Source organism: Streptococcus anginosus subsp. whileyi MAS624, from assembly GCF_000478925.1.
GTDB lineage: Bacteria > Bacillota > Bacilli > Lactobacillales > Streptococcaceae > Streptococcus > Streptococcus whileyi.
The window spans coordinates 273,628-329,705 of sequence record NZ_AP013072.1; the positions used below are offsets into that span (position 1 = coordinate 273,628).

Annotated in this window: 66 protein-coding genes, 2 tRNA genes, 1 other RNA gene and 2 pseudogenes (2 of these 71 only partly in view); 61 read left to right on the forward strand and 10 right to left on the reverse strand. The window is 38.6% G+C overall.

Going from position 1 to position 56,078, the window contains the following annotated elements; genetic code table 11:
- The 23 genes from rpmC to tsf all read left to right on the forward strand — a co-directional run.
- Positions 1-55, forward strand: partial view of a 50S ribosomal protein L29 gene (rpmC, locus tag ANG_RS01470; protein WP_003029476.1) — the 3' end only. Its footprint begins 152 nt before the window's first position; only the last 55 of its 207 coding nucleotides appear in the window; its start codon lies beyond the left edge, outside the window; it ends in the stop codon at positions 53-55.
- Positions 56-82: 27 nt separating this feature from the next.
- Positions 83-343, forward strand: a complete 261-nt coding sequence (rpsQ, locus tag ANG_RS01475; protein WP_003026542.1) for a 30S ribosomal protein S17 — start codon at positions 83-85, stop codon at positions 341-343.
- Positions 344-368: 25 nt separating this feature from the next.
- Entirely contained in the window at positions 369-737 is a 369-nt protein-coding gene (rplN, locus tag ANG_RS01480; protein WP_003026541.1) for a 50S ribosomal protein L14, read from the forward strand.
- A 75-nt stretch (positions 738-812) separates the two neighbouring features.
- Positions 813-1,118, forward strand: a complete 306-nt coding sequence (gene rplX, locus ANG_RS01485) for a 50S ribosomal protein L24 (protein ID WP_003026539.1) — start codon at positions 813-815, stop codon at positions 1,116-1,118.
- 23 nt (positions 1,119-1,141) lie between these two features.
- Positions 1,142-1,684, forward strand: a complete 543-nt coding sequence (gene rplE, locus ANG_RS01490; RefSeq protein WP_003026536.1) for a 50S ribosomal protein L5 — start codon at positions 1,142-1,144, stop codon at positions 1,682-1,684.
- A 17-nt stretch (positions 1,685-1,701) separates the two neighbouring features.
- On the forward strand, positions 1,702-1,887 hold the full coding sequence (locus ANG_RS01495; protein ID WP_001085699.1) for a type Z 30S ribosomal protein S14: 186 nt from the start codon (positions 1,702-1,704) through the stop codon (positions 1,885-1,887).
- 185 nt (positions 1,888-2,072) lie between these two features.
- Complete coding sequence (gene rpsH / locus ANG_RS01500) at positions 2,073-2,471, forward strand: 30S ribosomal protein S8 (protein ID WP_003026535.1); 399 nt, start codon at positions 2,073-2,075, stop codon at positions 2,469-2,471.
- 242 nt (positions 2,472-2,713) lie between these two features.
- A complete protein-coding gene (gene rplF, locus ANG_RS01505) occupies positions 2,714-3,250 on the forward strand; it encodes a 50S ribosomal protein L6 (RefSeq protein WP_003034760.1) in 537 nt (178 codons plus the stop codon).
- A gap of 81 nt (positions 3,251-3,331) precedes the next feature.
- On the forward strand, positions 3,332-3,688 hold the full coding sequence (rplR, locus tag ANG_RS01510; protein ID WP_003026531.1) for a 50S ribosomal protein L18: 357 nt from the start codon (positions 3,332-3,334) through the stop codon (positions 3,686-3,688).
- An 18-nt stretch (positions 3,689-3,706) separates the two neighbouring features.
- Complete coding sequence (rpsE, locus tag ANG_RS01515) at positions 3,707-4,201, forward strand: 30S ribosomal protein S5 (protein ID WP_025271576.1); 495 nt, start codon at positions 3,707-3,709, stop codon at positions 4,199-4,201.
- Between the two features lie 14 nt (positions 4,202-4,215).
- Positions 4,216-4,398 (forward strand): 50S ribosomal protein L30, encoded by a 183-nt coding sequence (gene rpmD / locus ANG_RS01520; RefSeq protein ID WP_003029471.1) that lies wholly within the window; start codon positions 4,216-4,218, stop codon positions 4,396-4,398.
- Positions 4,399-4,558: 160 nt separating this feature from the next.
- A complete protein-coding gene (rplO, locus tag ANG_RS01525; RefSeq protein ID WP_003026525.1) occupies positions 4,559-4,999 on the forward strand; it encodes a 50S ribosomal protein L15 in 441 nt (146 codons plus the stop codon).
- Between the two features lie 12 nt (positions 5,000-5,011).
- Positions 5,012-6,319: a preprotein translocase subunit SecY gene (secY, locus tag ANG_RS01530; protein WP_003031167.1), complete on the forward strand. Its 1,308-nt coding sequence runs from the start codon at positions 5,012-5,014 to the stop codon at positions 6,317-6,319.
- Positions 6,320-6,561: 242 nt separating this feature from the next.
- A complete protein-coding gene (locus tag ANG_RS01535) occupies positions 6,562-7,200 on the forward strand; it encodes an adenylate kinase (RefSeq protein WP_003034799.1) in 639 nt (212 codons plus the stop codon).
- A gap of 115 nt (positions 7,201-7,315) precedes the next feature.
- Positions 7,316-7,534: a translation initiation factor IF-1 gene (gene infA / locus ANG_RS01540; protein WP_001029883.1), complete on the forward strand. Its 219-nt coding sequence runs from the start codon at positions 7,316-7,318 to the stop codon at positions 7,532-7,534.
- 24 nt (positions 7,535-7,558) lie between these two features.
- Positions 7,559-7,675, forward strand: coding sequence for a 50S ribosomal protein L36 (rpmJ, locus tag ANG_RS10815; protein ID WP_001808836.1), 117 nt, complete (start codon positions 7,559-7,561; stop codon positions 7,673-7,675).
- A gap of 15 nt (positions 7,676-7,690) precedes the next feature.
- Positions 7,691-8,056 (forward strand): 30S ribosomal protein S13, encoded by a 366-nt coding sequence (gene rpsM / locus ANG_RS01545; RefSeq protein WP_002262317.1) that lies wholly within the window; start codon positions 7,691-7,693, stop codon positions 8,054-8,056.
- A gap of 19 nt (positions 8,057-8,075) precedes the next feature.
- Entirely contained in the window at positions 8,076-8,459 is a 384-nt protein-coding gene (gene rpsK / locus ANG_RS01550) for a 30S ribosomal protein S11 (protein ID WP_001118385.1), read from the forward strand.
- A gap of 44 nt (positions 8,460-8,503) precedes the next feature.
- A complete protein-coding gene (locus tag ANG_RS01555; protein ID WP_003026514.1) occupies positions 8,504-9,442 on the forward strand; it encodes a DNA-directed RNA polymerase subunit alpha in 939 nt (312 codons plus the stop codon).
- An 11-nt stretch (positions 9,443-9,453) separates the two neighbouring features.
- Complete coding sequence (gene rplQ / locus ANG_RS01560; protein WP_003026513.1) at positions 9,454-9,840, forward strand: 50S ribosomal protein L17; 387 nt, start codon at positions 9,454-9,456, stop codon at positions 9,838-9,840.
- 426 nt (positions 9,841-10,266) lie between these two features.
- Positions 10,267-10,740, forward strand: a complete 474-nt coding sequence (locus tag ANG_RS01565; protein ID WP_020999414.1) for a sigma-70 RNA polymerase sigma factor region 4 domain-containing protein — start codon at positions 10,267-10,269, stop codon at positions 10,738-10,740.
- Positions 10,741-10,972: 232 nt separating this feature from the next.
- On the forward strand, positions 10,973-11,755 hold the full coding sequence (rpsB, locus tag ANG_RS01570; RefSeq protein WP_003036542.1) for a 30S ribosomal protein S2: 783 nt from the start codon (positions 10,973-10,975) through the stop codon (positions 11,753-11,755).
- 82 nt (positions 11,756-11,837) lie between these two features.
- Positions 11,838-12,881 carry a translation elongation factor Ts gene (gene tsf, locus ANG_RS01575; RefSeq protein ID WP_003026508.1) on the forward strand — a complete coding sequence of 348 codons (1,044 nt, stop codon included), beginning with the start codon at positions 11,838-11,840 and terminating at the stop codon, positions 12,879-12,881.
- A gap of 86 nt (positions 12,882-12,967) precedes the next feature.
- Here tsf and ANG_RS01580 read toward each other — a convergent pair whose 3' ends face one another.
- A complete protein-coding gene (locus tag ANG_RS01580) occupies positions 12,968-13,318 on the reverse strand; it encodes a hypothetical protein (RefSeq protein ID WP_003036598.1) in 351 nt (116 codons plus the stop codon).
- 258 nt (positions 13,319-13,576) lie between these two features.
- Here ANG_RS01580 and ANG_RS01585 point away from each other — a divergent pair, with 258 nt between their 5' ends.
- Genes ANG_RS01585 through ANG_RS01595 form a run of 3 tightly spaced genes read left to right on the forward strand, consistent with a single transcriptional unit; the run spans position 13,577 to position 16,958 of the window.
- The gene (locus ANG_RS01585; RefSeq protein ID WP_003036579.1) at positions 13,577-14,038 is read left to right on the forward strand and encodes a CtsR family transcriptional regulator; all 462 of its coding nucleotides are present in this window, start codon (positions 13,577-13,579) and stop codon (positions 14,036-14,038) included.
- 3 nt (positions 14,039-14,041) lie between these two features.
- On the forward strand, positions 14,042-16,471 hold the full coding sequence (locus ANG_RS01590; RefSeq protein WP_003036608.1) for an ATP-dependent Clp protease ATP-binding subunit: 2,430 nt from the start codon (positions 14,042-14,044) through the stop codon (positions 16,469-16,471).
- Between the two features lie 46 nt (positions 16,472-16,517).
- Complete coding sequence (locus tag ANG_RS01595) at positions 16,518-16,958, forward strand: GNAT family N-acetyltransferase (protein WP_003036494.1); 441 nt, start codon at positions 16,518-16,520, stop codon at positions 16,956-16,958.
- A gap of 73 nt (positions 16,959-17,031) precedes the next feature.
- Here ANG_RS01595 and dusB read toward each other — a convergent pair whose 3' ends face one another.
- From dusB to ANG_RS01615, 4 genes are all read right to left on the reverse strand, one after another.
- Positions 17,032-18,003, reverse strand: a complete 972-nt coding sequence (dusB, locus tag ANG_RS01600) for a tRNA dihydrouridine synthase DusB (RefSeq protein WP_003036548.1) — start codon at positions 18,001-18,003, stop codon at positions 17,032-17,034.
- Complete coding sequence (gene hslO / locus ANG_RS01605) at positions 17,990-18,862, reverse strand: Hsp33 family molecular chaperone HslO (protein ID WP_003036595.1); 873 nt, start codon at positions 18,860-18,862, stop codon at positions 17,990-17,992. The genes dusB and hslO overlap by 14 nt, the downstream gene beginning before the upstream one ends.
- A gap of 220 nt (positions 18,863-19,082) precedes the next feature.
- Positions 19,083-20,354 carry a toxic anion resistance protein gene (locus tag ANG_RS01610; protein WP_003036496.1) on the reverse strand — a complete coding sequence of 424 codons (1,272 nt, stop codon included), beginning with the start codon at positions 20,352-20,354 and terminating at the stop codon, positions 19,083-19,085.
- 17 nt (positions 20,355-20,371) lie between these two features.
- A complete protein-coding gene (locus tag ANG_RS01615; RefSeq protein ID WP_003036522.1) occupies positions 20,372-21,190 on the reverse strand; it encodes a hypothetical protein in 819 nt (272 codons plus the stop codon).
- A 242-nt stretch (positions 21,191-21,432) separates the two neighbouring features.
- On the opposite strand from ANG_RS01615, the gene ANG_RS01620 reads away from it, so the two are divergent.
- The 5 genes and pseudogenes from ANG_RS01620 (at position 21,433) to ANG_RS01640 (ending at position 25,059) form a co-directional block, all read left to right on the forward strand.
- On the forward strand, positions 21,433-22,473 hold the full coding sequence (locus ANG_RS01620; RefSeq protein ID WP_003036586.1) for a zinc-dependent alcohol dehydrogenase family protein: 1,041 nt from the start codon (positions 21,433-21,435) through the stop codon (positions 22,471-22,473).
- 15 nt (positions 22,474-22,488) lie between these two features.
- Positions 22,489-22,881, forward strand: coding sequence for a stress response transcriptional regulator NmlR (nmlR, locus tag ANG_RS01625; RefSeq protein WP_003036520.1), 393 nt, complete (start codon positions 22,489-22,491; stop codon positions 22,879-22,881).
- Positions 22,881-23,198: a carboxymuconolactone decarboxylase family protein gene (locus tag ANG_RS01630; RefSeq protein WP_003036518.1), complete on the forward strand. Its 318-nt coding sequence runs from the start codon at positions 22,881-22,883 to the stop codon at positions 23,196-23,198. Before nmlR ends, ANG_RS01630 begins: the two co-directional genes overlap by 1 nt.
- A 201-nt stretch (positions 23,199-23,399) precedes the next feature.
- Positions 23,400-24,379, forward strand: a pseudogene (locus tag ANG_RS01635) (alcohol dehydrogenase catalytic domain-containing protein).
- 122 nt (positions 24,380-24,501) lie between these two features.
- Positions 24,502-25,059 (forward strand): GNAT family N-acetyltransferase, encoded by a 558-nt coding sequence (locus ANG_RS01640; protein ID WP_003036562.1) that lies wholly within the window; start codon positions 24,502-24,504, stop codon positions 25,057-25,059.
- 95 nt (positions 25,060-25,154) lie between these two features.
- Here ANG_RS01640 and gshAB read toward each other — a convergent pair whose 3' ends face one another.
- Positions 25,155-27,407 (reverse strand): bifunctional glutamate--cysteine ligase GshA/glutathione synthetase GshB, encoded by a 2,253-nt coding sequence (gene gshAB / locus ANG_RS01645; RefSeq protein WP_025271577.1) that lies wholly within the window; start codon positions 27,405-27,407, stop codon positions 25,155-25,157.
- 289 nt (positions 27,408-27,696) lie between these two features.
- Between gshAB and ANG_RS01650 the strand changes: the two genes are divergently transcribed.
- The 15 genes and pseudogenes from ANG_RS01650 (at position 27,697) to rpmH (ending at position 41,866) form a co-directional block, all read left to right on the forward strand.
- On the forward strand, positions 27,697-28,989 hold the full coding sequence (locus ANG_RS01650; protein ID WP_003036507.1) for an adenylosuccinate synthase: 1,293 nt from the start codon (positions 27,697-27,699) through the stop codon (positions 28,987-28,989).
- 265 nt (positions 28,990-29,254) lie between these two features.
- Positions 29,255-29,722, forward strand: coding sequence for a tRNA adenosine(34) deaminase TadA (gene tadA, locus ANG_RS01655; RefSeq protein ID WP_003036584.1), 468 nt, complete (start codon positions 29,255-29,257; stop codon positions 29,720-29,722).
- On the forward strand, positions 29,719-30,261 hold the full coding sequence (locus ANG_RS01660; RefSeq protein WP_020999865.1) for a hypothetical protein: 543 nt from the start codon (positions 29,719-29,721) through the stop codon (positions 30,259-30,261). Before tadA ends, ANG_RS01660 begins: the two co-directional genes overlap by 4 nt.
- Before the next feature lie 26 nt (positions 30,262-30,287).
- Positions 30,288-30,385, forward strand: an RNA gene (gene ffs / locus ANG_RS10705) — signal recognition particle sRNA small type.
- A gap of 109 nt (positions 30,386-30,494) precedes the next feature.
- Complete coding sequence (locus ANG_RS01665; RefSeq protein ID WP_003036523.1) at positions 30,495-31,361, forward strand: Rgg/GadR/MutR family transcriptional regulator; 867 nt, start codon at positions 30,495-30,497, stop codon at positions 31,359-31,361.
- A gap of 438 nt (positions 31,362-31,799) precedes the next feature.
- The gene (locus tag ANG_RS11155) at positions 31,800-31,976 is read left to right on the forward strand and encodes a hypothetical protein (protein ID WP_003036564.1); all 177 of its coding nucleotides are present in this window, start codon (positions 31,800-31,802) and stop codon (positions 31,974-31,976) included.
- Positions 31,963-33,903, forward strand: a complete 1,941-nt coding sequence (locus ANG_RS01670; protein ID WP_003036605.1) for a class III lanthionine synthetase LanKC N-terminal domain-containing protein — start codon at positions 31,963-31,965, stop codon at positions 33,901-33,903. Before ANG_RS11155 ends, ANG_RS01670 begins: the two co-directional genes overlap by 14 nt.
- Positions 33,900-35,147: an MFS transporter gene (locus ANG_RS01675; RefSeq protein WP_025271578.1), complete on the forward strand. Its 1,248-nt coding sequence runs from the start codon at positions 33,900-33,902 to the stop codon at positions 35,145-35,147. Before ANG_RS01670 ends, ANG_RS01675 begins: the two co-directional genes overlap by 4 nt.
- Positions 35,148-35,383: 236 nt before the next feature.
- Entirely contained in the window at positions 35,384-36,733 is a 1,350-nt protein-coding gene (locus ANG_RS01680; protein WP_025271579.1) for a glucose-6-phosphate isomerase, read from the forward strand.
- Positions 36,734-36,886: 153 nt separating this feature from the next.
- Positions 36,887-38,398 (forward strand): glycerol kinase GlpK, encoded by a 1,512-nt coding sequence (gene glpK, locus ANG_RS01685; protein ID WP_003036512.1) that lies wholly within the window; start codon positions 36,887-36,889, stop codon positions 38,396-38,398.
- A 253-nt stretch (positions 38,399-38,651) separates the two neighbouring features.
- Positions 38,652-39,011 carry a ribonuclease P protein component gene (gene rnpA, locus ANG_RS01690; protein ID WP_025271580.1) on the forward strand — a complete coding sequence of 120 codons (360 nt, stop codon included), beginning with the start codon at positions 38,652-38,654 and terminating at the stop codon, positions 39,009-39,011.
- On the forward strand, positions 38,995-39,810 hold the full coding sequence (locus tag ANG_RS01695; protein WP_003036506.1) for a YidC/Oxa1 family membrane protein insertase: 816 nt from the start codon (positions 38,995-38,997) through the stop codon (positions 39,808-39,810). Before rnpA ends, ANG_RS01695 begins: the two co-directional genes overlap by 17 nt.
- 12 nt (positions 39,811-39,822) lie before the next feature.
- Complete coding sequence (gene jag / locus ANG_RS01700; RefSeq protein ID WP_003026480.1) at positions 39,823-40,860, forward strand: RNA-binding cell elongation regulator Jag/EloR; 1,038 nt, start codon at positions 39,823-39,825, stop codon at positions 40,858-40,860.
- 93 nt (positions 40,861-40,953) lie between these two features.
- Positions 40,954-41,588: pseudogene (locus ANG_RS01705) on the forward strand (HI_0552 family protein).
- 143 nt (positions 41,589-41,731) lie between these two features.
- A complete protein-coding gene (rpmH, locus tag ANG_RS01710) occupies positions 41,732-41,866 on the forward strand; it encodes a 50S ribosomal protein L34 (protein ID WP_003026476.1) in 135 nt (44 codons plus the stop codon).
- A 278-nt stretch (positions 41,867-42,144) separates the two neighbouring features.
- Here rpmH and ANG_RS01715 read toward each other — a convergent pair whose 3' ends face one another.
- Entirely contained in the window at positions 42,145-42,477 is a 333-nt protein-coding gene (locus tag ANG_RS01715; RefSeq protein ID WP_025271581.1) for a helix-turn-helix transcriptional regulator, read from the reverse strand.
- Between the two features lie 147 nt (positions 42,478-42,624).
- Here ANG_RS01715 and ANG_RS01720 point away from each other — a divergent pair, with 147 nt between their 5' ends.
- Positions 42,625-44,073, forward strand: coding sequence for a polysaccharide biosynthesis protein (locus tag ANG_RS01720; RefSeq protein ID WP_003036498.1), 1,449 nt, complete (start codon positions 42,625-42,627; stop codon positions 44,071-44,073).
- A 35-nt stretch (positions 44,074-44,108) separates the two neighbouring features.
- Here ANG_RS01720 and ANG_RS01725 read toward each other — a convergent pair whose 3' ends face one another.
- On the reverse strand, positions 44,109-44,552 hold the full coding sequence (locus ANG_RS01725) for a hypothetical protein (RefSeq protein WP_003036577.1): 444 nt from the start codon (positions 44,550-44,552) through the stop codon (positions 44,109-44,111).
- A 194-nt stretch (positions 44,553-44,746) separates the two neighbouring features.
- On the opposite strand from ANG_RS01725, the gene ANG_RS01730 reads away from it, so the two are divergent.
- The 10 genes from ANG_RS01730 to rsmA all read left to right on the forward strand — a co-directional run bounded on the left by ANG_RS01730 (position 44,747) and on the right by rsmA (position 52,577).
- Entirely contained in the window at positions 44,747-45,121 is a 375-nt protein-coding gene (locus ANG_RS01730; RefSeq protein ID WP_003036537.1) for a hypothetical protein, read from the forward strand.
- A gap of 53 nt (positions 45,122-45,174) precedes the next feature.
- Entirely contained in the window at positions 45,175-45,729 is a 555-nt protein-coding gene (locus ANG_RS01735) for a hypothetical protein (RefSeq protein WP_003036571.1), read from the forward strand.
- 247 nt (positions 45,730-45,976) lie between these two features.
- Positions 45,977-46,831 carry a rolling circle replication-associated protein gene (locus tag ANG_RS01740; protein WP_003036551.1) on the forward strand — a complete coding sequence of 285 codons (855 nt, stop codon included), beginning with the start codon at positions 45,977-45,979 and terminating at the stop codon, positions 46,829-46,831.
- A gap of 48 nt (positions 46,832-46,879) precedes the next feature.
- On the forward strand, positions 46,880-47,089 hold the full coding sequence (locus tag ANG_RS01745) for a hypothetical protein (protein ID WP_003036575.1): 210 nt from the start codon (positions 46,880-46,882) through the stop codon (positions 47,087-47,089).
- A gap of 63 nt (positions 47,090-47,152) precedes the next feature.
- Positions 47,153-48,292 carry a tyrosine-type recombinase/integrase gene (locus ANG_RS01750; protein WP_003036546.1) on the forward strand — a complete coding sequence of 380 codons (1,140 nt, stop codon included), beginning with the start codon at positions 47,153-47,155 and terminating at the stop codon, positions 48,290-48,292.
- 134 nt (positions 48,293-48,426) lie between these two features.
- Positions 48,427-49,203, forward strand: coding sequence for a TatD family hydrolase (locus ANG_RS01755; RefSeq protein WP_003036504.1), 777 nt, complete (start codon positions 48,427-48,429; stop codon positions 49,201-49,203).
- Complete coding sequence (gene rnmV, locus ANG_RS01760; RefSeq protein WP_003036541.1) at positions 49,203-49,787, forward strand: ribonuclease M5; 585 nt, start codon at positions 49,203-49,205, stop codon at positions 49,785-49,787. The genes ANG_RS01755 and rnmV overlap by 1 nt, the downstream gene beginning before the upstream one ends.
- A gap of 1 nt (position 49,788) precedes the next feature.
- Positions 49,789-50,643, forward strand: a complete 855-nt coding sequence (locus tag ANG_RS01765) for an SDR family NAD(P)-dependent oxidoreductase (RefSeq protein ID WP_003036539.1) — start codon at positions 49,789-49,791, stop codon at positions 50,641-50,643.
- Between the two features lie 323 nt (positions 50,644-50,966).
- Positions 50,967-51,683 carry a hypothetical protein gene (locus tag ANG_RS01770; protein ID WP_003036602.1) on the forward strand — a complete coding sequence of 239 codons (717 nt, stop codon included), beginning with the start codon at positions 50,967-50,969 and terminating at the stop codon, positions 51,681-51,683.
- Positions 51,684-51,701: 18 nt separating this feature from the next.
- Positions 51,702-52,577, forward strand: a complete 876-nt coding sequence (gene rsmA, locus ANG_RS01775; RefSeq protein WP_003036597.1) for a 16S rRNA (adenine(1518)-N(6)/adenine(1519)-N(6))-dimethyltransferase RsmA — start codon at positions 51,702-51,704, stop codon at positions 52,575-52,577.
- A 59-nt stretch (positions 52,578-52,636) separates the two neighbouring features.
- Here the strand turns inward: rsmA and ANG_RS01780 are convergent.
- Together ANG_RS01780 and ANG_RS01785 are read right to left on the reverse strand one after the other, a co-directional pair.
- Positions 52,637-52,725: transfer RNA gene (locus ANG_RS01780), tRNA-Ser, on the reverse strand.
- 125 nt (positions 52,726-52,850) lie between these two features.
- Positions 52,851-52,933: transfer RNA gene (locus ANG_RS01785), tRNA-Leu, on the reverse strand.
- 110 nt (positions 52,934-53,043) lie between these two features.
- Here ANG_RS01785 and rsgA point away from each other — a divergent pair.
- The 4 genes in view from rsgA to ANG_RS01805 are tightly spaced (at most 12 nt apart) and all read left to right on the forward strand, a layout consistent with a single transcriptional unit that may run on beyond the window.
- Positions 53,044-53,922, forward strand: a complete 879-nt coding sequence (gene rsgA, locus ANG_RS01790; RefSeq protein ID WP_003036516.1) for a ribosome small subunit-dependent GTPase A — start codon at positions 53,044-53,046, stop codon at positions 53,920-53,922.
- 12 nt (positions 53,923-53,934) lie between these two features.
- Positions 53,935-54,594 (forward strand): ribulose-phosphate 3-epimerase, encoded by a 660-nt coding sequence (gene rpe, locus ANG_RS01795; protein ID WP_003036590.1) that lies wholly within the window; start codon positions 53,935-53,937, stop codon positions 54,592-54,594.
- On the forward strand, positions 54,587-55,219 hold the full coding sequence (locus tag ANG_RS01800; protein ID WP_025271582.1) for a thiamine diphosphokinase: 633 nt from the start codon (positions 54,587-54,589) through the stop codon (positions 55,217-55,219). The genes rpe and ANG_RS01800 overlap by 8 nt, the downstream gene beginning before the upstream one ends.
- A 1-nt stretch (position 55,220) precedes the next feature.
- Positions 55,221-56,078: the 5' portion of a DNA recombination protein RmuC gene (locus ANG_RS01805; RefSeq protein WP_003036510.1), read on the forward strand. Its footprint extends 399 nt past the window's final position; the window shows 858 of its 1,257 coding nt (coding positions 1-858); it begins with the start codon at positions 55,221-55,223; its stop codon lies off the right edge, out of view.

A 56,078-nucleotide genomic window follows, 5' to 3' on the forward strand; every position in this document is an offset into this window, starting at 1 on the left:
AGAAGTGAAAAAGCAAATCGCTCGTATCAAAACTGTTCAATCAGAAATGAAATAATAGACTTGGGAAAGGAGAAATTCTAAAATGGAACGTAATCAACGTAAAACGCTTGTTGGACGCGTCGTTTCTGACAAGATGGATAAAACAATCACAGTTGTAGTTGAAACAAAACGTAACCACCCAGTCTATGGTAAGCGTATTAACTACTCTAAAAAATACAAAGCGCATGATGAAAATAACATCGCTAAGGAAGGCGATATTGTTCGTATCATGGAAACTCGTCCGCTTTCAGCTACAAAACGCTTCCGTCTTGTAGAAGTTGTAGAAGAAGCAGTTATCATCTAATCAAACCAGAAAGGAGAAAACTTAAATGATTCAAACAGAAACTCGTTTGAAAGTTGCTGACAACAGCGGTGCCCGCGAAATCTTGACAATCAAAGTTCTTGGTGGTTCAAAGCGTAAATTCGCTAGCATTGGCGATGTCATCGTTGCATCTGTAAAACAAGCTACTCCTGGTGGTGCGGTTAAAAAAGGTGACGTTGTAAAAGCGGTTATCGTTCGTACTAAATCAGGTGCTCGTCGCAAAGATGGTTCATACATCAAATTTGACGAAAATGCTGCAGTGATTATCCGTGATGATAAAACACCTCGCGGGACACGTATCTTTGGTCCAGTTGCACGCGAATTGCGTGAAGGTGGATTCATGAAGATCGTCTCACTTGCTCCAGAAGTACTTTAATCAAAAACAAACTAAGTCCCCTATCTTTGATAGATAGGGTGCCCGTCAGGGCGTAAGAAATCAAAGGAGAAACCAATGTTTGTAAAAACTGGCGACAAAGTTCGCGTGATTGCTGGTAAAGACAAAGGTGTTGAAGCCAAAGTCGTTGCCGCACTTCCAAAAGTAAATAAAGTTGTTGTTGAAGGTGTGAACATCATCAAGAAACACCAAAAACCGAATAACGAAAATCCTCAAGGTGCTATCGTGGAAAAAGAAGCACCAATCCATGTGTCTAATGTTCAAGTGTTGGACAAAAATGGTGTTGCAGGACGTGTTGGCTACAAGTTTGTAGACGGCAAAAAAGTTCGTTACAATAAAAAATCAGGCGAAGTGCTTGACTAATCACGAAGGAAAGGAGAAGTATAATGGCTAATCGTTTAAAAGAAAAATATCTTAATGAAGTAGTTCCTGCTTTGACTGAAAAGTTTAACTACTCATCTGTTATGGCTGTGCCAAAAGTGGATAAAATCGTTTTGAACATGGGTGTTGGAGATGCTGTATCAAATGCTAAAAATCTTGAAAAAGCTGCTGAAGAGCTTGCTCTTATCTCAGGTCAAAAACCACTTATCACTAAAGCTAAAAAATCTATCGCCGGCTTCCGTCTTCGTGAAGGTGTAGCGATTGGTGCTAAGGTAACTCTTCGCGGCGAACGCATGTATGAATTCTTGGATAAATTGGTTACTGTATCACTTCCACGTGTTCGTGACTTCCACGGTGTTCCAACAAAATCATTTGATGGACGCGGAAACTACACACTTGGTGTGAAAGAACAATTGATTTTCCCAGAAATCAACTTTGATGATGTCGACAAGACTCGCGGTCTTGACATTGTTATTGTAACAACTGCTAACACGGATGAAGAATCACGTGAATTGCTTACAGGCCTTGGAATGCCTTTTGCAAAATAATCTAGGAGGTAAATAAATTGGCTAAAAAATCAATGATTGCTAAGAACAAACGCCCTGCGAAGTTCTCTACGCAAGCTTACACTCGTTGCGAACGTTGTGGTCGTCCACATTCAGTTTACCGCAAGTTTAAACTTTGCCGTGTTTGCTTCCGCGAGTTAGCATACAAAGGACAAATTCCAGGCGTTACCAAAGCTTCTTGGTAATTATAGCTTCCATTTTCGCCGTGAGTCGTCGTTATTCGCTCTTGTCTAACCTAAGTTATGCTTGCGAGCGAATGCCTAGACTCACTTAGAAAATGAAATTTATAAATAAAATAATATTCTGAGCCTAGCTCAATCATTAACTAGCAAGTGAATTATCAAACTACTAGTAAGAGGAGAAAAACAAAATGGTTATGACTGACCCAATTGCAGACTTTTTGACACGTATTCGTAATGCGAATCAAGCAAAACATGAAGTGCTAGAAGTACCTGCATCAAATATCAAAAAAGGGATTGCTGAAATCCTTAAACGCGAAGGTTTTGTGAAGAACGTTGAGTACATTGAAGATGATAAACAAGGTGTTATTCGTGTATTCCTTAAATACGGTCAAAACGGTGAAAAAGTTATCACTGGTTTGAAACGTGTTTCAACACCAGGACTTCGTGTTTACAAAAAATGTGAAGATCTTCCAAAAGTCTTGAATGGACTTGGAATTGCGATTATCTCAACATCTGAAGGCTTGTTGACTGACAAAGAAGCACGCCAAAAGAATGTTGGTGGGGAAGTAATCGCCTACGTTTGGTAATTGCATGATACAAAGAGCGTGACGGACAAAGTGAAAATAGGAAATCTAGCGATGAATGCTCACATTCAAGATAGATTTATCTTTTCCCCACAGGCCGTAGCTCGTGTTCAGATTGGCAAAACTGATTTGAATGATATATTTGAATAAAACGTTAGAACTATCATACAAACTGCTATGATAGTTGCCCCGTGAAAACTGGCCGTCCTCGGACGACCTGACAATTTAACAGGAGAAAAAATAACATGTCACGTATTGGTAATAAAGTTATCGTATTGCCTGCTGGTGTCGAATTGACAAACAAAGACAATGTCGTAACTGTAAAAGGACCTAAAGGAGAACTCACTCGTACGTTCTCTAAAGATATTGATATTCGTGTGGAAGGAACTGAAGTAACTCTTCACCGTCCAAACGATACAAAAGAAATGAAAACAATCCACGGAACAACTCGTGCTCTTTTGAACAACATGGTTGTTGGTGTATCAGAAGGATTCAAGAAAGAACTTGAAATGCGTGGGGTTGGTTACCGTGCTCAACTTCAAGGCAAAAAGCTTGTGCTTTCAGTTGGTAAATCTCATCCAGACGAAGTAGAAGCACCAGAAGGCATCACTTTTGAACTTCCAAACCCAACGACTATCGTTATCAGCGGAATTTCAAAAGAAGTAGTTGGACAAACTGCAGCTTACGTACGTAGCCTGCGTGCTCCAGAGCCATACAAAGGTAAAGGTATCCGCTACGTTGGTGAATTCGTTCGCCGTAAAGAAGGTAAAACTGGTAAATAATGTTATAAGGTTGTTTTTCAACCAAGATATTTATTTCCAACTTTGTGCTTAGGCACACAATAAAATTAAGAGGTGAAAATTGTGATTTCGAAACCAGATAAAAATAAAGTCCGCCAAAAACGCCATCGTCGCGTTCGCGGAAAACTCTCTGGAACTGCTGATCGCCCACGTTTGAACGTATTCCGTTCTAATACAGGCATCTACGCTCAAGTAATTGATGACGTAGCGGGTGTAACGCTCGCAAGCGCTTCAACTCTTGACAAAGAAGTTTCAAAAGGAACTAAAACTGAACAAGCCGTTGTTGTCGGCAAACTTGTTGCTGAACGTGCAGTTGCTAAAGGTATTACTGAAGTGGTGTTTGACCGCGGTGGATATCTATATCACGGACGTGTAAAAGCTTTGGCTGATGCAGCTCGTGAAAACGGATTGAAATTCTAATAGGGAGGACACTAAAAAATGGCATTTAAAGACAATGCAGTTGAACTTGAAGAACGCGTAGTTGCGATTAACCGTGTTACAAAAGTTGTTAAAGGTGGACGTCGTCTTCGTTTTGCGGCTCTTGTAGTTGTTGGTGACCGTAATGGTCGTGTTGGTTTTGGTACTGGTAAAGCTCAAGAAGTACCAGAAGCAATTCGCAAAGCCGTTGAAGATGCAAAGAAAAACCTAATTGAAGTACCAATGGTTGGCACAACAATTCCTCACGAAGTAACATCTGAATTTGGTGGAGCTCGTGTCTTGTTGAAACCAGCTGTAGAAGGTGCTGGAGTGGCTGCTGGTGGTGCTGTTCGTGCCGTCATCGAATTGGTAGGTGTAGCAGATGTAACATCTAAATCACTTGGTTCTAACACTCCAATCAACATCGTTCGCGCAACTGTTGAAGGTTTGAAACGATTAAAACGCGCTGAAGAAGTTGCTGCCCTTCGTGGTATTTCAGTTTCTGACTTAGCATAAGAAAGGAGATTCATATGGCTCAAATTAAAATTACTTTGACAAAGTCTCCAATCGGACGCATTCCGTCACAACGTAAAACTGTTGTAGCACTTGGACTTGGCAAATTAAATAGCTCAGTTATCAAAGAAGATAATGCTGCTGTTCGTGGTATGATTACAGCAGTATCACACTTGGTAACTGTTGAAGAAGTTAAGTAAGCAATCATTTCGCTAACAAAACTTTAAATTGAAATAAACTAGGGGATGAGAGGATTTTCTCAGCCCCTAAAACTAAATATGTGTATAGGCGAGTTTGCAGTAGGGACACCTTTTCCCTGCTGCGAGCGCTAGCATTTTACAAAAGAGGAGAAAAAATATAATGAAACTTCATGAATTACAACCTGCTACAGGTTCTCGTAAAGTCCGCAACCGTGTTGGACGTGGTACTTCATCTGGTAATGGTAAAACAGCTGGACGTGGTCAAAAAGGTCAAAAAGCTCGTAGTGGTGGTAAAGTTCGTCTTGGTTTTGAAGGTGGACAAACACCATTGTTCCGTCGCATGCCAAAACGTGGTTTCTTGAACATCAATCGTAAAGAATATGCAATTGTAAATCTTGATCAATTGAATGTTTTTGAAGACGGGGCAGAAGTAACTCCAGTTGTCCTTATCGAAGCAGGGATTGTAAAAGCTGAAAAATCTGGTGTTAAGATTCTTGGTAACGGCGAATTGACAAAGAAATTGACTGTGAAAGCAGCTAAATTCTCTAAATCAGCCGAAGAAGCTATCACTGCTAAAGGTGGTTCAGTGGAAGTCATCTAAGCGAGGTGACCTATGTTTTTTAAACTATTAAAAGATGCATTAAAAATCAAACAGGTTCGTTCAAAAATTCTCTTTACAATTTTTATTGTATTAGTATTTCGAATTGGTACGACGATTACTGTTCCAGGTGTTAATGCAAAAAGCTTGGAAGCTCTTAACGGGCTTTCATTTCTAAACATGCTCAGCCTTGTGTCAGGTAATGCTTTGCGAAATTTCTCAGTATTTGCATTGGGAGTTAGTCCGTATATTACCGCCTCTATTGTTGTTCAATTGCTACAAATGGATATTTTACCTAAGTTTGTAGAATGGGGCAAGCAAGGTGAAGTTGGACGAAGAAAGTTAAATCAAGCAACGCGCTATATTGCCTTAGTCTTGGCGTTTGTTCAATCTATCGGTATTACAGCAGGTTTCCATACCTTGTCTAGTGCTAAGTTGGTGGCAACGCCTAACTGGCAAACTTATTTGCTGATTGGTTTCCTTTTGACAACAGGTTCTATGATTGTGACTTGGTTAGGGGAACAAATCACAGATAAAGGCTATGGTAATGGTGTTTCTATGATTATCTTTGCAGGTATCGTAGCAGCAATTCCAGGAATGATTAAGAGTATATATGTAGACTACTTTGTCAATGTACCAAGCAGCCGTATTACTTCATCTATCATTTTTGTTACTATTTTGATTATAGCTGTTTTACTCATTGTTTACTTTACAACCTTCGTTCAACAAGCAGAATACAAAATTCCAATCCAGTATACAAAGATTGCGCAAGGTGCGCCTTCTAGCTCATACCTTCCTTTGAAGGTCAATCCGGCAGGTGTTATTCCGGTTATCTTTGCAAGTTCGATTACTGCCGCACCTGCAGCTATTTTCCAATTTTTGACAGCTACAGGTCACAATACACAGTGGGTTCGAGTGGCTCAGTCCTTGTTTGCAACAACAACCGCAAGCGGAATTGTGATGTACGCACTCTTGATTATTTTGTTTACATTTTTCTATACATTTGTACAAATCAATCCAGAGAAAACTGCAGAGAATTTGCAAAAGAGCGGTGCCTATATTCATGGTGTCCGTCCGGGCAAAGGTACAGAAGAATACATGTCCAAGCTGCTTCGTCGCTTGGCAACAGTTGGTTCACTTTTCTTAGGCTTTATTTCGATTTTACCGATTTTAGCAAAAGATTTATTTGGATTGACAGATGCTGTTGCTTTGGGTGGTACTAGTTTGTTGATTATTATTGCAACTGGTATTGAAGGGATGAAACAACTTGAAGGTTATCTTCTAAAGAGAAAATATACTGGCTTTATGAATACAACAGAATAGAAACAGAGTAAAGAAAGATATTCTATACTTTCAAAAGCAATTTGCGTTAAAGTACGAACGCAGTGGTTGATGATGAAAATGAGTTTTTGTTTTCATCCTGAATCAACTATGTTGCGGGGTGGGAGAGCAAATCGAAAATCATAGATTTTCTGAAGTCTGTCCCACTCTTTCTATTTTGTTTTTAAACAAGTTTATTAAGAATTTATAATAGATTTATTTAAAAACAAAAAAGGAGAAGGATCATGAATCTTTTGATTATGGGCTTGCCAGGTGCAGGCAAGGGGACTCAAGCAGCCAAAATCGTTGAGGAATTTGGTGTTGCGCATATCTCAACAGGGGATATGTTCCGTGCAGCTATGGCAAACCAAACTGAAATGGGGGTACTTGCGAAATCATATATTGACAAAGGTGAATTAGTGCCAGATGAAGTGACTAATGGAATTGTCAAAGAACGTTTAGCACAAGATGATATTAAAGAAAAAGGTTTTTTATTAGATGGCTACCCACGCACCATTGATCAAGCACATGCACTGGATCAGATACTTGCTGAACTTGGGCTTACTTTAGACGGGGTTATTAATATCGAAGTGGATCCTAACAGCTTGCTAGAGCGCTTGAGCGGACGGATTATTCACAAAAAAACGGGAGAAACCTTCCATAAAGTCTTCAATCCACCAGCAGATTATAATGAAGAGGATTATTATCAACGTGAGGATGACAAGCCAGAAACTGTGAAACGTCGTTTGGATGTCAATATTGCTCAAGGAGCACCAATTATTGAGCACTATCGTTCTCAAAGCTTGGTTTATGATATTCAAGGAAATCAAGAGATTGATGATGTATTTAAAGATATTGAAAAAGTCTTGTTGAAGTTAAAATAAAAGCGTTTGTTATACTTGCAATATTTGACAAGTAGTGATACAATAAATTAGTCTGACTTATAATTGTTACCTCTGTGCTCAGAGGAATGAATCGAAATTTAGGGGGTGCTTTTGCGTGGCAAAAGACGATGTGATTGAAGTTGAAGGCAAAGTAGTTGATACAATGCCGAATGCAATGTTTACGGTTGAACTTGAAAATGGACATCAGATTTTAGCAACAGTTTCTGGTAAAATTCGTAAAAACTATATTCGTATTTTAGCGGGAGACCGTGTTACTGTCGAGATGAGTCCTTATGATTTGACACGTGGACGGATCACTTACCGCTTTAAATAATCGAAATACTTGGAGGGATAAGAAATGAAAGTAAGACCATCGGTCAAACCAATTTGCGAATACTGCAAAGTTATTCGTCGTAATGGTCGTGTTATGGTGATTTGCCCAGCAAATCCAAAACACAAACAACGTCAAGGATAATAGAAAGGAGAAAAAATGGCTCGTATTGCTGGAGTTGATATTCCAAATGACAAACGTGTAGTTGTTTCACTGACTTATGTATACGGTATTGGTCTTCCAACATCTAAGAAAATTTTAGCAGCTGCTGGAGTTTCAGAGGATATTCGTGTGAAAGATTTAACATCTGATCAAGAAGACGCTATCCGTCGTGAAGTGGATGCTATCAAAGTTGAAGGTGACCTTCGTCGTGAAGTAAACTTAAACATCAAACGTTTGATGGAAATTGGTTCATATCGTGGAATCCGTCATCGTCGTGGACTTCCTGTACGTGGACAAAACACTAAGAACAACGCTCGCACTCGTAAAGGTAAAGCAGTTGCGATTGCTGGTAAGAAAAAATAATATAAGGAGGTAAAAAGTCTTGGCTAAACCAACACGTAAACGTCGTGTGAAGAAAAATATCGAATCTGGTATTGCTCATATTCACGCTACATTTAACAACACTATTGTTATGATTACTGATGTGCATGGTAACGCAATTGCTTGGTCATCTGCCGGAGCTCTTGGATTTAAAGGTTCTCGTAAATCTACACCATTTGCTGCCCAAATGGCATCTGAAGCTGCTGCAAAGTCTGCACAAGAACACGGTCTTAAATCAGTTGAAGTTACTGTTAAAGGTCCAGGTTCTGGTCGTGAGTCAGCTATTCGTGCTCTTGCTGCCGCTGGTCTTGAAGTAACAGCTATTCGTGATGTGACTCCTGTGCCACACAATGGTGCTCGTCCTCCAAAACGTCGCCGTGTATAATCATAAACCATTACACTGCTTTTCGTTTAAGAGGGAGTAACTAAATGATTGAGTTTGAAAAACCAAATATAACAAAAATTGATGAAAATAAAGACTATGGCATATTTGTAGTAGAACCACTAGAACGTGGTTATGGTACAACGCTTGGGAACTCACTTCGCCGTGTACTTCTTGCATCTCTACCAGGTGCTGCTGTGACATCTATCAATATCGAAGGTGTTCTACACGAGTTTGATACAGTTCCAGGTGTCCGTGAAGACGTCATGCAAATTATTTTGAACGTCAAAGGGATTGCTGTAAAATCTTACGTCGAAGACGAAAAGACAATTGAGCTTGATGTTGAAGGTCCTGCAGAAATCACTGCCGGTGATATTTTGACAGATAGTGATATTGAAATTGTAAATCCTGATCATTATCTCTTTACAATTGGTGAAGGTGCTAGCTTAAAAGCTATTATGACCGTAAATACAGGTCGTGGTTATGTACCGGCTGATGAAAATAAAAAAGATGATGCACCAGTAGGGACGCTTGCGGTAGATTCAATCTATACGCCGGTGAAAAAAGTTAATTATCAAGTTGAACCAGCTCGCGTTGGTAGCAATGATGGTTTTGATAAATTAACTCTTGAAATCATGACAGATGGGACGATTATTCCAGAAGATGCTCTAGGGCTTTCTGCGCGCATTTTAACGGAACATTTAGACCTGTTTACTAACTTAACTGAAGTAGCAAAATCTACCGATGTGATGAAAGAAACAGAAAAAGTTTCAGATGATCGTGTGTTGGATCGTACAATTGAAGAATTAGATTTGTCAGTTCGTTCGTACAACTGTTTGAAACGTGCTGGTATCAATACTGTATTTGATTTGACAGAAAAAACCGAACCTGAAATGATGAAAGTAAGAAATCTAGGACGTAAGAGTCTTGAAGAAGTGAAAGTAAAACTTGCTGATCTCGGTCTTGGATTAAAAAACGATAAATAAAGGAGGAAAACATGGCTTACCGTAAACTAGGACGCACTAGCTCACAACGTAAAGCAATGCTTCGCGACTTGACCACTGACTTGATTATCAACGAATCAATTGTGACAACAGAAGCTCGTGCTAAAGAAATCCGTAAAACAGTTGAAAAAATGATTACTTTGGGTAAACGTGGTGATTTGCATGCTCGTCGTCAAGCAGCAGCTTTTGTTCGTAACGAAATTGCATCAGAAAACTATGATGAAGAAACAGAAAAGTATACTTCAACTACTGCTCTTCAAAAATTATTCTCTGATTTAGCTCCTCGTTATGCAGAACGTAACGGTGGATATACTCGTATCCTTAAAACTGAACCACGTCGTGGTGATGCTGCTCCAATGGCAATCATTGAATTAGTATAATTTTTATCAATTTTGTTGAGTGTTATGATGATGGAGTAATGTTACTCTTAGTCTAGCTCTGGTCTACCGCTAGGATTTTTCCTAGCGGGAACACTCATCTTATGATAAGAAAAGTAGACGCTTGTTTACGAAATTGCTTTTACAAAAAAACAATTTCGTAAGCAGGCGTTTTTTAGAATTTCATAATCGATGCTTCACTACAGAATTTACAGAATTATAATGCTGAATTTATCATGAAAACTCCCAAACAGACATCTGTTAATTTTAACTTTATCCGCTGAAAAGAATGTAAAAGTACCTGAAGAGATAGATAGGTGTATTAAGAAGTGCGAAATAGAAACCGAAAAGAGTAGAACAGCTACCCAGCTCTCCTAAAAGCTTCAAGTTTGTTATCCTTAAAAGGTAAGAAAAAGGAAGGAGAAGAAGATGGAGTTCAAGGAGTTATATGCCAAGGTGAGAGGAATTGTACTAAAGTGCTGTCGGGAATATTATGTCCACCTGTGGGAGTTAAGTGATTGGGACCAAGAGGGAATGTTGGTGCTCTATCAGTTGGTAAGCCAGTATCCGCAGCTGGTAGAAGAAGAAAGTCAGCTCTATGTTTACTATAAGACCAAGTTCCGGAATCATATCCTGGACATCCTCCGTAAACAGGAAAGTCAAAAACGCAAACTTGATCGTCAAGCTTATGAAGAAGTGAGCGAGATTGGTCACAAGCTCAGCCTAAAAGAACTATATCTGGATGAATTGGTGATTCTCCGAGACCAGCTAAAGAGCTATCAAGCTCAACTGAGCCCAGAGAAACAGGAGCAGTACGAGCGCTTACTAGCCGATGAACGGTTCAAAGGCCGCCAAGCTATGATTCGAGAATTAAGAGCCTACTTAAAAGATTATAGTGATTAAGATAAGTCAGGACTTTCCCTTTTAAAAGGTTATAAATTTCGAATGATTTTCTTCGTGCATTTGGCATGAAAAAGCAGAAACCCTCTTGTAAAATGGAAGAAATTTTGATATGATAGTAGATGTCGTGTAATCGGCAAATACTCATTTCAGATGAATTGTGAAGCCGTTGCCTACGGGTGGTTTTGCGAGTTGAAATCTGGGAGAGGAAAAAACAAAAAAGGAGACATTACTCATGGCAGTAATTTCAATGAAACAACTTCTTGAGGCTGGTGTACACTTTGGTCACCAAACTCGTCGCTGGAACCCTAAGATGGCGAAGTATATCTTCACAGAACGTAACGGTATCCACGTTATCGACTTGCAACAAACTGTAAAATTTGCAGATCAAGCATACGACTTTATGCGTGATGCGGCTGCTAACGATGCAGTTATCTTGTTTGTTGGTACGAAAAAACAAGCTGCTGATGCTGTAAAAGAAGAAGCAGAACGTGCTGGTCAATACTACATCAACCACCGTTGGTTGGGTGGAACGCTTACAAATTGGGAAACGATTCAAAAACGTGTTGCTCGTTTGAAAGAAATCAAACGTATGGAAGAAGACGGAATTTTTGATGTTCTTCCTAAAAAAGAAGTCGCTCTTCTTAACAAACAACGCGCTCGTCTTGAAAAATTCTTGGGTGGTATCGAAGAAATGCCACGTATTCCAGATGTGATGTATGTTGTGGATCCACATAAAGAACAAATCGCTGTTAAAGAAGCTAAGAAATTAGGTATTCCAGTTGTAGCGATGGTGGATACAAATACAGATCCAGATGACATTGATGTCATCATTCCAGCTAACGACGATGCTATTCGTGCTGTTAAGTTAATCACTGCGAAAATGGCTGATGCAATTATCGAAGGCCGCCAAGGTGAAGATAACGTTGAATCAGTAGAAGCAGAATTAGCTGCAGCTGATTCACAAGCAGATTCTATCGAAGAAATCGTTGAAGTTGTCGAAGGCTCAAACGAATAATCAAGTAACGAACTTATGGGGCGGGGCCTAGCCCTCCCTTTTTTATTAAATAAAACCGTAATATTTTAATTGGAGGATCAAAATGGCAGAAATTACAGCTAAGCTTGTAAAAGAATTGCGCGAAAAATCTGGTGCTGGTGTCATGGACGCTAAAAAAGCACTTGTAGAAGTAGATGGCGATATCGAAAAAGCAATTGAATTGCTTCGTGAAAAAGGTATGGCAAAAGCTGCTAAAAAAGCAGACCGTGTTGCTGCTGAAGGATTGACTGGTGTCTATGTAAACGGCAATGTTGCCGCTATCGTTGAAGTGAACTCAGAAACAGACTTTGTAGCAAAAAATGCTCAATTCGTTGAATTGGTAAACGAAACAGCTAAAGTAATCGCAGAAGGCAAACCAGCTAACAACGAAGAAGCTCTTGCTTTGACAATGCCTTCAGGTGAAACACTTGAAGCTGCTTATGTTAGTGCAACTGCTACAATCGGAGAAAAAATCTCATTCCGTCGTTTTGCAGTTGTTGAAAAAGCAGATGATCAAGTATTTGGAGCTTACCAACACAATGGTGGACGTATCGGCGTTATCACAGTTCTTTCAGGTAGTGACGAAGATCTTGCAAAACACGTGGCAATGCATGTTGCAGCTATGAAGCCTTCTGTTCTTTCATACAAAGAATTGAGCGAAGAATTTATCCATGATGAATTGGCTCAAATGAACCACAAAATTGATCAAGACAACGAAAGTCGTGCAATGGTTGGTAAACCAGCGCTTCCACACTACAAATTTGGTTCTAAACTTCAATTGACGGATGAAGTGATTGCACAAGCTGAAGAAGACATCAAAGCTGGTCTTGCAGCTGAAGGTAAGCCAGAAAAAATCTGGGATAAAATTATTCCTGGTAAAATGGATCGCTTCATGCTGGACAATACAAAAGTTGACCAAGCTTACACATTACTTGCGCAAGTCTATATCATGGACGACAGCAAGACTGTTGAAGCATTCCTTGAAAGTCAAGGTGTGACAATTGCAAGCTTCACTCGTTTTGAAGTAGGTGACGGTATTGAAAAAGCTGCCAATGATTTTGAATCAGAAGTAGCTGCTACGATGGCTGCTGCTCTTGGTCAAAACTAAGGCAATCAATAGTTAGCGTTTAAATCATAAATAAAAAGGTTAGAGAGCTGATATAACTCTCTAGCCTTTTCTAATAGTGTCTGTGATTATTTTACAATTTTTTTCGTGAATCCCTTGTGAGAAATCACAGAGTCTACAAAGATTAAAACGATTAAAGAAATTAGTAGATAGGTAATTTCGGAGTAGGTAAAAGCGATTCGATATGTTTGTGTAAAGAGAATAGCACAGACACTTACAGCAATGATGGCTAAATCAATTGTCCATTTTGTTTTAGGGTTTATTGAAGACGGTTCAAATAAAAATGGAGCAAATAAGCAGATGACTAACGGGATGACTTGGACATCCACATAATCAGCAGAAATAACTGTAAAAAAGAATAAAGTTGAAACCAACCAAACCAGTACATGACGTGTATATTTGAACCAATCCATTTTCATTCATTTGGCCTCCTTTATTGATATCGTCAAATTTTCATCTATATTATAACGCTTTAAAATTAAAAGGCAAGCGTTTACACTTAAATTGTTGCTAGTAGATAAGCTTTTTCACTTGCTTGAATAATCAGACTTTTCAGTTTTTCATTTAGCGCTTTCTCTTTCAAAAATGGAAGAATTTCGGTATAATATTAGTCAAAGATAGTCAATGTCAGTTGTGGATATGATTTATAGAATGAGGTCTAAAGGGAAGGAGTTGGCATGAGTAGTAAAAATACATCAGATAGTATTGAAGAATATATTAAAACTCTTTTGGCGCAGGCAGGAATTGCAGAGTTGAAGCGAAGTGAGATTGCAGATGTTTTTCAAGTTGTTCCTAGTCAGATAAACTATGTAATAAAGACACGATTTACAGAAAGTCGTGGCTATATTGTTGAAAGTAAGCGTGGTGGAGGTGGCTACATTCGGATTGGTCGAATTGAATTTTCCAATCACCATGAGTTGCTTTGTGATTTGTTGCATAGCGTTGGTGAGCAGATTAGCCATCAGGTCTTTACAGATATTATTCAGCTGTTATTTGATGAACAGATCATGACAGAACGAGAAGGGAATCTTCTTTTAGCGACGACAACAGACAGGGTATTGGGAGTAAATGCTGCACAGATTCGTGCGCGGATGTTAAAGAAAATTTTACAACAAGTTGATAGAAAAGGGAGAAACTAATATATGAAATATTCAAAAGCTTTGACAGAAAGTATTGAGTCGGCACAACTGTTAGCGAGTCATTTTGAAACGGATTATTTGGAGTCTTGGCAGCTGTTGATTGCTATGGCAAATAATCCTTATAGTGTTGCTGGTTCAGTTTTAAATGATTACCCACTTGAAATTGATGATTTTGAGAAAGCAGCCTTTCATATCACAGGAAAGATTTATCAACAAGAGGGAAGCTTTACCATTTGGCCATTTTCTCATCGTATGAAAGTGTTGTTTTTAACAGCTGAGCGAATTGCAGAGGCTGTGCATGCTAAGAATCTTGGGACAGAGCATGTGTTGTTAGCTATGCTGTTTGACCGAGGAAGTTTGGCGGCACGTCTCCTTGAATTTACAGGCTTTAGCTATGAGGATAAAGAAGGCGTTTTACGTATGACCGATCTTCGGAAAAACTTAGAGCATAAGGCTAGCTGGGGTAAAGAAGATATAAAAGCTATTCGCCACTTAAATAAAAATATTGCTGCAGCGAAACAAACGATGGCCAATATGATGGGGATGCCTCCTTCTACTAGTGGCGGACTAGAAGATTATACCCGTGATTTAACCGAAATGGCTCGTGCTGGTCTTTTAGAACCGGTCGTTGGGCGTGATAAAGAGATTTCTCGCATGCTTCAGATTTTAAGTCGCAAGACGAAAAATAATCCAGTGTTGGTAGGAGATGCAGGAGTTGGGAAGACAGCATTAGCCCTTGGTTTGGCGCAACGTGTGGCAGCTGGTCAAGTTCCAAATGAGCTTGCAAAGATGAGAGTTTTAGAGCTAGATTTAATGAATGTGGTGGCTGGAACTCGTTTTCGTGGTGATTTTGAGGAACGGATGAACAATATTATCAATGATATTGAAGCAGATGGACATGTCATTCTTTTCATTGATGAGCTTCATACTATTATGGGGTCGGGTAGCGGGATTGACTCGACATTAGATGCAGCGAACATTCTCAAGCCAGCTTTAGCTAGAGGGACGCTCAGAACGGTCGGCGCAACGACACAAGAAGAGTACCAGAAATATATTGAAAAGGACGCAGCTCTTTCACGGAGATTTGCCAAGATTACTATTGAAGAGCCGACGGTAGCTGATAGTATTGCGATTTTACAGGGGCTCAAGAAAAGTTATGAAGAACACCACAAAGTGGTGATTACAGATTCAGCGATTGAGACAGCTGTTAAGTATGCTCATCGTTATCTAACAAGCAAACACCTACCTGACTCGGCGATTGATTTGCTAGATGAAGCTGCTGCAACGGTACAAAATAAAGGTCCACAAAATCATGTGAAAGCAGAATTGAGTGCAGCAGACGAGGCTTTAATGGCAGGCGATTGGAAAAAGGTTGGCGCTTTGTTGGAGAAAGAAAGTCAGCCAATTGTCTACAAACTAAAGGTTAAAGACGAGGATATTTTGGCAACACTCAGCGGTTTATCGGGCATTCCTGTGCAAAAGTTGACGCAAACAGATGCGAAGAAATACCTTCATTTAGAAAAGGAACTTCACAAACGGGTCATTGGGCAAAATGAAGCAATTTCTGCTATCAGTCGAGCGATTCGGCGCAATCAATCCGGCATCCGCACCAGCAAACGTCCCATCGGCTCCTTTATGTTCTTAGGGCCAACCGGGGTCGGAAAAACTGAGCTAGCTAAGGCTTTGGCAGAAGTTCTCTTTGATGACGAAACGGCACTGATTCGTTTTGATATGAGTGAATACATGGAAAAATTTGCTGCCAGTCGCCTTAATGGAGCGCCTCCAGGTTATGTTGGTTATGAAGAAGGGGGCGAATTGACTGAAAAAGTTCGCAATCGTCCGTACTCTGTGCTCCTCTTTGATGAGGTAGAAAAAGCTCATCCTGATATTTTCAATGTGCTTCTCCAAGTCTTAGATGACGGGGTGCTGACAGACAGCAAGGGGCGTAAGGTGGATTTTTCCAATACCATTATCATTATGACCAGCAATCTTGGTGCGACAAGTTTACGGGACGACAAGACGGTTGGGTTCGGAGCAAGAGATGTTCGTTTTGATCATGAAAATATGGAAAAACGAATGATGGAAGAGCTAAAGAAAGCTTATCGTCCAGAATTTATTAACCGAATTGATGAAAAGGTTGTTTTTCACAGTTTGACTAGCGAAGACATGCAGGAAGTAGTGAAAATTATGGTGCAACCGCTCATTTCTAGTCTTGCAGAAAAAGGAATTAAACTCAAATTCCAGCCGAGTGCTTTGAAGCTTCTAGCTCAAGAGGGCTATGATCCTGAAATGGGAGCTCGTCCATTGCGTCGAATTCTACAAACTCGGGTGGAAGACCATTTATCAGAATTACTTTTAGCAGGTGAGCTAAAAACGGGACAAAGCTTAAAAGTCGGTGTCAAGGCTGGAAAATTGAAGTTTGAAGTGCTCTGAGTTTTTATTCGAAGCATTCATCAGGGAATAGATAAGGTATTTTAATATGGACATTCGTGAAATGGTAGAAGAAGATTACGACCAAGTTTACCAATTATGGCTGTCATGTGCAGGTATGGGCTTAAATCATTTGGATGATTCTAAGGAGGGGATTGCACAGTTTCTAAAAAGGAACCCTCAAACTTGTCTGGTAGCAGTAGAAAATCAAATAATTATTGGAGCGATTTTAGTTGGCTTTGATGGTCGAAGGGCATATATCTATCATACAGCTGTTCATCCGAGTTACCGTAGGAGAGGGATTGCTCGGAAGTTGGTTGAGACAGTTTTAACTGTCTTAGATGAGTTAAAAATTCACAAGGTTGCCTTGGTTGTCTTTAAAAGGAATGCAGAAGGAAACAAGTTTTGGGAGAAATTAGGATTCTCTGTTCGAGAAGATCTCATTTACCGCAATCAAGCAAGGACTGAAATGACTCGGATAGATACCTAGTAGAAATTGCTCTTTCAATAAAAAGCGCCAACCATTTGGAATAATCTTCCAGATGATTGGTGCTTTTTGATGTTTAGACTTGTAGCAATTCTTCAATTTCTGCAAGACTGTTGGCTTGGGAAATGGCACCGCGGAGTTTAGCTGCGCCAGCTGTTCCGCGGAGGTAATGAGGAGCTAAGCCGCGAAATTCTCGAACGGCGATATGCTCGCCCTTGAGGTCAATTAGACGTTTCAAATGATCGTAAGCGACTTGCATTTTATCCTCAAAGCTGAGATCGGGCAGGATTTCTCCTGTTTCAAAATAGTGGTTAATCTGATGAAAAAGATACGGATTGCCCATAGCAGCGCGCCCAATCATGACAGCGTCAGCACCGACTTCTTCTATGCGTTGTTTGGCATCTTGAACGGTGCGAATATCGCCATTGGCAATGAAAGGAATCTTGGTTAAGGCTTGCGCAACATGGTGGAGAGTTTTAAGATCGGCATGCCCAGTGTACATTTGTTCGCGTGTGCGTCCGTGCATAGCAAGAGCTGACACACCAGCAGCTTCAGCTGCCAGTGCATTTTCCACAGCTAGTGAGGCGTCTGCCCAACCAGTACGCATTTTCACGGTCAACGGAATATCTAGAACAGAACGAACTTTATTGATAATGGAATAGATTTTTTCTGGATCTTTGAGCCATTTTGCCCCAGCTTCGTTTTTGACAATTTTATTGACGGGGCAGCCCATATTGATGTCTACAATATCTGTTTGGGTATTTTCTTGGATAAACTCGGCTGCACGTGCCAAACTATCTTCGTCACTCCCAAACAACTGAATGGAAACGGGATGTTCTCCTTCATCAATATGCAGCATGTGGAGTGTCTTTTCGTTATTGTACTGAATGCCCTTGTCTGAAACCATTTCCATGACGACAAGTCCTGCGCCAAGCTCTTTTGCAATTGTCCGAAAAGCCGAATTGGTCACTCCTGCCATAGGAGCGAGAACCGTTCGGTTGGGAATTTTCACATTGCCAATCAGAAAAGGGGTGTTAAGATTTGTCACGAATGAGTTCCTCCAAATCTTTTTCGTCAAAATGATATGTGCTTTGGCAGAATTGGCAAGTGATTTCAGCACCGTGGTCTTCATCTCGCATTTCTTCAAGATCTGACTTAGGTAGGCTTGAGAGGGCATTTAAAAACCGATCTTTGCTGCAATCACATTGGAAGCGGAGTTCTTCTTCTGACAATCGTTTGTAAAGTTCGTTGCCGTAGATAGCTGAAAGCAGGGCTTCAATATGGTTTTCGGATTCTAAAAGTGTTGAAATAGCAGGCATTTCTTGGATTCGCTTTTCAAAGCGAGCGATTTCTTCTTCTTTGGCACCAGGAAGGACTTGCAAGAGGAAACCACCAGCAACCTTGACCTTGTCATTGGCATCTAGTAGAACATTTAACCCGACAGCTGACGGAGTTTGCTGGCTTTCTGTTAGATAGAATGCCAAATCTTCGCCAATCTCACCAGATACAAGTGGTGTCATAGAATGATAAGGATTTCCAGTTCCATAGTCTGTAATGACGAGGAATTCGCCATTTCCAACGAATGGTCCGACCAGCACTTCGCCAGTCGCGGTTTTTTTAATGTCTACGCCGGGATTTTGCACATAACCTTTGACCGTACCTTTTGTATCTGCAACGGTGATAATAGCACCGAGAGAGCTTGTTCCCAGCACTTTGACGGTGATTTTTGTATCTCCTTTTTCGTTTGCTGCAAGAATTTGACTGGCAATGAGCGTGCGACCTAGTGCTACAGTTGAGCTGGCCTGAGTATGATGTTTTTCTTGAGCTGTCCGAACGGTTTCAGTACTGTCTAGTACATAAGCTCGGAAAGCTCCGTTTTCTGAAATTGTTTTAATAATCTTGTCCATACCCTTTATTGTAACATAAAAAAAGAAAAGGGAGCGGGACAAAAATCGGTATTTCGTAAGAAATTGATTTTGTTCTCCCACCCCGCATAGTTGACGAGGCTGTTGTCATTCTTTGCGTAGCAAGGAGTGACAACCACCAAGCACCTATTTCGTTTCGATAAAAAAATAGTATATCGTAAGAATTTAGGAAACTTTTGTCTCAGACTCTATTTCCAGTCCATTAGCTTTCGTTTGTAGTCCGTTCATCCACTTCTTTTTGAGTTTCTTTTCCCTGATCTAGCAGAGCCTGGATAATCTTTTGGTCGCGTAGTTTAACAGAGTCGTTAATGGTTTCAGCGGATTGGATCACAGTCGCTTCAAGGAGAGCGCGTTTCTCCCGTCCTTTGTCAATGGCTTCGATAATACCTTGGTTTTGAGCGACTAAGCTTTCAGCCAACTTAGTAACAGATTCGACAGCAATTGTTGGATTTTGCGAGATTCTCTCCATTTGTGGAATGACTTCTTTGCTGGTTTCAGCCAGCATTTGAAGCGCTGCATTGTTGGCATTAGAAATGGCGTCCGCTACCTGACCAGATTTCATTGATTGTTGCAAAATACCTAGTTGAGCAATAGAGAGCTTCATGGTCGGAATGGTGTTGCGACGGAGCATGCCGAGTTTTTGGCGCATATCAGAAGACACCTTCACGAGATTACGCATTTGCGGGGTAGTGGCCCAAGCAACATACAGACGGCTGATGTATTCAGTGTGTTGCTGTTCCAATGTATTGACAACTTCAGTCAAGCGGGCCAATTCTTGTGATTTGGTTTGGTAATCTAGAGTGGCGGTATCTAATTGTGCCACTTCATTTTGAAGAGTCAAGGCACGCGCACCAGCTTCTCTTTGACTGGCTTCGATAAAGGAAATGACACCGACTAGATTTTCAATGGATTTGGTATTATCTTCAATCAACATCTCAGCAGAAACGATATTGCGTGCGAGTACATCTTCTTGCTTGACGACAGTAGCAGCCATTCCGTCCATTTTTTGCTCGATATTTTGTGAATTAAAATAGAACTCTTGCAAGGTATTCTTGCTTTGTTTAAAGAGTTTTTCTAAGAAATTTGGCTTTTTATCTAGTTCTGCAATTTGAGCATCCTTGTACTTAGCAACAAAACCATTTAACTCTTTATTAGTGTTTTTTAGCAATTCATCGACTTGTGGGATTTGAAGTTTCTTTTGCTCGGCTAAAATACGGTTGACAGTGTTATTAACATCTTCGACCGCGGCTTGTCCAAAATCTAAAAGAGCATTTTGGTCGGAAATAAAGTTATCTACCAATTGTGGGGCTTTTGCCATGATAGCATTTTGTTGTTCAGGAGTTAATTTTTCCAAAAAAGTTAACTGCCCATTTGCTTGGGTTTTGGTTGATTCAATAATCTCGGTGGTTTTATCCGTTTTCGTAATGGCATTGTTAGCGATTTTGTCAATGTCGAAGTTAAATTCTTGGCTCATAAGGTCTCCTTTTGATGTTATAGTTCTGTGTTCGTCTCTTTTTTAGTTAAAATCCGCAAGCTGATATCAAAATCTCGTAAATCAGCCTCGTTGAGCTGACGGAGTGTTTCATCCAAGTCTAAATCAAACTGCTCAATAGCCGCTTTGGCACTGGAGAGCCGTTCCTTGGCATTGTAAGAATCTTTCGGGGAAGCCTTGATTTTTAGGTAGCCCTCCAAAATATCCTCATAATGCTCCATTTGAGATTGGTGGATAGCAGTTAATTCTTCCTTATTGTTGCTTTCTGATTGAGAAATTTTCTTGAGAATAGCTTCATGGTCGGTTTGGATATTGTGAATGGTTTCGAGCAATTCTGGTGCTAATTCTTCAAGGCTTGTCTTTGTACTCTCAGCATCTTGCGTGCGGAGGTTGTAAAGTTGAGCATGAATGTCTGCTGTTACGTCTTGAACTTTCCGTTGAATCCGTTGGTAAATCTCAGGTGAGATATGTTTTCTCAAGGTATCAGTCCGACCTTGGATATAGCTTAATTGAGGCAAAAGCTGTTCAGCTAACTGTTGGTATTTTTCATAAGCCTTTTCTTCCAGATAAGCATCTAATTGTTTGATTCGACTATCTGCAGCTCTGATTTCCTGTTTCAAATCTTCAATTTGCTGACTGGCGCTGGGCTCTGTGATTTTTTTCGGTTTATGAGTTGCATAGTAGTAAATTCCGTAGCCTATGCCGATGGAAAGAAGGATTGGAATGAGGTACTGTATAATAATACCAACTGCGATAAGAATAAGCAGTATACCGATCCATCTTCTAGAACGTATATTTCTATAATCTCTTCTGGACATAAATTATCTAATCCCGTTTCTTCTGAAGTTTCTAAGTCTATTTTAGCATAAAAAAGCATCGAAGACGGTACTGAACAATATTTTTAATAAAAAGTTTGGCTGAAAATAATCATGGACTGCTCAGATTTTTCAAAAATTTCTTGACTTAGAGTGCACTCCAAGGTATATAATAAAAGTGTAAATATTTTATCTTTTTGATGAATGTGGAGCATCATCTTTTTAATAGAGAAAGGAGCAATAAGATGAAAGCAGCAGTTTTTGTAGAACCAGGGAAAATGGAGGTAAGAGAGGTTGCGCGTCCGCAGTTGGAAAAGGAAACGGATGCGATTATCCGAATTGTCAGAGCTTGTGTATGTGGTTCTGACTTGTGGTGGTTTCGTGGCATTTCTAAGCGTGAGCCAAACACATTAGCGGGTCACGAAGCGATTGGTGTGGTAGAAGAAGTTGGATCAGCTGTGACGGATATAAAAGCAGGTGATTTTGTCGTTGTACCCTTTACTCATGGCTGCGGGCATTGTGCGGCTTGTCGTGCTGGCTTTGATGGTAATTGCTTAAATATGGAAGGTGGAGGAAATGCTGGCTACCAAGGAGAGTACCTTCGCTTTACAAATGCCAATTGGGCTTTGGTTAAAATTCCAGGACAGCCAGAGGATTATTCTGATGATATGTTGAATTCACTCTTGACTTTGGCTGATGTAATGGCGACGGGTTATCATGCGGCAAAGACAGCTGAAGTAAAGGCAGAAGATACAGTCGTTGTTATGGGAGACGGAGCCGTTGGTTTGTGCGGTGTCATTGCTGCCAAGCTATTAGGGGCTAAACGGATTATTGCGATGAGCCGCCATGCAGATCGCCAGACACTAGCACGTGAATTTGGTGCGACTGATATTGTTGCAGAACGGGGTGATGAAGCTGTTGAGAAAGTCCTTCAATTGACTGATGGAGCAGGTGCAGATGCCGTCTTAGAATGTGTTGGAACAGAACAATCTGTGGATACGGCTACTAAAATTGCTCGTCCAGGCGCTGTTGTTGGTCGTGTCGGAGTACCGCAAAAAGCAGAAATGAACACCAATAATCTTTTCTGGAAGAATATTGGGCTACGCGGAGGAATTGCGTCTGTTACGACTTATGACAAAGAAGTTTTGCTAGATGCCGTTTTAAAAGGTCGCATTGAGCCGGGGAAAGTCTTTACCAAACGCTTTACTTTGGATACGATTCAAGAAGCCTATGAAGCAATGGACAAGCGTGAAGCAATTAAGTCGTTGGTTATCATCGGACAATAACAAAAGAGGTCTTGAATGAATATTAAGAAAGTGAGTGAATTGACAGGGATAACGGCTGATACGATTCGGTATTATGAGCGGATCGGTCTCATTCCTCCTGTTCCACGAAATCAAGCAGGCATTCGGGATTTTAGCCAGCATGATATTGATATTTTGGAATTTGTCCGTTGCTTTAAAAAGGCTGGAATGTCCGTGGAAAGTTTGATTGATTATATTGGTTTGCTGGATAAAGGAGAGGTTAGTATTTCAGCTCGCTTGGCTATTTTGCAAGATGAGAAAGAAAAACTGGAAGAGCGTGTCAATCAGCTACAGCAAACCTTAGACCGTTTGAATTACAAAATTGAAAATTATAAAAATAAAATTGTTCCTATAGAAAAAGAGCTTTTTGAAGAAAAAGGAGACGAATAATGGCAAAAAAACAAACAGCGGGTCGCGACAATCTAGGAGAATTTGCTCCTAAATTTGCAGAGTTAAATGATGATGTCCTCTTTGGGCAAGTTTGGTCAAGAGAGGAAGAGCTGTCGCCTAAACTTCGTTCCATTGTGACAGTATCGGTTCTGATGACTGCTGGCAATTTCGAGCAGTTGGAACATCATCTAGCTTTCGCCAAGTCAAATGGGGTAACCAAGGAAGAAATAGCTGAAATCATTACCCATGCAGCTTTTTATATGGGTTGGCCTAAGGCTTGGTCTGCATTTAACCGTGCAAAAGAGATTTGGAAATAAAATATGTGAAAAATAGAACCTCTTGGCTTATAGTGAACTCCAAGTGGTATACTGTTTTTGAGAAGGATATACCTATTTATACAAGCATAACCTGTAGTTACTGGAATAATGTTTGAATTGTATTTACAAGTATTATGTGTTGTGATTGATGTAAAGCGATATATAATTCTTCTATTTTAATAAAGGAAACGGAGAAATAAAATGAGAACAACTGTCTTTATGAAGCCTGGTCAAGTAGCTGTCAAAGAAGTAGATATGCCAAAGATTATGGAAAAAGATGATGTGATTTTGCGAGTGGTTCGCACCTGTGTCTGTGGTTCGGATTTGTGGAATTATCGGGGGATGATGCTAAAGAAGAAGGCTCCATGAACTCTGGGCACGAAGTAATCGGTATCGTAGAAGAAGCAGGCGAAGACATTACGACTTTTAAAAAAGGAAATTTTGTCATTGCGCCATTCATTCATGGCTGTGGGCATTGTGCGGCTTGTGAAGCTGGATTTGAAGGGGATTGTCAAGGACATGCAATGAGTGAAAACTTCTCTTCTGGCTACCAAGCAGAATATGTTCGTTATCAATATGCAAATTGGTCATTGATTAAGATTCCGGAACAACCAAGTGATTATACGGAAGGCATGATTGCCAACTTCATGGCGCTTGCGGATGTGATGCCAACAGGTTACCACGCTGCGCGTGTAGCACATGTGAAAACAGGTGATACAGTTGCTATTGTTGGTGACGAAGCTGTTGGACTTTGTGCTGTTATTGCTGCAAAATTACGTGGTGCAAAACGCATTATCATCATGAGCCGTCATGAAGATCGTCAGAAATTAGCTCTTGAATTCGGTGCAACAGATATTGTTGCAGAACGTGGTGAAGAAGGGATTGCTAAGGTCAAAGAATTAACCAACGGTGCTGGCTGCGATGCTGTTTTGGAATGTGTCGGAACGCCTCATACAGGAGACATCAATATCGGTGACTACTGGATGGTCAACTTGGCAATGGCTGGCGGACCGGCTTCTTGTACAACTTATGACAAAGAAATCTTACTAAAAGCAGTTCTAGACGGTCGAATCAATCCTGATAAAGTTTTCACTCAATCTTACAAATTGGAAGACATTTACCAAGCCTACAAAGACATGGCTGACAGAAAAACGATTAAAGCCATGATTGTGATGAATTAAGAATTCTGAAAGAAGTTGGTATAATCCGGCCTCTTTTATGATTGTGAATGTTAGTTCAATAGTTCTCAAATACCTTCATTTTTGATAAAATAAAAGAAAAGCAGTTAAAAAGGGAGAAAGTCATGTCTTTAACTAGTCAGATTATTACAGCTGAATTTCCGGATTTAGAAAAAGTAGAGCAATTGAATATAGAAGCCTTTCCTGAGGAGGAGCGTGCACCGCTATCAGAGCTGCTACGCTATGGAGATGGAGAATTTTCTCATTTCTTTTCCTTTTATGATGAGAATGAATTTGTCGGTTTTGCCTTTTCAGTCTACAATGATAAAGCCTTTTATATCAGCTTTTTTGCGATTATGCCTCATTTGCGCAGCCACGGTTATGGTGGCAAAATTATTGATAAGTTGGTGGATTTTTATCAAAGAACCATGGTTTTAGAGGTGGAACGCCTTGACGAGCCTTGTGATAATCTGGAACAGCGAAAAGCTCGTATGGATTTCTACCAGCGAAACGGCTTTCGCTCTTCACATGCCTACTTAGAATACGACGGTTTAAGTTTTGAAATTCTTTATAAAGGACCGTTTTTTGATGAAGAAGCCTATCGGGACATTTTCAAAAAAATCCAAGAAGATGGTTATTTTGAATTTGAAATCAAGCATGGTCATGGAAGAGACTGGGAGTAGCTGAGAAATTCTAGCAGATATTTCTATTTTTCATTGAAAGTTATACATAAAAAACGAGCTGTTGTTTTCAGCTCGTTTTACAGTGTATTTAGTATTTAATGGATTTCTGGGAAAAGTTTGGCCAAAATTTTAGGTGTAATGCTTTGACCGGGATCTTCTGCGCAATAAGTGTGCATATACATGGATGGATTGAAATTCAGCTCAATGCAGGTGCAGTGGGGCTCATTTTTGCTGGCTGGAAGTGTGCTATCTGGGATAATTAAATCCACGCCACAGACCCAAGCTCCCATAGCAGCTGCCATTTCTGCTGCTAGTTCCTTATAGGAGGTGTGCATGGTTTCAGTCACATCTACTGAGTCTCCACCAGTAGAAATATTAGAATTACGGCGAAGAAAAACTTGAATTCCTTGCGGTAGGACATCATCTGCTTTATAACCTTGCTGGGCTAGCATGAGTAGCTCAATCTCACCAAGCTCAATCATTTCCAGTGGAGAGCGATGGTCGCGCCCTCGTAGGGGATTGGTATTTTTAAAAGCTACCAGTTCTTGAATGGTGTGCCGACCGTCTCCTACAACATTGGCTGCTAAGCGCAGAAGCACCGCCTCACATTTTCCGTCGAGGACAAAGAAACGGTATTCGGTTCCTGCGATAAATTCCTCAACAAGGATAGAGCTGTCCTCTGAAAAGGCAATTTCCAATGCTTTTTGGTAACTGTTTCTGCTGGCTGGTTCCTGAAAAATAGAAATTCCTAACCCGAAATTGGTGGATTTGGGTTTGACAACAATCGGCTTATTTTTGATAAGGGGATAGTAAGCTAGCCCTTCTTCCAGAGTGGATAATTCAGCTCCAGCAGGAACAGGAAAACCAGCAGCAGACAAAATTTTCTTAGTTACTGTCTTATTTGCCATCGCAAGAGGCACGATATAGTTGTCCTTTGAGGTCATATTGCCATTTTTGACATACTCGATATGATCTTTATGTTGAAGCTTTAAAAACTGGTCACTTTCGTCTAAGATTTCTACTTGCACTCCTTTTTGAATAGCATCAAAGAGGAGCATTTGAGTGGAGAGTTCCATATTTTCATAGCCTTTCAGAGCGTATGGAGCAGTCCAGGCGTAGTTGTGATATGCTTTGGCTTTCTCCAAACCAAAGACTTCTAAGGACTGATTGTGAATATAAGGCAATAGTTGGGCGGAAAGGGTTAGGCTGGGATTAGCAACTGCATTTTTCACATGATGAAGCAGGTCTTGATAATAGGAGCTTAATCCGAACTGGTGGATGACAGCTTGCATAGCTCTAAGGAGCAGATCGCTATCAGCTTCAACGGGCAGAGGAGTCAGAGGGTGGCTAAGAGTTATTTTTTCATTTAGAGCATGGGCTTGATTTAGAAGTTCATCAGGTTCTGCTATATCATCGAGCCAGAGCAAGGCAAGCAAAAAGAGATGAACCGTGTCCATTGTCTCCTGACTGATTCCCAGCACCTCAAAAGGATTGAGGTCAAAACAGCGGAATTCCAAATAGGTAATTCCTTTTTCTAGGTAATGCCGATTTTCTTTTTGCCCACGGAAGCGGACGGGTGTGTAGCATTCTTTCTCGGCAATTAAATCGCCTTGTGCTACGTATTTCTCTATATCGATCACATAAGACTCTAGTGAAGCATAGGAAATGTGAATCTTTTTATCGTTTACATATCCTAAATCACTGTTGCGGATAGAGCGTACAGGCTGAGAAATCTTTCTCGTCAAAAACCCTTCTTCAGCAATTGGTGCTGCCCCGTATAAATAGGTCAGAAACCAGCGGAACCGTAAAAAGTTTCGAGCCAATTTGAGATAGAGGTCATTTTTAAAAAGCCGAATATTTGGGTAATCACTGACCTTGAAAAGGACTTGAATCAAGTCTGTTCCTAATTCCACATTGTAGTGAATGCCTGAGATGGCTTGTAGCGTTTTTCCATATTTTTCTGCTAAACTTTCTCGATAATGACGCTCAAAATCGTTTTCTAAATGAGCGATTTGAATTTCTGCTGGTGACAATTTGGGGGGCATAGAGAGTGGCCAAATCACTTCGTTTTTGGGAATGGTTCGTCCAGCCACATCAGTAATAGCAGCTAGAAAACGCCTTGCTTCTTTTGTAGAAGTTGCAATCGGGGTGATGAGTTCTAACTGCTGCTCGCTAAAATCTGTCTGAATCGTTGGGTGAAAATTGCGACTGCCAAATGCTTTTGGATGAGAAGTTTGTGCTAATTTCCCGTTTTGATTGATGCGCAAGCCCTCCCTTTCCAACCCGAAAGTAGCTTGTAAAATAGGTGCATCTGTTGCTAATTTTTCGAATAAGTGATTGATGTTCATGGGAAATACCTGTTTATTTTCTAATACTTTTAGTCTATTATAAAAATGCTCAGAAAACAAATTTCTACTACGTTTTCCGAACCTTTTTTAAAAGAAAACGATTCTATTTTAGATAGGATAAGAATTTTCCAAAAGAGGGGGACTCAAACTTCGTCATTTGCAAACAACTGCGATAGTCTTATCTTGAAAAAAGAAGGAATTTTTCTTATAATAAAGTGTAAGACATAATTGCGGGTGAAACTCCTGCCATGTAGACAAGAAAGGACGAGCGCTTAGCTCAGACAAAATTATGACATCAGTTGTAGTTGTAGGAACCCAGTGGGGAGATGAAGGAAAAGGAAAGATTACAGATTTCCTTTCAGCTAATGCCGAAGTTATTGCACGTTATCAAGGCGGAGATAATGCCGGTCATACCATTGTAATTGACGGTAAAAAGTATAAATTGCACTTGATTCCATCCGGTATTTTCTTCCCAGAGAAAATCTCTGTTATCGGAAACGGAATGGTAGTCAATCCCAAGTCTCTTGTAAAGGAATTGGCTTATTTGCACGGCGAAGGTGTCACAACAGATAATCTGCGCATTTCAGATCGTGCACATGTGATCCTTCCTTATCATATTGAGTTAGATCGCTTACAGGAAGAAGCCAAAGGTGATCACAAAATCGGGACGACTATTAAGGGAATTGGTCCTGCTTATATGGATAAAGCAGCTCGCGTGGGAATCCGAATTGCGGATTTGTTGGATAAGGATATTTTCAGAGAACGTTTGGAGCGTAATCTTGCCGAGAAGAACCGTCTTTTTGAAAAACTCTACGACAGCACAGCTATCCAATTTGATGATATTTTTGAAGAATACTACGCATACGGTCAGCAGATTAAACAATACGTGACAGATACTTCTGTTATTTTGAACGATGCTCTTGATCAAGGCAAACGTGTCCTTTTTGAAGGGGCACAGGGAGTTATGCTAGATATTGACCAAGGCACCTATCCATTTGTTACCTCTTCCAATCCTGTCGCAGGTGGTGTGACGATTGGTTCTGGTGTGGGTCCAAGCAAGATTGACAAGGTTGTCGGAGTTTGCAAAGCCTATACCAGTCGTGTTGGTGACGGGCCATTCCCGACAGAACTATTTGATGAAGTAGGCAACCGCATTCGTGAAGTCGGGCATGAATATGGAACGACCACAGGGCGTCCTCGTCGTGTTGGTTGGTTTGATTCAGTTGTTATGCGTCACAGTCGCCGTGTGTCTGGGATTACCAACCTTTCTCTCAATTCCATTGATGTTTTGACGGGACTGGATATAGTTAAAATCTGTGTAGCTTATGACCTAGACGGTGAGCGTATTGACCATTACCCGGCTAGTTTAGAGCAACTCAAACGCTGCAAACCAATCTATGAAGAATTACCAGGTTGGTCAGAAGACATTACAGGTGTTCGCAGTTTAGAAGAGTTGCCAGAAAATGCCCGCAACTACGTCCGCCGTGTGAGTGAACTTGTCGGTGTCCGCATTTCCACTTTCTCTGTTGGACCAGGTCGCGAGCAAACCAATATCTTGGAAAGTGTTTGGTCAAGTTTGTAATAGAAGCAGACAAAGCGGGTTTCGACTCGCTTTTTATTGACGCAATAAAAAAGTTTAAATAATGATTCTCTCTTAAGTTAATTTTAAGCTAGCTGGGTTATACTAAAACCATCAGATGAAGACCTCCTAACTTTATTTGATAGAAATCCTAAACTTTTTCATAATAATCTCCTGAAAGTCACTGTAAAGTGGCTTTTTTTCTTTCTCTTTGTCTTATGATATAATGGAAAGCAGAGTGAAAATGAACTGAAGAAGAGATGAGAACATGGAATATACTCGTGAAGAAAAAGAAGAATTCATGCTAGAAGCCTTGAAAGAAGCAGAAATAGCACTTGCTAACGATGAAATTCCAATAGGCTGTGTTATTGTCAAGGACGGAGAAATTATAGGTCGTGGACATAATGCACGTGAGGAATTGCAGCGAGCGGTCATGCATGCGGAAGTGATGGCAATTGAGAAAGCCAATCAGTATGAGCATAGCTGGCGTCTGCTGGATACGACCCTTTTTGTCACTATTGAACCTTGTGTCATGTGCAGCGGAGCAATTGGGCTAGCACGGATTCCGCAAGTCATCTATGGTGCAAAGAATCCAAAATTCGGCGCAGCAGGCAGTCTTTATGACATTCTAACAGATGAACGTCTTAATCACCGAGTTGAACTGGAAACTGGGATTTTGGAGGTAGAATGTGCTCAGATGATGCAAGATTTTTTTAGAAAGAGGAGACAGAGATGAAACGTTGGCTAAGTGCTTTGCTCTTTCTTTTAACTTTGCTGTTTATTGGGTTGCTGATAGGCAATTTAGAATTTCAAGCTTGGGCTTTTACACGTCATCAAAATCAGCTATCTTGGTATATCCGCCCGATTCTCATTTTACCGATTATCTATTTCTCTTATCGAAAGAGCCTTCTTGGAATTTTTGCTAGCATCTTTGCTCTCTTTACCAGTATGATTTGGTTTTGGGTGCCAAAGATGACTTCTCCTTTGGTAAAAGAGTTTCTAGCTTACGAGCAAGATTTCTTGGAGGCAGATTGGAATCTCAAAAAAGTTTTGTTTGCTTTTTTGGTAATTAGTTTCTTTCTGCTTCTGATTAGAGCAACTTGGCTCCATAGTTGGAAATTGTTGGCAATACTTTTGATTCTTACAGCTTTTTTGAAAATCCTCTGGTCTTATCTAGATAGTGGGAGAGCTGGTTTAACGATTGTTGTGCCAGCGATTCTAGGCTTATTCGTCTGCTTATTTTTCCTTTCTTTTTTGAGAAAAAGAAAATCTTAATTGGCACAAAAACAAATTTATGGTATAATACTTATCGGAGCAACAATTCTGCGTGAAGCGGGTCAGGGGAGGAATCCAGCAGCCCTAAGCGAGTGTGAATTGTGTGCTCTTTTTATGTAAGAAGAATATTAACGAGAGCCATTACTAAAGAGTGTGTTAAAAGGTTGAAAAACTTCTTCAAAAAATAATGTTTAATAGTGAATCAATATCATTTTTCAGAAAAGGAAAGACATATGTATTACATGGGAGAGATTTTTAAAGAACTACGAACAGGGAGGAACATTTCTCTTAAGGAAGCAACTGGAGAGGAGTTTTCCTATTCTATGCTCAGTAAGTTTGAAAATGGAACGTCAGATATTTCGGCTTCAAAACTGTTAATTGGTTTAGAGAATATTAGAACAGAACTAGAAGAATTTGTTTATTTAGTACGTGGTTTTCAGCCTACTTCATACACTCTACTAAAAAATAAACTATGGGAGGCTCAAGAACAGAAGGATATAAAGACATTATGGGAAATGTACAACAATGAAATAGATCAATACCAATCTAAAAAAGAAGAGAAGCATATCCTAAACGCTATTGTTATCAAAGGTCACATGTTTTTCTTGGATGAAACCATTCAAGCAACAGAGGTCGAGCTGAATTTTTTATATGATTATTTCTTTTCCGTTGAAATCTGGGGAGAATATGAGTTGCGATTGTTTTCAGATATAGCAGCTTTATTTCCTATTGATCTCTATTTTCGGTACACTCGAGAAATGTTACAAAGAGTTGATTTTTTAGGGGATCTACAGAAAAATAAAAATTATATCTACACCATTCTTCTGAATGGACTGTTTAAAGCAATTGACAAAAAAAGTTTAAATAAAGCAGCTTATTTTGATAAAAAAATAAAAGAAAAGTTTTTTGATGAAAATGAAGCCTATTTGCGAATTGTCTATTTGTTCGCAGATGGACAGCATGATTATATTTTAGGACAGAGAAATGAGGGGCTTACAAAAATGAAAAATGCCATATCAACTCTTGAAATCATCGGCTGTGAGCATAGCGCAAATTATTACTCTAAAAATATGTCCGAATGGTTAAAAGAATTTGAATAAATGACAATTGAAACTTTTTTGTAAAAAAAATTAAAACGAGGAAATAAGTCTATAGAATTAAAAATGGATTGATTTCCTTATTTTTTGTCCCAAAATAGGTTTGAACATATGACAATTTTGTTTTAAGCGTTTATGTTTGAGTTATACTAGTTTCAACAAGATAAGGATGTATAAAAATGACTCAATTTGCATATGAAGCTAGTAAGTACACACCAGTACAAGAAGCTCTTGTTTTGACGTACAAATGTAACGTTAAATAATAAGTTTTACCTAGCATAAAAATGCTAGGTAAAACTTATTTTTGGAAATTATCTATTACTTACACTAATTACTATACACACTATTTGGTGGTAAAATTTGTATAGCTTCATTGATTTCCAAATTGTAATTGTGTAAATAACCATATAATTTTTTTGCTTTTTTATAGATGGATAAAAAATGAAACCAATTATAACAAAATACTGTTTACCTAAACAAGAAAAAAATACTGTTGAATCTTTTGAACAAAAATTTGAAAATTATATCGCTAAGCAAGTGAAAAAAATAATAGTAAATCCAGAAAAATATCCTTTTATTTCAATAATTAATGAGGAACAAATACATGAAGAAAAGTGACTTTGAATATTTTGAAGGAGATAAATATGATTTACCTTGTTTTGGCTTTAAAATACATATTTCATCAACTATAGACAATTATGAATATATATTTTCACTTGTTAAGCCATATTTATGTAAATACGGTATTATATTTAAATATTTGAAATCAAAAGAAATTATTAAGCAAAACTTTTCTGAAACAGAATCTCCAACAGAATCAGGAAAATTTATTACTATATATCCTAAGAATACTGAACATTGCAAAGATATTTTGGAGGATCTTTATAGATTAATTCCAAATACCGCAGAAGGAATATATATTCTCAGTGATAGGAATTATAAAGATTCAAATATTATTTTTTATAGATATGGCTGCATTGTTCTTGATGAAGACAATTTAGAAAATGGTCTTCCAACTTTATATGGAGAAAATGGTGAAAAGTGGCAAGACTATCAAAGAAATTATTTTGATTTGCCTGCTTGGATTGACGATATTCAAGAAAAACAACAAATTAAATCTTCTTATATGAGCGAAACATACAAGGTAGAGGCTCTTTTGAAGCACAGTAATGGTGGGAACACTTATCTTGCAAGTAATAAAAAATTGAAGAAAAAGGTAGTTATTAAAGAAAGTAGAGAGCACATTTTATGTCATAATCGTGTTACAAAGGAAAAACTTCGAGATATGGAATGGGAACTAATTCAAGAAACTATTCTCCCTACTCCTAAAGGAGTAGAGAAAATTAAAGAATGGGTTAATCAATATTATATATATGATTATATTTCTGGAATGAGTTTAAGATCTTTTTGTGATGAAAATTCTTTATTTTCTTATAGTGTAAGGACGCCTCAACAAAACTATCGAAAATTTAACAAATTGCTTAATTGCTTTTATAAGGTTTTAAAGATTGTTTCGCAATTCCATGATAAAGATATAATTTTAAATGATATTCATCCGGATAATTTTATTATTGATGATAATTTTAATATTAAGTTTATAGATTTAGAAAATTCTTATCAATATGGTACTAAGCCGATGGTTGGTATTTATTCTGAAATTTCTTTAAAAGAATGGAATCAATTAGATGGAAAACTAGCCGATTGTCACAAACTTGGTAATATGTTTCTCTATCTAATGGGGCGTCTACAAAAGAATAGCCCCAATAACTCATTATATAAATTAAAAAAATTATTACTACAGAAAAGAGTTGACTCTAATGTAGAAGAATTATTAGATTATTTGTTTAGTGATTCAGCAACTGTAGCTCAAGCCTTAAGTATAATGAAGAATATATATAGCAAAATAAGTAACCGTAGAGAGTATAAAATTAATATTAGTAATTTACCAAATAATAATATGGAATTGGAGATAGATAAAATTATTTCTTTCAATACTAATTTAACTACTAAGTATGATACTATCTTGAAGAAAAATGGAAATGTAGTAGAGGCGCTCGAAGAAGAGACCGAATTAGGACTGACTGGTGTCTCAGGTGTTTTAGTTTATTTAAAATCCTTAAACTATAATCAGCAAATTATTGAACAAGGAGTTGATTTTGTTATTAAACATTTAGTTGATGTTAATGGTTTAAAAGGTGTGCAAATAAGTGAGAATGCAGTATCTCCATATTTTTATGATGGGATATCTGGTGTTATACAAATGTTATTATATGTCAACTTTGAAAAATATAGAAAAGTCATAAGTGAACTATCAAAAACACTTATGTTTGAATTTGCGCAATTTGCAGGATTATGGAAGGGGATGTTAGGTATAGCGATTACTCTACTAAATTTGTTCAATTATACTCATGATGAAAAATATTTAGAGAAAGCAGAAGAGTTACTTATTAGTAGCGAAATATTATCTTGCGGTAATGAAAAATTACAAACAGAGGTTCTTTATGTTTTAAGTAAATACAAAAGTTTGAAAGGAAACTTGATATGAAATTATTTTTCTCAAATGCATTATATAGAAGTATTACGCTCTCTCGGATGCTTAACCTAATGGGGTCTTATTTATACAATATTGTGTTTGTGATTTATGCTGCTAGTTTGCCTTATGCCAATACAGCTGTGTTTATTGCAAATATCATTACAATTATTCCTACACTTTTCACATTTTGGATAGGAGTACAAGCCGATAGGACAGGTAGAAAAGGCGATTTCATGATTTTTATCGGCTTTGTTCAGGCACTTCTATTTACAGGGGTAGCTTTTCTGATTTCTAATAAGACATTTCTCATTTTTGCAATCATCTGTTTGTTGAATGTGCTAACAGATATGTTAAGTGACTATGCTGGTGGGTTAAGAATGCCGATTTTGAAAAAGAATTTAGAAAAAGATGATTTATTTGAAGCCTATTCCTTTACGCAATTTATCACTTATTTATGCAGCATTACTGGACAAACAGTAGGGGTCTGGTTGCTCGCAACTTCAGACAATAATTTTGCACTAGTTGCCATAATCAATGCGTTGTCATTTCTAGCCTCTTCTTTAGTGCTTTTGCACAAGCGTCGTCAATTAACCCATGAAGCTGTGGTAGCAACTCCTGAAAAAATTTTTCTTTTTACGCAATTTAAAATGCTTTATCAAAATATGGAGTTGATTTTTCAAGAATCCGAAAATGCTTCATTCATTCACTTGTTACTTGCGATTTTAACTTTGAATATGATGGGAGGAGCTATTAACAGTATTTACAATTTTTATTTTCTAAAACATACCATTTTTCATCTTACTTATGCACAATCTCTTTTGATCGTAGAAGTTGTTTTGCTGGTTGGCGCCATTTTAGGAAGTTTAACACCTCACGATTATTTTTCAAAAAAATCATTTTCATTTCTGCTTGTCATGAATAGTTCTTCGTTTGGACTAGTTGGCATTAGTAATTTAGTAGGTCTGCCACCAATCATTGGGATTATTATCTTAGCTTTTTCAGCTTATATAATGGGAAAATCTACACCTAAACTGGATGCTATGTTAATAGCTAATTTACCATCTAATGTGTTGGCTCAAAGTAATAACTTTCTTGGATTGTTATTTACCTTTTCTTTACCATTGGGAACGGTCCTCTTTTCAGTTCTCTCTGCCTACAATATCTATTTGTGCTGGTTTATTTTTGCTGTCTGTTCACTATTGGCGCTTTTGCTGTCTCTGCAAAATAATCGACTCAAAAAAGGAGACATTAGTTAAACTCTAGAAACTAAGATTAAGCTGCTATTTATTTTCCTCTATTTTTAATTTTAGAAGTATTCTGTGGGTGATTATTTATTGATTTACGCAAACGATTGCTCACAAGCCCAGCATGAGGTTGTGATTTTTGAGAATCAGATACAAAAAATAAATTGGAAACGTTTTAGTCAAAAAATTGCTTGATAAAAAAGTGGTAAAGCGGTATCATAGTAGGGAAGAAAAATTGGAGGACTATAATGACACATATTCAGTTTAATTACTCAAACGTTCTTGGAAAATTTGTTGCACCGCATGAAGTGGACTATATGCAAACACAAGTTTCTGCAGCAGATGAACTATTGCGCAAAGGAACTGGTGCAGGAAGTGACTTCCGTGGTTGGCTTGACCTTCCAGAAAACTATGATAAAGAAGAATTTGCTCGTATTTTGAAAGCAGCAGAACAAATCAAATCAGATAGCGATGTCTTGGTGGTGATTGGGATTGGTGGTTCATACCTTGGAGCAAAGGCCGCAATTGACTTCTTGAACAATCATTTTGCGAACTTGCAAACCAAAGAAGAACGCAAAGCTCCACAAATCCTTTATGCTGGAAACTCTATCTCATCTACTTATCTTGCAGACTTGGTAGAATACGTTTCAGATAAAGATTTCTCAGTCAATGTGATTTCTAAATCAGGGACAACGACAGAACCTGCCATTGCTTTCCGCGTCTTCAAAGAGCTTTTGATTAAGAAATATGGTGAAGCTGAGGCTAACAAACGTATCTATGCGACAACTGACCGCCAAAAAGGTGCAGTTAAGGTGGAAGCAGATGCCAATGGTTGGGAAACATTTGTGGTGCCAGATGACATCGGCGGACGTTTCTCTGTATTGACAGCAGTAGGACTTCTTCCAATTGCGGCGTCAGGTGCTGACATCAAAGTCCTTATGGAAGGTGCCAATGCTGCTCGTAAGGACTACACTTCAGACAAGATTGCAGAAAACGAAGCTTATCAGTACGCAGCTCTTCGTAACATCCTTTATCGTAAAGGCTATGCGACTGAAATTTTGGTTAACTATGAACCTTCTCTGCAATACTTCTCAGAATGGTGGAAACAATTAGCTGGTGAGTCAGAAGGGAAAGACCAAAAAGGTATTTATCCAACATCTGCCAACTTCTCGACAGATCTTCACTCTCTTGGACAATTTATCCAAGAAGGTGCGCGTATTATGTTTGAAACAGTTGTCCGTGTGGACAAACCACGCAAAAACGTAACGATTCCTGAATTGGCAGAAGACTTGGACGGACTTGGCTATCTTCAAGGAAAAGATGTTGACTTTGTTAACAAGAAAGCGACAGACGGTGTACTTCTGGCTCATACTGACGGTGATGTGCCAAATATGTATGTAACACTTCCTGAGCAAGATGCCTTTACTCTTGGCTACACTATTTATTTCTTTGAGCTGGCTATCGCTATTTCTGGCTACTTGAATGCTATTAACCCATTTGACCAACCAGGTGTAGAAGCTTACAAGAAAAATATGTTTGCTCTTCTTGGAAAACCAGGATTTGAAGAATTGAGCAAAGAATTAAACGCTCGTTTGTAATGTGTAAATAATGGAACGGCTTCTGGAAGGAAGTCGTTTTTATATGCTTGAAACAGAGTTTAAGTGAAATTTTCACAAAAAACAGGAGAAAAGAATAGAAAGAAAGCGCTTTATTGTGTATAATAAAAGCAGAACATACAATGGAGGCGTTTTATGTCACAAGAAACCTATATCATGGCGATTGACCAAGGGACAACCAGCTCACGGGCGATTATTTTCAATAAAAAGGGTGAGAAGGTTGCCACGAGTCAAAAAGAGTTTACTCAGATTTTTCCACAGGCGGGCTGGGTTGAGCACAATGCAAATGAGATTTGGAATTCTGTGCAGTCGGTCATTGCAAATGCTTTTATTGAAAGTGGCATCAAGCCCACAGAGATTGAAGCAATCGGCATTACCAATCAACGGGAGACAACGGTTGTGTGGGATAAAGAAATGGGCTTGCCCATTTACAATGCCATTGTCTGGCAGTCTCGGCAAACAGCTCCTTTAGCAGAAAAGCTCAAGCAAGATGGGTATGTAGATTTCTTTCATCAAAAAACAGGTTTGATCATAGATGCTTATTTCTCTGCGACCAAGGTACGCTGGATTTTAGATCAGGTAGAGGGAGCGCAGGAACGTGCAGAGCGAGGAGAATTGCTCTTTGGTACGATTGATACCTGGTTAGTCTGGAAATTAACGGATGGTGCAGCTCATGTGACTGATTATTCAAATGCAGCGCGGACGATGCTATACAATATCAAAGAGCTCCAATGGGATGATGAGATTTTGTCCTTACTCAACATTCCTAAAGCGATGTTGCCAGAAGTTCGCTCGAATTCAGAAATTTACGGTAAAACAGCACCTTATCATTTTTATGGTGGAGAGGTACCAATTGCAGGAATGGCGGGCGATCAGCAGGCAGCTCTCTTTGGGCAATTAGCATTTGAGCCGGGAATGGTGAAGAATACTTATGGGACAGGCTCTTTCATCATTATGAATACTGGTCAGGAGTGCAATTTATCCAAAAATAATCTTTTGACGACCATTGGTTATGGGATAAATGGCAAAGTGACTTATGCTTTGGAAGGTTCGATTTTTATTGCGGGTAGTGCCATTCAGTGGCTTCGTGACGGTCTTCGTATGATTGCTAGCTCACCTGAGTCTGAGCAATATGCAAAAAAATCCACCAATGAAAATGAAGTATATGTTGTTCCAGCTTTTACAGGGCTTGGAGCGCCTTATTGGGATCCAGAAGCAAGAGGCTCCATTTTTGGCTTGACGCGTGGAACAAGTAAAGAAGATTTCATCAAGGCAACTCTGCAATCCATTGCTTATCAAGTGCGCGATATCATTGACACCATGCAAATGGACACAGGTACAGCTATCCAAGTCCTGAAGGTAGATGGAGGTGCTGCCATGAATGATTTCCTCATGCAGTTCCAAGCAGATATTCTGGGAATTGAGTTAGCGCGTGCGGCAAATTTGGAAACGACAGCTCTTGGAGCAGCTTTTCTGGCAGGTCTTGCGGTCGGCTATTGGAAAGACATGGAAGAACTTAAAACATTAAATGCGGTCGGAGAAACATTCCAACCAACGATGCTAGAAGCAGAGCGCCAAAAATTGTACAAGGGCTGGAAAGCAGCAGTTGCAGCTACGCAATTTTTTGCAAAAGAATCTAGCAAATAGTTGAAAAATATAACTATGAATTACAAGTGTTGGTAATCATTTAGTATAAGATACGAGAAGAGGGATTAGGAGCCAATCTTAGTCGCTCTTTTTTACTTTACTAACTCTTTTAGCATTAAATTTTCAGACTAAGAGTGAATTACATGCGTTTTGTATCAGTTGGATAGAGTAAAATGGTGAATATGCCTGCTCTTATTGGTTTTTTTGAAAATTATGGTATAATAGATATAATTTTGGTAGATGGAGTTGAGTTTTGAAGAAAAGCTATCGCGTCAAGAGCGAGAAAGATTTTAATGCGATTTTCAAAAGTGGGCAAAGTTTTGCCAACAGAAAATTCGTCATTTATACATTAGAAAAGAAGCAAAAACACTTTCGAGTAGGAATATCTGTCAGTAAAAAACTGGGAAATGCAGTAATGCGCAACAAGATTAAGCGCCGTATTCGACACGTTTTGATAGCTCATCAAGCAGAGCTAGCGACGCTTGATTTTGTTGTCATTGCACGAAAAGGTGTAGAATTTCTGACCTATCAAGAATTGGAACAAAATTTACTTCATGTACTAAAAATAGCAAAAATTTATCAGGAAGGTTTGAGTTATGAAAAAGAAAAGTAAGTTGGCGGTGCTTTTAGTTCTGGCTTTGCTTATGCTAACAGCATGTGGAACGAGTGAGGTCACAGCGAGTTCGCCAGATTTATGGGAAAGATTTGTGTATTTCTTCGCCGTAACAATTCGGTTTCTCTCCTTTAATGGAAGTACAGGGATTGGGATTATCCTCTTCACTTTAATTATTCGAACGGTTCTTCTGCCAGTTTTCCAATTGCAGATCAATGCTTCTCGGAAAATGCAGGAAGCCCAGCCGTTAGTGAAAGAATTGCAGGCAAAGTATCCAGGGCGTGATATGGAAAGCCGTAATCGTCTGGCTCAAGAAACACAAAAGCTGTATAAGGAATTAGGAGTAAAACCGTCGGCATCATTTTGGCCCTTGCTCATTCAAATGCCTGTGTTGATTGCCTTGTATCATGCTTTGACGCGTGTAGAATTTCTCAAAGTAGGGCATTTTCTCTGGCTGAATCTGGGTGCGACAGATCCCTATTATATTTTGCCAGTTTTAGCAGCTGTTTTCACCTTTTTGAGTACTTGGTTGAGCAATAAAGGAATGGCGGAACGCAATGGCTTGATGACAGGAATGATGTTTGTCATGCCGCTGTTTGTCTTCTTCTTTGCCATGAGTGTAGCGAGTGGGGTTGCTTTATATTGGAGCACATCGTACGCGTATCAAGTGTTCCAAACGCTTTTACTGAGCAATCCATATAAAATCATTGCAGAGAGAGAAGCGAAAGCGACTGCTGAGCGGGAACGTGAAGAAAAGAAAAAACGTGCTTATCGTAAAGCACAAAAAAAGAAAAAGTAAGGAGGCGCTTGTATGGTATTATTTACAGGAGCGAGTGTTGAAGAAGCCATTCAAAATGGCTTGCGCGAGTTAGATATTCCACGGATGAAAGCACATATCAAAGTGATTTCTCGTGAGAAAAAAGGATTTTTAGGATTATTTGGCAAGAAATTAGCCCAAGTTGATGTGGAACCTATTAACGAAACGACGGTGGTAAAGGCAAATCAAAAGGCTGTCAAAGGTGTTCCGGAAGCAATCAATGCTCAAAACGAACCCGTTAAAAGTGTGAGTGAAGCAACTGTTGACTTAGGACATGTTGTTGCAGCCATTAAAAAAATCGAAGGAGAAGGCAAAGAAATTTCAGATGATGTCAAAGCTGAAATTTTGAAGCACGAAAAAGAAGCCAGCACGATTCTTGAAGAAACAGGCACAATTGACTTATTGAAAGATAGTGACATCGTAAATTTTCAAAAATCGGTCGCTCAAGAAGAAAAGACAACTGACAAGATTATTTCTTTTGACCAGGCTGTAGAAAAGCGCTCGGAAGTCCAACCGATAGCTGAAGAGCCGGCTGATTTTGAAGATTTGGGCATTCAAGTGGAAGAAAATTATGATGTTGAAGAAGTTGTTGCGAGTGTGACGGGCTATGTGCAAAACATCGTGGACGAAATGGATGTTGAAGCTAGTATTGCAAGTGCTCATAATCGTCGGACAATCAATATGCAGATTGATACCAATGAGCCTGGTCGCATTATTGGCTATCACGGAAAAGTGCTGAAAGCTCTTCAATTGTTGGCACAGAATTATCTTTATAATCGCTATTCTAAGAGTTTTTACATTTCTATCAATGTTAATGATTATGTAGAACATCGAGCAGAAGTCCTGCAAAGCTACGCTCAAAAGCTGGCTGATCGTGTGTTGGAATACCAACATAGTCAAAAAACTGATCCTATGTCCAACAATGAGCGAAAAATTATCCATCGAATTATTTCTAAAATGGATGGACTTACTAGCTATTCAGAAGGTGATGAACCGAATCGTTATGTTGTTGTGGATATTGACAGTGAATAATAAACCAAGGACTGAGAAGAATTTCTTTCCAGTCTTTTCTTTCCATTTAGTCCACTATTTGATGTGCTTGAGATTGAGAAGAAAGGAGCTTGCATGTCTATTTTTCCAGCTATTGAAGCTTACTTAGTGTTGCAAGGAAATAAATATATTTCTCCTGATAAAGCGGGAGAATTGAGAGGGACGATGCTTGATTTTAAACAGAAGGGGGGCAGGCTGCCCGAAAGGAATTTGTCGATTTGGTAAAGCAATTTCAAGCATTTTATCCAAAATTAACTCTGGAGTGCAGCAGCAACTGGATGAATCAAGCTCAAATTTTGCGATCCCATTTTTGGAACTACTTGCGTGGTTATGGCAATGTCACAGAACCCATGTTTGCCTTGCGCTTATATGGGAATCCGAAGGAATTTGGAGTGTCGCTAGAAGTTAGTTTTATTGAGCGTAAGAAAGATGAGACCAGTCTGACAAAGCAAAATCGAGTGCTGCAGGTATCAATCACAGATCCAGTTTATTATTTGGCTCAAATAAATGGTGTCAGTCAACGATTTGTTGGAACAGAAGAAAATCGGCAATATTTGACTCGACAAGTAAAAGCAGGGCAAATTCGTAAAGTCTTAGTGAAATACGATGTGGATTTAGCTCAAGCCACTTCAATAGGGTAAGTGCTGAATGAACTCCAAACTGCTATGACAACACTTATTCCTTTCTATGAGGCAACTCGATTGCTTTAAGAGATAGTAATGATGAAGAAGGCGTTTACTTGTAAGGGGCTATTGACAAATGTTGAAGAATCATATAGAATAGTTAAGTATGTTTAGTAACTGATCACATAGCCGGCTAAACGAATACAAGAATCTAAGAGGAGGTATTCAAAGTGAAACGTACTTATCAACCAAGTAAAATCCGTCGTGCGCGCAAACACGGTTTCCGTCATCGTATGGCAACTAAAAACGGTCGTCGCGTGCTTGCTAGCCGTCGTCGTAAAGGACGCAAAGTTTTGGCTGCATAATCCAAACGAATACAAGATGAAGAACCAACGGAAACTCGAGACCGCTGGTTTTTTTGTTAGAGAACAAAAGGACAATCTGCATTTGCTCAAAGATTTTGATATAATAGAAACTGATATAAAGAGGAATGAATGATGAAGATTTTTGATACACATACAACAGACCTGAGTCTGTGATTTTAAAAGGTTTTACAGTTCTTAAGGTGGCAATTAACCAAGAAACTAACCAAAGGAAAGTAAGTGTAGCATGCAAAAAGAGGAATTCGTAAAGAGTTCCTCTTTTAGTCTATGCTTTTTACGATTTCGTTAAACGACGAAATGAGTTTGATTTGTTTATCGTTCGATAAATCAGAAAGGTTATCTACGAGTGTATCAAGAGATACAGAATTATCGGAGAGTGGGAGGGCGAAAAATTCTTCCACCGTCATATCTAAGGCGGTTAGCACTTTTTCAAGTGTTTGAATTTTAAAGTCGTATTTTAAATTTTCAATATTTTGAATAGCCTTAATACCTAAGCCTGCATCGTTTGAAAGTTGTTCTTGGCTTAGCTTCTTTTCTTTGCGACATTCTCTGATTCTGTTAGATATATATTTCTGTAATTGGTTAGCTTTCATTCCTACAATCCTCTTTTGTATCATTTTACTATCCTTTTTGCATGAAATTAAGTACAATAAACAATCTAAAAAATACAAAAAGTGTTGTATAGTGATACTATTTTTGTTAAAATAGATAAAAAACAATACAAGAGGAGGTTTTATAAGATGGATAAAAAAGAATGGATAGAATACTTCGAGGTTATCCATGGACGGAAACCTAAACCTGAGGAGTTTTCACAAGCGTTAAAAAATGGGGAATTTATAGATGATAGGAGCAATAAAAAATCTAATATAGGTAGAAAGAAATATTATTTTGCTTTACTTTTAATGTCTTTCATATCACTGGCGCTGTATGCATATACATGCATTTACTTTGATTCGAGTTTAGCTTTCTTGAACATTATAGAAGGGATTACTGTAGTACCAGCTTCAATTGTGATACTCATTTTTAGTTTAAGAGGGTTGATAAGAACACCAAACCAATTTTTTAAAAGTAAAGTGCTATTTACTTTAGTATTCATATCATTTATGGTGGAATTTACTTTTCGATTTCTACTGAATGGCTTAAGCATATTATCTTGGAGGACAGGTACAGGAATCTTTCTTTTTGAAGCTGTTTTAATGCCATTGCCAATATTTATAATATTCTTTTTATTGTTGCGGATGAAACATTTGGATAAGATAGTTTTTGAAAGTTACTTCAAAAAAATCATAGTCGCTTTATTTATTATCTGTGTAATGTTGCCCATAGGAACAGTAGGATTTATGTATTATAGCTATCAAAATTCTTTTGAACAACAAATGCAAAGAAAAACATGGTTTTCACTGAGAGTAGGAGTGGAGCTAGAGAAGTGGGAATTCACATCTTCGTATGAGCTTCGTAAATCTGGGATTGATAATGAATATGATAATAATGTAGACTATACTGCTTATTCATCTTATTCAAAATTTAAAGAAGAAAATAATATCGTTTTATCTCAGAAAGAAATAATCTCAGATTTTAAAAAAATTTTTAAAGAAATAAAAGATATTAGGATAAAAGATAAAGATTTAAAATTTATCTTATTGCATGATAAAGATAATAATCGTTATAGCATGGTGTTTTTACAACTTAATAGCAATCAAATTTATTATTTATATATAGATGGGAAACAAACAGTACCAGGGATACTATTTACTCCGTATGTGACCAATCTGAGCGGAAATTATAAAATAAACAAAGTGTTCGGGGCTAAAACATCTGATGAAGAGAATAGAAGAAAGATCTCTAATTTTCCTGTATTGGAATTTTCAAATAATAAAGTGATTTCTAATAAAAAAACTAACTACTTAATGAGTTATGAACAGGTAATTTCTTCTTATAATTTAGGGCAAAATAATTCTGAATTAAAATCGAAAGAGGATATTATAGAGTTATTAAAAAACAGGGGATATCAATTAAAGAACACTAACAATATATATGTCCTTGTGGGAAGGTATGGTATTTCACGAAGTTTTTTTATTGTTCCTGTAGAGAACAGAAATATAATTTTTATGGGTTATCTTAGAAATGATAGCTCTAATGAAGAGAACAATATATTGATTCAATTAGAAAAGATTCAATTGAAAGAATGAAAAAATAGGGATTCGCAATGAGTCCCTATTTTCGGTTATTTTATCCATGAAGAATGAAATACATCTTCAGGCAAGTTGGAAGTTAGTTCCACATTTAAATATAGATGCCCGCTTGCGTTTGAAAAGACACTTCCCGTTTGGGCGATTTTTCGTATGAGAGTAATGGGAGCTATAACAGTCTCTAAATGGGATAGCTCATTTTTTATAAAGCTATAACTGATATAGGGCACTATCTCTTCGGGATAGGATTTTACGAAATTATCGAGTTTAGTTACTGCTTTGTAATCAGCTTTATATTGTGGACTTTCTTTATCAGAAAATTGCTTAGCCAAAGGATAGATAAGTAAATCTGCTTCACCTTCTTTATGTGCAAGAATATATCCTGATTCATCTAAGAGTTCATATCCTTCAAATTCTAGCGTTGCTTTTGTAATTGATAAGCATAAGTCTTTAACTGTTTTTCTTGATAGCTTAGCCATTGGATTCTCCTTGTTATTTATGTCTATAGAAATATTATAACACAAGAAACAAAAAATAGAAATAAATTCTTGACAACATAAAAATTTAGTGATATAATCTTTTTAGAATCTAAAAAATAAATTAGATTCTATCAAAATATTTTTTCAGAAACTATTTTATGTATTAGTTTCTGGCAACTAAAAGGAGGACTGCTATGTCTCTAAAAAATCTATCTCACTTCACTGCATTTAATGCACCACTGTTTCTTTCTCGCAAAGAACTTCGCTTCATTTCTGCTGCTTCGTGGGTAGAGAAAACTGAGTCTGGTTCTAAGGTTGAAAAAGGTGTAAAGGTAGGGCTACTTATCTTTGTTGATGATAGTGACTATCTTAACGAAAAAGATAACCTTGGGGAACAGCTTGTTGTAAAAGTCCCATTCGCTTCTCTTGATGATTTCGCAGATTTTCAACCAATGATCACAATCTGTGAGATTACAGACATCGAAAAAGCTACTGTTTACGGTGAATATCGTAATCAGTTGTCAATCACTGCAAAAGTTGTTAAAGCTGACGATATTGTCGAGTTGTAAAGTAGTCAGATATATCGTTTATCTGACTACCCTAATTTGAAGGAGGTTTTGAAATGCCATCTATTTTAGAAGAATTACCTATAAAAGCTTTGAAGGCTGTTGGTAAAGGTTTTCAATTTTGTAGAAAAAAATTAGAGGAATATAATGCAAAAATGCTAGAAAAAGAAAAACAGAGGAGATGGGCTGTCTTTCTTGAACAGACTCAGCATGAACTAATGAAGTTGGTAAAAGAGCAAATCAAAGCTGATCAATTTGATTATACGACACGACCAGTTTTTGAAAAGCAAGAAATTGTTCACAATAATGGGGGTAGGTCAGTTCAGATGGTGCATGTAGCAGATGAGATAGTTCCAATTTGTTATGGTTATGATAGTGGAGATTTTCAAGCAGATTGTATTGTATTTAGCTTTACTCTATTTGGTGAGTTAGATTCTGATATTTTGCTCAAAATGAAAGAAAAATGGGTCTATTATCTAAAAATAAGTGGGTTGCATGGTACTGCTGACACTTATAAAAAAGATGATTTACGTCGTTTAGTGTTTATCATCTATGAAAAAAGAAATGAGCGGGCAGTTAAAAGCGATTTGTTTCGCTTGAAGAATCCATAATTGTGTGATACGAGAATTAAATTCTATCTTTATGCTGCGAAAGTTTTTTGATGATAGGCTGAGATAACTTAGGCTGGTTGGGGCGGCACGGTCGAACTATGTTCGTTCGTGCCGACACAATCAGTTTAATCATCTTAGGGAACCTGTTGTCAATAAAACCGTGGAATAAATTAGAATTTAATGATTACAATTTTGACGCTCTTAACTTGATAAGCGTCAAACAAAAGCACAAGAAGATAGAGGTCACATGTCAGAAATTGGGAGCAACAAACTAGTAAAGTCTTATATTTACGGAGATACAGTTGAAATGACTACAGCTAACGGAAAGCAAAAACAGACTATCAAGGTGATTTCAGGGAAACGTTATGTAAACCTGGAGACGGGAGAAATTCATAATATGGATACTTCTAATAGTAGTCGTCTTGATAATTTGAAGTCAACAAAGCAAACTATGAAAAAACTGCGTCGCTTGGTTGCTCATAATTTTTCAGGTGGTGGCGATAATCAGCTATGGCTTACATTTACCTATCGTGAACATGTGATTGATCCTGTTCAAGTCTATAAAGATTTTAAGGCATTTATGCGACGCTTGCGTAGTAAGTATGGTCATGTAGAATATATTGCCGTGATTGAGCCACAAGAGAGCGGACGGTGGCATTTACATGTGCTTATGAAGAATGAAACGACTCTCTCTATCCCTAATGATGTAGTTGCTACTATGTGGGGTAAAGGTTTTACAAAGACCAAACGATTGAGAAGGGCTGATAAGGTTGGAAATTACTTGATAGCTTATCTATCTAATTTGCAGATAGGTGATAAAGATTCACAGAGTAAAGCAACCGTTAAGGGAGCGAGACTATACATGTATCCAAAAGGGATTCGTATTTATAGAACCAGTCGTGGGATAGAAAAGCCTTTGGAAATCACAACAACAAAGGGGGAACTTATGGAGACTTATAAAATTAATAGTCCACCGAATTTTTCACGTACTACAAAATATGAAACTCCTTACGGCATAAAAGAATACACAACGGAGTTTTACGATAATGTAAAAAGCCTGTCAGATACTTATTGCGGAGCAACTGACAAGCCAAATGAGTGACAAAAGAAAAACTTTTATCATCTCTATTATAGCAGAAGAAGAGGTATTATGGAACATTTATACAAAACAAAGAAAGGGATTTCAGAATTATTTGACATTCCTTTAAAGACATTAAATAATGATTTGACTGAGATGAGGCGAATTGAGCAGTTTCAAGATTTTATTTTGAAGCCTTCTCATAAGAGGGTTTATATAAGTATTGAGGGATATGAGCGTTTTTTGCAATATAAACAAAAGAAGTATGAGGAAGCTATGTAGTTATGTTATAATTAAGCTATGCTACATAGCTTTCCTTTATTTATGATGATAAAAGGAGAGATGATGTTTTATAAAGAGTTAGATAATGGCAAATACCGTTATTATGAGAAGTTTTATGATGATCGTGATAAAAAGTGGAAACAGGTGACTGTTACTTTGAAATCAAAATCTAGAGTTTCTCAAGCAGAAGCAAAACGGCGATTAGCAACTAAGATAGATAAAATTCTTACAACACCGACAAAAGAAGAGCTGAAACAACAAAAATATGAAGCGACTACGTTTAGTCAGCTGTTGGCAGAATGGAAAACTATTCGAGCTAGTGAAATTAAACCGTCAAGTTTCAGAAGTGAAATGAAATGTCTGCAATTTTTTGCTGATGCGGTAGGAGATTTGAAGTTATCAGAATACACTACCCAGCAAATACAGAGCTACCTAATGAGTTTAAATGTTGAAAATTCTACAAGGAAAAATCGAAAGATTTATCTTAATGGTATCTTTGGCTATGCTGAGAAGGTCGGATATATCACCAAGAGTCCTGTCAAAAATGTAGTAATTCCTAAGCAGAAGGCTGACTATGAAAAACTCAAAAAGGCTAAGGAACATTTTATCAGTAAAGAAGAGTTAGGAAAAGTTTTATCGTATTGCGAAAGTCATAATAAAGATAGACGCTATACGTTAGCGATGGAGTTCATTTTTTTAACAGGTCTTCGCTTTGCTGAATTTATCGGTGTTCGCTATCAAGATATAGATTTTAAAAATTGCTTTTTGAAGATTGACCATACGATTGATTATGTAGCTCACAAGTACGATGAGCGAGTGCTTCAAACTACTAAGACGGTAGGTTCTGTTAGAACGATAATTCTAAGTGAGCGTTGTATAGAGATTGTTTCATATTTTCGTGAGCATTGTCGTGATGAAGAGTTTGTTTTTGTCACAGAGCAAGGAAATATTATGAGACAACCTTTATTATACAAATTCATCAAGAATAGTTGCGATACAGTCTTAGGTGAAGTAAAAACCTATAATATCCATATGCTCCGACATTCCCATATTAGTTTACTTGCTGAACTAGGATTGCCTATTAAAGCGATTATGGAGCGTGTAGGTCACCGAGATGAGTCCATTACTTTACAGGTATATAGCCATGTTACTGAAAATATCCAAGATGAAGTAAGAACTAAACTTAATCAAATTCACCTGTAAAAGACTAACCAAAAAACTAACCATGAATTAACCAAAGCGGTGAGAAACAATAGGAAATATAGGGGAATATGGAAAATTAAAAGCCTGTATTTACAATGGTTAGAGAAGCATAGGGAAGAAGGAGGAAATAAAGTTTGAAAATTTTTGATACACATACACACCTTAACGTGGATAATTTTGCAGGAAAAGAAGCTGAAGAAATTGCTTTTGCACGCGAGTTAGGTGTCACAAAGATGAATATTGTGGGATTTGATGCAGAAACCATTGAAAAGTCGCTTGCGCTGTCTCGTCAATATGATGAGCTTTACAGTACGATTGGCTGGCATCCGACAGAGGCCGGTTCTTACACGCAGGAAGTGGAGGACATGCTTGTCAGTCATTTGCATGATCCCAAAGTTATTGCCCTTGGTGAAATTGGATTGGATTATCATTGGATGACAGCACCGAAAGAGACGCAAGAGCGAGTTTTTCGACGGCAGATTCAATTGTCAAAAGATCTTGACTTACCTTTTGTAGTGCACACTCGTGATGCCTTGGACGACACATATGAGATTATTAAAAGTGAAGGTGTAGGTTCATGTGGCGGCATTATGCACTCTTATTCAGGCTCTTTGGAAATGGCTCAGCGTTTTGTAGATCTTGGTATGATGATTTCATTTTCGGGTGTGGTCACGTTTAAGAAGACCGTAGATGTGCAGGAAGCTGCGCAAAATCTCCCTTTGGACAAAATCCTAGTTGAAACGGATGCACCTTACTTAGCTCCTGTTCCCAAGCGTGGGCGTGAAAACCGGACGGCTTATACTCGCTATGTTGTAGACAAGATTGCAGAGCTGCGCGGTCTTACGACCGAAGAAGTCGCACAAGCAACCTATGAAAATGCATTACGAATATTTAATTTGAAAGAAGATTGATGAAAGAAAAAATTTCTCAGGTTCTCGTTGTGGAAGGTCGGGACGATACGGCCAATCTCAAGCGGTATTTTGATGTAGAAACTTATGAAACGAGAGGGTCTGCGATTGGCCAAGAAGACATTCAGCGCATTAAATATCTCCATAACCTGCACGGAGTGATTGTGTTTACTGATCCAGACGTCAATGGTGAGCGAATCCGTAGAATGATTATGACGGTCATCCCTGGTGTTCAACATGCTTTTTTAAGGCGTGCTGAGGCAGTTCCTAAGTCTAAAAGTAAAGGGAAGTCATTAGGCATTGAGCATGCTTCTTATGAAGATTTGAAGACTGCTCTTTCGCAGGTGACTAAGAATTTTGAAAAAACGACTGATTTTGACATTACGCGTTCGGATTTGATTCGCTTAGGTTTTCTGGCAGGCAGTGATAGCCGCAAGCGCCGTGAATTTTTAGGAGAAGAACTCCGAATTGGCTACTCAAATGGGAAACAATTGCTCAAACGTTTGGAATTGTTTGGGATAAGTTTAGCAGAAGTTGAAAAAGTAATGACGCATTATCAAGAAAGTAAAAATGGAGGAGTAAAATAATATGAAAAAATGTATCATAACGGGTGGAAATAGCGGGATAGGTTATCAAGCGGCTAGGAAGTTGGCTGATAAAGGTTGGCAGGTTACGATTTTTTGTCGTAGTAAAGAGAGAGCTGAGAAAGCTTGTAAGACAATTGTCAGTGAAACTGGCAATTCTCATGTGAGTTACGTACTAGCAGACCTTTCTGATTTGACGAGTACCAAAGCGGCTGTTGAAAATTATATCCAGACTCAAGGAGCGCTTGATGTCTTGATAAATAATGCTGCTGACTTTGATTTATCAATCAAGCAACCAATTTTAACCAAAGATGGGTTGGAAAAGCAGTTCGCAACCAATGTTGCAGCACCTTTTTTACTGTCGCAGTCTCTTATGCCTTTACTGAAAAAATCTGATAGTGGTCGTATTCTTAATATTTCATCGCAAGGTTTACAAGCCTATCCTTTTATTAAACTGAATTTTGATAATCTAAAGAGAGAACAATCCTATAGCCCTTCAAAAACTTATTACCAAAACAAATTAGCGCTTCTGATGCTATCATTAGCGATGAGAGCAAGGAACAAAGACGTTAAAATTCAGGCTATCAGAGTACCTAGTGTGAAGGTGGATATGAAGCGTTATAGTCACCTTTCTTCCTTCATGAAAAATCTATATAAACTAAAATCTCGTTTCTCAATTTCACCTGAAGAAATGGCACAAACCTATGTTGCTCTCGCTACAGAAGACAATTATAATGGTTTTTTATACAATGAAAAATGCCAAGAGGTCAAAGCCAGTCGCTCAGCTTATGATCAAGAAGCGCAAGAGAAACTCTACCGAATTTTGACGCAACTAACAACAGAGAAAACCGGAGAATGATAATCGAATATTATAGCGTTTAGTACGTTTTTTTAAAGCATGATGAGTGGTAAGGGGGATTTACCTGGCGATAATATGTCAACTTTGATATTTACAAAAGATTATGTTTGAAGTGCTTGACAGTGATGATGACTGATGTCACTAATGAAACATTATGCGCTATTGGTTTCGCAGGAAGTTGATGTCCAAAAATATCGTGGATTCTGAGTTGAAGAATTCCGCATGGGCTATTCAAATGAGAAACAATTGCTCAAACGGCTGGAATTATTGAGATTATATTGACAGATGTTGAAATGGAATGAAAAAATATGAAAGGAAGCGAGATGGCAAATAGAAGCTATATTTATTTAAAAAACGGAGATGAGGCACATGTTTTAGCGGAGGGAATTTATACGATTCCTTATTTCTGGCAACTATTTTGGGGTGAAGAAGAGCTGCAGGCAGCTATTGCTCTATGGAAAAAAGCAGAAGAGCTTGAAAAAGAAGATAAAGAGAAGGCAGAAGAATTTTATCGGACACAGGATACGGGGATTGCTCTTTCTGATGAAAACTTTCATCAGAATGCTCGTCACAATCGCTCCTTTTTAGAGCAGCATGCTCCACAGACTTTGCAACTGTACGATGACTTTGTGTGTTACATTACTGCAAATATCAAAGAGGGCGATACGCTAGGATTTGACGTTTTAGAAATTATTTCTATGAATGAGTTGTCTATTGCTTCTGACAAACTTTTAAAAAATGTCCGTGCTATTCAGCAAAATCAACCGAAAGATTTGGATTTTTCTTTAACAGATAAAGATTTGCTTGGGATAGCTATGGGTTTCCCAGATGATTATGCTTCAGACATGTTGCCAGTAGATAATATTCTAAATTCGGTTGCCTACCAAGATGAGTTGAAGAAAGGTAAAAATCAAAAAAACAAGCAAATGACTGATGTGACTGAATCTACTTCAACAGAAACTAAACGCCGTATTCATCCGGCATTTTGGATTTTGCTTGTGCTGGGAATTATGCGAATTTTATATATTTTATTCAGATAACAGATAGAAAAGAGATTTATGAGAATTGCGGATTATAGTGTGACGCGGGCTGTGCTTGAGCGTCATGGCTTTACTTTTAAAAAATCGTTCGGTCAGAATTTCTTGACTGATACCAATATTTTACAAAAAATTGTGGACACAGCTGAGATTGATGAGAATGTTAATGTTATCGAAATCGGACCAGGCATCGGGGCACTGACTGAGTTTTTGGCGGAAAATGCAGCCGAAGTCATGGCTTTTGAAATTGATGATCGCTTGGTGCCGATTTTGGCAGATACTCTGCGGGATTTTGACAATGTGCGCGTGGTCAATGAAGATATTCTTAAGTCAGACTTGCAAGCCCGAATCAAGGAATTTGCTAATCCAAATCTTCCTATCAAAGTGGTGGCCAACCTGCCCTACTATATTACCACTCCTATCCTCATGCACTTGATTGAGAGTGGCATTCCTTTTAGTGAATTTGTCGTGATGATGCAGCGAGAAGTGGCTGATCGTATCTCGGCGCAGCCCAATAGTAAATCTTATGGCAGTTTGTCAATAGCGGTGCAGTATTATATGACCGCAAAGGTTGCTTTTATCGTACCACGGACGGTCTTTGTTCCCGCTCCAAATGTGGATTCGGCTATCCTCAAGATGGTCCGCAGAGACCAGCCAGCAGTTGGGGTCAAGGATGAAGCTTTCTTCTTCAAAGTCTCAAAAGCTAGTTTTACCCACCGCCGGAAAACCCTCTGGAATAATCTGACCAGTTATTTTGGGAGGTCTAATGAAGTCAAAACAAAGCTAGAGTCCGCTTTGGACAATGCTGAGTTATCTCCAAGTGTACGAGGAGAAGCGCTTGATTTGCAAGAATTTGCGCATTTAGCAGACAGCTTATATGATGAAGGATTCAGATAAGTTGGATAATATTGTAAACAAAAAGCCTTACTAAGTTCATTTTAGTGAGGCTTTTTATAAGGAAAGGACGGGATTTGAACCCGCGCATGAATAAAATCCATTTGCCGGATTTCGAGTCCGGTGCCGTACCAAGCTGGGCCACCTTTCCAAAATTTAGAATAAGCAATTTTTGAATGGGCTCGATAGCAGCATTCAAAATAGGCTATTTCGTTTTAGGCGAGAAAGTAAAGCGCAGCATAAGCTGCAATACCAAAACACCTAACAAAATAAAAATGCGGAAAAAGGGATTTGAACCCTCACGTCCGAATGGACACATGCGCCTGAAGCATGCGCGTCTGCCGTTCCGCCATTTCCGCTCGGTATCTATTATACCACATTAGAAACGTTTTTCATCATTTTTTTGCACTAAAAAGCAAAATACTTGTTTTTTTGATATAATGAACTTATTAAGGTTAAAGGAGTTCATTTGAAAGGAATAATTGTGAAAGCCTTGGCTGGCTTCTATTATGTAGAGTCAGAAGGCAAGGTGTATCAGACCAGAGCTAGAGGAAATTTCCGCAAGAAAGGACAAACTCCCTATGTGGGGGATGAGGTCGAATTTTCTGCTGAGAAAGATTCTGAAGGATACATTTTAAAAATAGCAGATCGAAAAAACAGTCTGGTACGCCCACCTATTGTTAATATCGATCAGGCTGTCGTGATAATGAGTGCCAAAGAGCCAGATTTTAATCCCAATCTTTTGGATCGGTTCTTAGTTCTTTTGGAGCAGAAAGCCATTCATCCGATTATTTATATCAGTAAATTGGATTTGTTGGAGGACGACAAAGAGCTAGATGCTTTCCTTGATGTTTACCAAGCGATTGGTTATGATACTGCCAAAGCAGTCACAGAACTGTTGCCATTTTTGACAAGTAAAAAGACGGTTTTCATGGGGCAGACAGGAGTTGGCAAATCCACTTTGCTCAATAAAATCGCACCAGATTTGCAATTAGAAACAGGTGAGATTTCAGAGAGTCTAGGTCGCGGTCGTCATACGACACGAGCTGTCAGCTTTTACAATCTTAATGGAGGAAAAATTGCGGATACTCCGGGATTTTCTTCCTTGGATTACGAAGTGGACAATGCGGAGGATTTAAACCAAGCATTTCCTGAAATTGCTGAAGTCAGTCGTGACTGTAAATTCCGGACCTGTACTCATACGCATGAACCGAATTGTGCGGTGAAACCTGCGGTTGAAAATGGAACAATTGCAGACTTTCGATTTGAAGATTACCTGCAATTTTTGAGTGAAATTGAACATCGTCGTGAAACCTATAAAAAAGTAGCTAAGAAGCAACCTAAGTGAGGAGGAAGCTAAATGAAATCTTATAAAATTGCACCGTCTATTTTAAGTGCAGACTATGCTAATTTTGAATCAGAATTGAAAAAATTAGAAGCCACAGGGGCAGATTACGCTCATATTGATATTATGGACGGACATTTTGTACCCAATATCAGCTTCGGTGCGGGTGTGGTAGCGAGCATGCGACCATATAGTAAGTTGGTGTTTGATTGTCATCTCATGGTCTCCAATCCAGAACACCATATTGAAGATTTTGCTCGTGCGGGTGCAGATATTATCAGTATCCATGCTGAAGCAACGCCGCATATTCACGGAGCTTTGCAAAAGATTCGGGCAGCTGGTGTCAAGGCAAGTGTTGTTATCAATCCGGGAACGCCCGTTGAAGCGGTGAAAAATGTTTTGAATTTGGTTGATCAAGTCTTGGTTATGACTGTTAATCCAGGCTTCGGTGGGCAAGCTTTTCTACCAGAAACAATGGATAAAGTACGCGAATTAGTCGTTTTGAGAGAAGTGAACCAACTAGACTTTGATATTGAAGTAGACGGTGGTATTGATGATGGAACCATTCGCATTGCCAAAGAAGCCGGTGCTAATGTCTTTGTGGCAGGTAGTTACGTGTTCAAAGGTGATGTCGCTCATCAGGTTCAAACCTTGAAAGAAGCATTGCATGACTAAAATTGCTCTCTTTGCTGGTGGGACGATAGATAGCTTTCAAATGGATTTTGACCTCTTTATCGGAGTAGATAGGGGAAGCCTGCTTCTCATTGAACAAGGTATTTGTCCAGACCTAGCGGTCGGTGATTTTGATTCCGTTTCGGAGAAAGAGTTGGCTTTGATTTGTTCTCAATCTAAAGAGGTACTTCAAGCACAACCTGAAAAAGACGATACGGATTTGGAGTTAGCGGTTAAAGCTGCTTTTGCACGTTATCCACAGGCGCAAGTGACTATTTTTGGTGCTTTTGGCGGGCGCTTGGATCATACTTTGGCAAATATTTTCTTGCCGAGCGATCTAGAAATCACGCCTTATATGCAACAAATTCGGCTTTGTAGTGCGCAAAATGAGCTCAGCTATTGTCCTCAAGGGCGTCACGAGATAAAGCCAGTAGCTGGTATGAATTATCTAGCCTTTATGCCTGCGGACGATAGCCGGTTGAGCATTGAAGGAGCCAAATATCCTTTAAACGAATCCAATTATTTTTTCAAAAAAGTGTATGCTTCTAACGAATTTATAGATGAGCCCGTTTTTTTAGAGTGCCAATCAGGTTATGTTATTGTCATTTATAGCAAAGACAGGAGTTAGTATGGAGTTTGTAATCATCCTCTTATTGTTGGGAAATCTTATTGTGACCTTTCTTTTGTGGCAAAAGAATCAGCAACAGACAGACCAAGCGAAGAAGATTTTTGAAGATCAAGCCGATCAATTATCTGATCAGTTGGACTACCGTTTTGAGCAGGAGCGGCAGCAAAGCCTTCTAGTACAGCAACAGCTGGAATTGGCTCTGGGAGATCGTTTGGGTGAGGTGCGTACGGATTTACATCGGAATTTAACGGAAATGCGTTTAGAAATAAGTGAAAATCTAACCCAAAATCGTGATAAGACAGATGAACGAATGCGCCAAATTCAAGAGTCAAATGACCACCGTTTAGAACAAATGCGCCAAACGGTGGAAGAAAAATTAGAGAAGACACTGCAAACAAGATTGCAAGCTTCCTTTGAAACGGTCTCAAAACAATTAGAGTCGGTCAATCGCGGTTTAGGAGAAATGCAAAATGTAGCGCGTGATGTGGGCACTCTAAACAAGGTGCTCTCCAATACTAAAACGCGCGGGATTTTAGGCGAATTGCAGCTTGGTCAAATCATTGAAGACATTTTGACACCGAGCCAGTATGAGCGTGAGTTTGCCACGGTTCCAGGCTCTAGTGAACGTGTAGAGTATGCAATTAAATTACCGGGACAAGTGGAAAAAGATTACATCTATTTACCAATTGATTCCAAGTTTCCTCTGGCAGACTACTATCGCTTAGAGGATGCTTACGAGTCAGGAAACAAAGACGAGATTGATTTATACCGCAAGTCTTTGCTAGCTAGCGTCAAACGTTTTGCCAAAGACATTAAGAAAAAATATCTGGCACCTCCTGCAACCACGAATTTTGGAGTG

Excerpts from the sequence above, each read along its gene's own strand:
- rpsQ (WP_003026542.1), top strand. The coding sequence starts at position 83 with ATGGAACGTAATCAACGTAAAACGCTTGTTGGACGCGTCGTTTCTGAC.
- rplN (WP_003026541.1), top strand. The coding sequence starts at position 369 with ATGATTCAAACAGAAACTCGTTTGAAAGTTGCTGACAACAGCGGTGCC.
- rplX (WP_003026539.1), top strand. The coding sequence starts at position 813 with ATGTTTGTAAAAACTGGCGACAAAGTTCGCGTGATTGCTGGTAAAGAC.
- rplE (WP_003026536.1), top strand. The coding sequence starts at position 1,142 with ATGGCTAATCGTTTAAAAGAAAAATATCTTAATGAAGTAGTTCCTGCT.
- rpsH (WP_003026535.1), top strand. The coding sequence starts at position 2,073 with ATGGTTATGACTGACCCAATTGCAGACTTTTTGACACGTATTCGTAAT.
- rplF (WP_003034760.1), top strand. The coding sequence starts at position 2,714 with ATGTCACGTATTGGTAATAAAGTTATCGTATTGCCTGCTGGTGTCGAA.
- rpsE (WP_025271576.1), top strand. The coding sequence starts at position 3,707 with ATGGCATTTAAAGACAATGCAGTTGAACTTGAAGAACGCGTAGTTGCG.
- rpmD (WP_003029471.1), top strand. The coding sequence starts at position 4,216 with ATGGCTCAAATTAAAATTACTTTGACAAAGTCTCCAATCGGACGCATT.
- rplO (WP_003026525.1), top strand. The coding sequence starts at position 4,559 with ATGAAACTTCATGAATTACAACCTGCTACAGGTTCTCGTAAAGTCCGC.
- secY (WP_003031167.1), top strand. The coding sequence starts at position 5,012 with ATGTTTTTTAAACTATTAAAAGATGCATTAAAAATCAAACAGGTTCGT.
- ANG_RS01535 (WP_003034799.1), top strand. The coding sequence starts at position 6,562 with ATGAATCTTTTGATTATGGGCTTGCCAGGTGCAGGCAAGGGGACTCAA.
- rpmJ (WP_001808836.1), top strand. The coding sequence starts at position 7,559 with ATGAAAGTAAGACCATCGGTCAAACCAATTTGCGAATACTGCAAAGTT.
- rpsM (WP_002262317.1), top strand. The coding sequence starts at position 7,691 with ATGGCTCGTATTGCTGGAGTTGATATTCCAAATGACAAACGTGTAGTT.
- ANG_RS01555 (WP_003026514.1), top strand. The coding sequence starts at position 8,504 with ATGATTGAGTTTGAAAAACCAAATATAACAAAAATTGATGAAAATAAA.
- rplQ (WP_003026513.1), top strand. The coding sequence starts at position 9,454 with ATGGCTTACCGTAAACTAGGACGCACTAGCTCACAACGTAAAGCAATG.
- ANG_RS01565 (WP_020999414.1), top strand. The coding sequence starts at position 10,267 with ATGGAGTTCAAGGAGTTATATGCCAAGGTGAGAGGAATTGTACTAAAG.
- rpsB (WP_003036542.1), top strand. The coding sequence starts at position 10,973 with ATGGCAGTAATTTCAATGAAACAACTTCTTGAGGCTGGTGTACACTTT.
- tsf (WP_003026508.1), top strand. The coding sequence starts at position 11,838 with ATGGCAGAAATTACAGCTAAGCTTGTAAAAGAATTGCGCGAAAAATCT.
- ANG_RS01580 (WP_003036598.1), bottom strand. The coding sequence starts at position 13,318 with ATGAAAATGGATTGGTTCAAATATACACGTCATGTACTGGTTTGGTTG.
- ANG_RS01585 (WP_003036579.1), top strand. The coding sequence starts at position 13,577 with ATGAGTAGTAAAAATACATCAGATAGTATTGAAGAATATATTAAAACT.
- ANG_RS01590 (WP_003036608.1), top strand. The coding sequence starts at position 14,042 with ATGAAATATTCAAAAGCTTTGACAGAAAGTATTGAGTCGGCACAACTG.
- ANG_RS01595 (WP_003036494.1), top strand. The coding sequence starts at position 16,518 with ATGGACATTCGTGAAATGGTAGAAGAAGATTACGACCAAGTTTACCAA.
- hslO (WP_003036595.1), bottom strand. The coding sequence starts at position 18,862 with ATGGACAAGATTATTAAAACAATTTCAGAAAACGGAGCTTTCCGAGCT.
- ANG_RS01610 (WP_003036496.1), bottom strand. The coding sequence starts at position 20,354 with ATGAGCCAAGAATTTAACTTCGACATTGACAAAATCGCTAACAATGCC.
- ANG_RS01615 (WP_003036522.1), bottom strand. The coding sequence starts at position 21,190 with ATGTCCAGAAGAGATTATAGAAATATACGTTCTAGAAGATGGATCGGT.
- ANG_RS01620 (WP_003036586.1), top strand. The coding sequence starts at position 21,433 with ATGAAAGCAGCAGTTTTTGTAGAACCAGGGAAAATGGAGGTAAGAGAG.
- nmlR (WP_003036520.1), top strand. The coding sequence starts at position 22,489 with ATGAATATTAAGAAAGTGAGTGAATTGACAGGGATAACGGCTGATACG.
- ANG_RS01630 (WP_003036518.1), top strand. The coding sequence starts at position 22,881 with ATGGCAAAAAAACAAACAGCGGGTCGCGACAATCTAGGAGAATTTGCT.
- ANG_RS01640 (WP_003036562.1), top strand. The coding sequence starts at position 24,502 with ATGTCTTTAACTAGTCAGATTATTACAGCTGAATTTCCGGATTTAGAA.
- gshAB (WP_025271577.1), bottom strand. The coding sequence starts at position 27,407 with ATGAACATCAATCACTTATTCGAAAAATTAGCAACAGATGCACCTATT.
- ANG_RS01650 (WP_003036507.1), top strand. The coding sequence starts at position 27,697 with ATGACATCAGTTGTAGTTGTAGGAACCCAGTGGGGAGATGAAGGAAAA.
- tadA (WP_003036584.1), top strand. The coding sequence starts at position 29,255 with ATGGAATATACTCGTGAAGAAAAAGAAGAATTCATGCTAGAAGCCTTG.
- ANG_RS01660 (WP_020999865.1), top strand. The coding sequence starts at position 29,719 with ATGAAACGTTGGCTAAGTGCTTTGCTCTTTCTTTTAACTTTGCTGTTT.
- ANG_RS01665 (WP_003036523.1), top strand. The coding sequence starts at position 30,495 with ATGTATTACATGGGAGAGATTTTTAAAGAACTACGAACAGGGAGGAAC.
- ANG_RS11155 (WP_003036564.1), top strand. The coding sequence starts at position 31,800 with ATGAAACCAATTATAACAAAATACTGTTTACCTAAACAAGAAAAAAAT.
- ANG_RS01670 (WP_003036605.1), top strand. The coding sequence starts at position 31,963 with ATGAAGAAAAGTGACTTTGAATATTTTGAAGGAGATAAATATGATTTA.
- ANG_RS01675 (WP_025271578.1), top strand. The coding sequence starts at position 33,900 with ATGAAATTATTTTTCTCAAATGCATTATATAGAAGTATTACGCTCTCT.
- ANG_RS01680 (WP_025271579.1), top strand. The coding sequence starts at position 35,384 with ATGACACATATTCAGTTTAATTACTCAAACGTTCTTGGAAAATTTGTT.
- glpK (WP_003036512.1), top strand. The coding sequence starts at position 36,887 with ATGTCACAAGAAACCTATATCATGGCGATTGACCAAGGGACAACCAGC.
- ANG_RS01695 (WP_003036506.1), top strand. The coding sequence starts at position 38,995 with ATGAAAAAGAAAAGTAAGTTGGCGGTGCTTTTAGTTCTGGCTTTGCTT.
- jag (WP_003026480.1), top strand. The coding sequence starts at position 39,823 with ATGGTATTATTTACAGGAGCGAGTGTTGAAGAAGCCATTCAAAATGGC.
- ANG_RS01715 (WP_025271581.1), bottom strand. The coding sequence starts at position 42,477 with ATGAAAGCTAACCAATTACAGAAATATATATCTAACAGAATCAGAGAA.
- ANG_RS01720 (WP_003036498.1), top strand. The coding sequence starts at position 42,625 with ATGGATAAAAAAGAATGGATAGAATACTTCGAGGTTATCCATGGACGG.
- ANG_RS01725 (WP_003036577.1), bottom strand. The coding sequence starts at position 44,552 with ATGGCTAAGCTATCAAGAAAAACAGTTAAAGACTTATGCTTATCAATT.
- ANG_RS01730 (WP_003036537.1), top strand. The coding sequence starts at position 44,747 with ATGTCTCTAAAAAATCTATCTCACTTCACTGCATTTAATGCACCACTG.
- ANG_RS01735 (WP_003036571.1), top strand. The coding sequence starts at position 45,175 with ATGCCATCTATTTTAGAAGAATTACCTATAAAAGCTTTGAAGGCTGTT.
- ANG_RS01740 (WP_003036551.1), top strand. The coding sequence starts at position 45,977 with ATGTCAGAAATTGGGAGCAACAAACTAGTAAAGTCTTATATTTACGGA.
- ANG_RS01745 (WP_003036575.1), top strand. The coding sequence starts at position 46,880 with ATGGAACATTTATACAAAACAAAGAAAGGGATTTCAGAATTATTTGAC.
- ANG_RS01750 (WP_003036546.1), top strand. The coding sequence starts at position 47,153 with ATGTTTTATAAAGAGTTAGATAATGGCAAATACCGTTATTATGAGAAG.
- rnmV (WP_003036541.1), top strand. The coding sequence starts at position 49,203 with ATGAAAGAAAAAATTTCTCAGGTTCTCGTTGTGGAAGGTCGGGACGAT.
- ANG_RS01765 (WP_003036539.1), top strand. The coding sequence starts at position 49,789 with ATGAAAAAATGTATCATAACGGGTGGAAATAGCGGGATAGGTTATCAA.
- ANG_RS01770 (WP_003036602.1), top strand. The coding sequence starts at position 50,967 with ATGGCAAATAGAAGCTATATTTATTTAAAAAACGGAGATGAGGCACAT.
- rsmA (WP_003036597.1), top strand. The coding sequence starts at position 51,702 with ATGAGAATTGCGGATTATAGTGTGACGCGGGCTGTGCTTGAGCGTCAT.
- rpe (WP_003036590.1), top strand. The coding sequence starts at position 53,935 with ATGAAATCTTATAAAATTGCACCGTCTATTTTAAGTGCAGACTATGCT.
- ANG_RS01800 (WP_025271582.1), top strand. The coding sequence starts at position 54,587 with ATGACTAAAATTGCTCTCTTTGCTGGTGGGACGATAGATAGCTTTCAA.